75 protein-coding genes and 1 tRNA gene (1 of these 76 running past the window's edge) are annotated in these 55,469 nt (G+C 32.5%); 11 read left to right on the forward strand and 65 right to left on the reverse strand.

Annotated features, from left to right (window positions below):
- Positions 1–157: 157 nt before the first annotated feature.
- Positions 158–1,534 carry a hypothetical protein gene (locus PUD86_01495; protein ID MDD6775959.1) on the reverse strand — a complete coding sequence of 459 codons (1,377 nt, stop codon included), beginning with the start codon at positions 1,532–1,534 and terminating at the stop codon, positions 158–160.
- 323 nt (positions 1,535–1,857) lie between these two features.
- On the opposite strand from PUD86_01495, the gene PUD86_01500 reads away from it, so the two are divergent.
- The 4 genes from PUD86_01500 to PUD86_01515 are packed head-to-tail and all read left to right on the forward strand — an operon-like array spanning position 1,858 to position 4,972.
- Positions 1,858–3,087, forward strand: coding sequence for an LL-diaminopimelate aminotransferase (locus PUD86_01500; protein ID MDD6775960.1), 1,230 nt, complete (start codon positions 1,858–1,860; stop codon positions 3,085–3,087).
- Entirely contained in the window at positions 3,088–3,789 is a 702-nt protein-coding gene (locus PUD86_01505) for a hypothetical protein (GenBank protein MDD6775961.1), read from the forward strand.
- 5 nt (positions 3,790–3,794) lie between these two features.
- A complete protein-coding gene (locus tag PUD86_01510) occupies positions 3,795–4,379 on the forward strand; it encodes a hypothetical protein (GenBank protein ID MDD6775962.1) in 585 nt (194 codons plus the stop codon).
- An 8-nt stretch (positions 4,380–4,387) separates the two neighbouring features.
- Positions 4,388–4,972 carry a hypothetical protein gene (locus tag PUD86_01515; protein MDD6775963.1) on the forward strand — a complete coding sequence of 195 codons (585 nt, stop codon included), beginning with the start codon at positions 4,388–4,390 and terminating at the stop codon, positions 4,970–4,972.
- Positions 4,973–5,045: 73 nt separating this feature from the next.
- On the opposite strand, the gene PUD86_01520 is transcribed toward PUD86_01515, so the two are convergent.
- Genes PUD86_01520 through PUD86_01530 form a run of 3 tightly spaced genes read right to left on the reverse strand, consistent with a single transcriptional unit; the run spans position 5,046 to position 7,914 of the window.
- Complete coding sequence (locus PUD86_01520; protein ID MDD6775964.1) at positions 5,046–5,675, reverse strand: hypothetical protein; 630 nt, start codon at positions 5,673–5,675, stop codon at positions 5,046–5,048.
- 9 nt (positions 5,676–5,684) lie between these two features.
- Positions 5,685–7,472 carry a glycosyltransferase gene (locus PUD86_01525; GenBank protein ID MDD6775965.1) on the reverse strand — a complete coding sequence of 596 codons (1,788 nt, stop codon included), beginning with the start codon at positions 7,470–7,472 and terminating at the stop codon, positions 5,685–5,687.
- Between the two features lie 34 nt (positions 7,473–7,506).
- Positions 7,507–7,914 carry a response regulator gene (locus PUD86_01530; GenBank protein ID MDD6775966.1) on the reverse strand — a complete coding sequence of 136 codons (408 nt, stop codon included), beginning with the start codon at positions 7,912–7,914 and terminating at the stop codon, positions 7,507–7,509.
- A 414-nt stretch (positions 7,915–8,328) separates the two neighbouring features.
- Between PUD86_01530 and PUD86_01535 the strand changes: the two genes are divergently transcribed.
- On the forward strand, positions 8,329–9,351 hold the full coding sequence (locus PUD86_01535) for an adenylosuccinate synthetase (GenBank protein ID MDD6775967.1): 1,023 nt from the start codon (positions 8,329–8,331) through the stop codon (positions 9,349–9,351).
- A 378-nt stretch (positions 9,352–9,729) separates the two neighbouring features.
- Here the strand turns inward: PUD86_01535 and PUD86_01540 are convergent, their stop codons facing one another.
- The 25 genes from PUD86_01540 to PUD86_01660 form a co-directional block, all read right to left on the reverse strand.
- Positions 9,730–10,131 (reverse strand): hydrogenase iron-sulfur subunit, encoded by a 402-nt coding sequence (locus tag PUD86_01540; protein ID MDD6775968.1) that lies wholly within the window; start codon positions 10,129–10,131, stop codon positions 9,730–9,732.
- 11 nt (positions 10,132–10,142) lie between these two features.
- A complete protein-coding gene (locus PUD86_01545; protein ID MDD6775969.1) occupies positions 10,143–11,279 on the reverse strand; it encodes a Coenzyme F420 hydrogenase/dehydrogenase, beta subunit C-terminal domain in 1,137 nt (378 codons plus the stop codon).
- Positions 11,280–11,292: 13 nt separating this feature from the next.
- The gene (locus PUD86_01550; GenBank protein ID MDD6775970.1) at positions 11,293–12,297 is read right to left on the reverse strand and encodes a molybdopterin-dependent oxidoreductase; all 1,005 of its coding nucleotides are present in this window, start codon (positions 12,295–12,297) and stop codon (positions 11,293–11,295) included.
- Positions 12,298–12,908: 611 nt separating this feature from the next.
- Positions 12,909–13,358: a hypothetical protein gene (locus PUD86_01555; GenBank protein ID MDD6775971.1), complete on the reverse strand. Its 450-nt coding sequence runs from the start codon at positions 13,356–13,358 to the stop codon at positions 12,909–12,911.
- A 116-nt stretch (positions 13,359–13,474) separates the two neighbouring features.
- A complete protein-coding gene (locus tag PUD86_01560) occupies positions 13,475–14,194 on the reverse strand; it encodes an ImmA/IrrE family metallo-endopeptidase (protein MDD6775972.1) in 720 nt (239 codons plus the stop codon).
- 2 nt (positions 14,195–14,196) lie between these two features.
- Complete coding sequence (locus PUD86_01565; GenBank protein ID MDD6775973.1) at positions 14,197–14,523, reverse strand: helix-turn-helix transcriptional regulator; 327 nt, start codon at positions 14,521–14,523, stop codon at positions 14,197–14,199.
- A 261-nt stretch (positions 14,524–14,784) separates the two neighbouring features.
- Complete coding sequence (gene idsA, locus PUD86_01570; protein MDD6775974.1) at positions 14,785–15,765, reverse strand: short chain isoprenyl diphosphate synthase IdsA; 981 nt, start codon at positions 15,763–15,765, stop codon at positions 14,785–14,787.
- 14 nt (positions 15,766–15,779) lie between these two features.
- The gene (locus tag PUD86_01575) at positions 15,780–17,123 is read right to left on the reverse strand and encodes an RNase J family beta-CASP ribonuclease (GenBank protein ID MDD6775975.1); all 1,344 of its coding nucleotides are present in this window, start codon (positions 17,121–17,123) and stop codon (positions 15,780–15,782) included.
- A 3-nt stretch (positions 17,124–17,126) separates the two neighbouring features.
- Positions 17,127–18,173, reverse strand: a complete 1,047-nt coding sequence (fni, locus tag PUD86_01580) for a type 2 isopentenyl-diphosphate Delta-isomerase (GenBank protein MDD6775976.1) — start codon at positions 18,171–18,173, stop codon at positions 17,127–17,129.
- Entirely contained in the window at positions 18,174–18,974 is an 801-nt protein-coding gene (locus tag PUD86_01585) for an isopentenyl phosphate kinase (GenBank protein MDD6775977.1), read from the reverse strand.
- A 5-nt stretch (positions 18,975–18,979) separates the two neighbouring features.
- The gene (gene mvk / locus PUD86_01590) at positions 18,980–19,942 is read right to left on the reverse strand and encodes a mevalonate kinase (protein MDD6775978.1); all 963 of its coding nucleotides are present in this window, start codon (positions 19,940–19,942) and stop codon (positions 18,980–18,982) included.
- 12 nt (positions 19,943–19,954) lie between these two features.
- Positions 19,955–20,797, reverse strand: coding sequence for an MEMO1 family protein (locus PUD86_01595; protein MDD6775979.1), 843 nt, complete (start codon positions 20,795–20,797; stop codon positions 19,955–19,957).
- Positions 20,798–20,806: 9 nt separating this feature from the next.
- Positions 20,807–21,409 carry a 30S ribosomal protein S2 gene (gene rpsB / locus PUD86_01600; protein MDD6775980.1) on the reverse strand — a complete coding sequence of 201 codons (603 nt, stop codon included), beginning with the start codon at positions 21,407–21,409 and terminating at the stop codon, positions 20,807–20,809.
- Positions 21,410–21,423: 14 nt separating this feature from the next.
- A complete protein-coding gene (locus PUD86_01605; protein ID MDD6775981.1) occupies positions 21,424–21,618 on the reverse strand; it encodes a 4Fe-4S binding protein in 195 nt (64 codons plus the stop codon).
- 19 nt (positions 21,619–21,637) lie between these two features.
- Entirely contained in the window at positions 21,638–22,882 is a 1,245-nt protein-coding gene (eno, locus tag PUD86_01610; GenBank protein ID MDD6775982.1) for a phosphopyruvate hydratase, read from the reverse strand.
- A gap of 136 nt (positions 22,883–23,018) precedes the next feature.
- Positions 23,019–23,216: a DNA-directed RNA polymerase subunit K gene (locus PUD86_01615; protein ID MDD6775983.1), complete on the reverse strand. Its 198-nt coding sequence runs from the start codon at positions 23,214–23,216 to the stop codon at positions 23,019–23,021.
- Positions 23,217–23,278: 62 nt separating this feature from the next.
- Positions 23,279–23,449 (reverse strand): DNA-directed RNA polymerase subunit N, encoded by a 171-nt coding sequence (locus PUD86_01620; protein ID MDD6775984.1) that lies wholly within the window; start codon positions 23,447–23,449, stop codon positions 23,279–23,281.
- Positions 23,450–23,497: 48 nt separating this feature from the next.
- Positions 23,498–23,899, reverse strand: a complete 402-nt coding sequence (locus tag PUD86_01625) for a 30S ribosomal protein S9 (GenBank protein MDD6775985.1) — start codon at positions 23,897–23,899, stop codon at positions 23,498–23,500.
- Positions 23,900–23,917: 18 nt separating this feature from the next.
- The gene (locus PUD86_01630; protein MDD6775986.1) at positions 23,918–24,340 is read right to left on the reverse strand and encodes a 50S ribosomal protein L13; all 423 of its coding nucleotides are present in this window, start codon (positions 24,338–24,340) and stop codon (positions 23,918–23,920) included.
- 8 nt (positions 24,341–24,348) lie between these two features.
- A complete protein-coding gene (locus tag PUD86_01635) occupies positions 24,349–24,714 on the reverse strand; it encodes a 50S ribosomal protein L18e (GenBank protein ID MDD6775987.1) in 366 nt (121 codons plus the stop codon).
- Positions 24,714–25,517, reverse strand: a complete 804-nt coding sequence (locus PUD86_01640) for a DNA-directed RNA polymerase subunit D (protein MDD6775988.1) — start codon at positions 25,515–25,517, stop codon at positions 24,714–24,716. The genes PUD86_01635 and PUD86_01640 overlap by 1 nt, the downstream gene beginning before the upstream one ends.
- A 14-nt stretch (positions 25,518–25,531) precedes the next feature.
- The gene (locus PUD86_01645; GenBank protein MDD6775989.1) at positions 25,532–25,924 is read right to left on the reverse strand and encodes a 30S ribosomal protein S11; all 393 of its coding nucleotides are present in this window, start codon (positions 25,922–25,924) and stop codon (positions 25,532–25,534) included.
- Between the two features lie 11 nt (positions 25,925–25,935).
- A complete protein-coding gene (locus PUD86_01650; GenBank protein ID MDD6775990.1) occupies positions 25,936–26,475 on the reverse strand; it encodes a 30S ribosomal protein S4 in 540 nt (179 codons plus the stop codon).
- Between the two features lie 61 nt (positions 26,476–26,536).
- Positions 26,537–26,986: a 30S ribosomal protein S13 gene (locus PUD86_01655; GenBank protein MDD6775991.1), complete on the reverse strand. Its 450-nt coding sequence runs from the start codon at positions 26,984–26,986 to the stop codon at positions 26,537–26,539.
- A 184-nt stretch (positions 26,987–27,170) separates the two neighbouring features.
- Positions 27,171–27,255: transfer RNA gene (locus PUD86_01660), tRNA-Ser, on the reverse strand.
- Positions 27,256–27,471: 216 nt separating this feature from the next.
- Here PUD86_01660 and PUD86_01665 point away from each other — a divergent pair.
- On the forward strand, positions 27,472–28,035 hold the full coding sequence (locus PUD86_01665; GenBank protein ID MDD6775992.1) for a LemA family protein: 564 nt from the start codon (positions 27,472–27,474) through the stop codon (positions 28,033–28,035).
- Positions 28,036–28,050: 15 nt separating this feature from the next.
- Positions 28,051–29,811 carry a DUF2207 domain-containing protein gene (locus tag PUD86_01670; protein MDD6775993.1) on the forward strand — a complete coding sequence of 587 codons (1,761 nt, stop codon included), beginning with the start codon at positions 28,051–28,053 and terminating at the stop codon, positions 29,809–29,811.
- A gap of 219 nt (positions 29,812–30,030) precedes the next feature.
- Here PUD86_01670 and PUD86_01675 read toward each other — a convergent pair whose 3' ends face one another.
- From PUD86_01675 to PUD86_01830, 32 genes are all read right to left on the reverse strand, one after another.
- On the reverse strand, positions 30,031–30,996 hold the full coding sequence (locus PUD86_01675) for an RNA-guided pseudouridylation complex pseudouridine synthase subunit Cbf5 (protein ID MDD6775994.1): 966 nt from the start codon (positions 30,994–30,996) through the stop codon (positions 30,031–30,033).
- A gap of 66 nt (positions 30,997–31,062) precedes the next feature.
- Positions 31,063–31,284: a 50S ribosomal protein L14e gene (locus PUD86_01680; protein MDD6775995.1), complete on the reverse strand. Its 222-nt coding sequence runs from the start codon at positions 31,282–31,284 to the stop codon at positions 31,063–31,065.
- Positions 31,285–31,806, reverse strand: a complete 522-nt coding sequence (locus PUD86_01685; GenBank protein ID MDD6775996.1) for an AAA family ATPase — start codon at positions 31,804–31,806, stop codon at positions 31,285–31,287.
- Entirely contained in the window at positions 31,806–32,072 is a 267-nt protein-coding gene (locus PUD86_01690) for a 50S ribosomal protein L34e (protein ID MDD6775997.1), read from the reverse strand. The genes PUD86_01685 and PUD86_01690 overlap by 1 nt, the downstream gene beginning before the upstream one ends.
- A gap of 116 nt (positions 32,073–32,188) precedes the next feature.
- A complete protein-coding gene (locus tag PUD86_01695; GenBank protein ID MDD6775998.1) occupies positions 32,189–32,767 on the reverse strand; it encodes an EMC3/TMCO1 family protein in 579 nt (192 codons plus the stop codon).
- Positions 32,768–32,788: 21 nt separating this feature from the next.
- On the reverse strand, positions 32,789–33,349 hold the full coding sequence (locus PUD86_01700) for an adenylate kinase (GenBank protein ID MDD6775999.1): 561 nt from the start codon (positions 33,347–33,349) through the stop codon (positions 32,789–32,791).
- Positions 33,350–33,392: 43 nt separating this feature from the next.
- Positions 33,393–34,754: a preprotein translocase subunit SecY gene (secY, locus tag PUD86_01705; protein ID MDD6776000.1), complete on the reverse strand. Its 1,362-nt coding sequence runs from the start codon at positions 34,752–34,754 to the stop codon at positions 33,393–33,395.
- A 35-nt stretch (positions 34,755–34,789) separates the two neighbouring features.
- Positions 34,790–35,227 (reverse strand): uL15 family ribosomal protein, encoded by a 438-nt coding sequence (locus tag PUD86_01710; GenBank protein ID MDD6776001.1) that lies wholly within the window; start codon positions 35,225–35,227, stop codon positions 34,790–34,792.
- 15 nt (positions 35,228–35,242) lie between these two features.
- Entirely contained in the window at positions 35,243–35,701 is a 459-nt protein-coding gene (locus tag PUD86_01715; GenBank protein ID MDD6776002.1) for a 50S ribosomal protein L30, read from the reverse strand.
- An 11-nt stretch (positions 35,702–35,712) separates the two neighbouring features.
- Complete coding sequence (gene rpsE, locus PUD86_01720) at positions 35,713–36,354, reverse strand: 30S ribosomal protein S5 (GenBank protein ID MDD6776003.1); 642 nt, start codon at positions 36,352–36,354, stop codon at positions 35,713–35,715.
- 2 nt (positions 36,355–36,356) lie between these two features.
- Complete coding sequence (locus PUD86_01725) at positions 36,357–36,938, reverse strand: 50S ribosomal protein L18 (GenBank protein MDD6776004.1); 582 nt, start codon at positions 36,936–36,938, stop codon at positions 36,357–36,359.
- A 2-nt stretch (positions 36,939–36,940) separates the two neighbouring features.
- On the reverse strand, positions 36,941–37,396 hold the full coding sequence (locus PUD86_01730; protein ID MDD6776005.1) for a 50S ribosomal protein L19e: 456 nt from the start codon (positions 37,394–37,396) through the stop codon (positions 36,941–36,943).
- Between the two features lie 130 nt (positions 37,397–37,526).
- A complete protein-coding gene (locus PUD86_01735) occupies positions 37,527–37,856 on the reverse strand; it encodes a 50S ribosomal protein L32e (GenBank protein MDD6776006.1) in 330 nt (109 codons plus the stop codon).
- Between the two features lie 14 nt (positions 37,857–37,870).
- Positions 37,871–38,407 (reverse strand): 50S ribosomal protein L6, encoded by a 537-nt coding sequence (locus PUD86_01740; GenBank protein MDD6776007.1) that lies wholly within the window; start codon positions 38,405–38,407, stop codon positions 37,871–37,873.
- Between the two features lie 8 nt (positions 38,408–38,415).
- Positions 38,416–38,808, reverse strand: a complete 393-nt coding sequence (locus tag PUD86_01745; GenBank protein ID MDD6776008.1) for a 30S ribosomal protein S8 — start codon at positions 38,806–38,808, stop codon at positions 38,416–38,418.
- An 11-nt stretch (positions 38,809–38,819) separates the two neighbouring features.
- Entirely contained in the window at positions 38,820–38,963 is a 144-nt protein-coding gene (locus PUD86_01750) for a 30S ribosomal protein S14 (protein MDD6776009.1), read from the reverse strand.
- Between the two features lie 9 nt (positions 38,964–38,972).
- Positions 38,973–39,485, reverse strand: coding sequence for a 50S ribosomal protein L5 (locus PUD86_01755; protein ID MDD6776010.1), 513 nt, complete (start codon positions 39,483–39,485; stop codon positions 38,973–38,975).
- Entirely contained in the window at positions 39,482–40,210 is a 729-nt protein-coding gene (locus PUD86_01760) for a 30S ribosomal protein S4e (protein MDD6776011.1), read from the reverse strand. Before PUD86_01760 ends, PUD86_01755 begins: the two co-directional genes overlap by 4 nt.
- Position 40,211: 1 nt before the next feature.
- Positions 40,212–40,562, reverse strand: coding sequence for a 50S ribosomal protein L24 (gene rplX, locus PUD86_01765; GenBank protein MDD6776012.1), 351 nt, complete (start codon positions 40,560–40,562; stop codon positions 40,212–40,214).
- A 9-nt stretch (positions 40,563–40,571) separates the two neighbouring features.
- Positions 40,572–40,970 carry a 50S ribosomal protein L14 gene (locus tag PUD86_01770; GenBank protein ID MDD6776013.1) on the reverse strand — a complete coding sequence of 133 codons (399 nt, stop codon included), beginning with the start codon at positions 40,968–40,970 and terminating at the stop codon, positions 40,572–40,574.
- Positions 40,971–40,975: 5 nt separating this feature from the next.
- Positions 40,976–41,293: a 30S ribosomal protein S17 gene (locus PUD86_01775; GenBank protein ID MDD6776014.1), complete on the reverse strand. Its 318-nt coding sequence runs from the start codon at positions 41,291–41,293 to the stop codon at positions 40,976–40,978.
- A gap of 11 nt (positions 41,294–41,304) precedes the next feature.
- Positions 41,305–41,583 (reverse strand): ribonuclease P protein subunit, encoded by a 279-nt coding sequence (locus PUD86_01780; GenBank protein MDD6776015.1) that lies wholly within the window; start codon positions 41,581–41,583, stop codon positions 41,305–41,307.
- Between the two features lie 83 nt (positions 41,584–41,666).
- Positions 41,667–42,005, reverse strand: a complete 339-nt coding sequence (gene yciH / locus PUD86_01785; protein MDD6776016.1) for a stress response translation initiation inhibitor YciH — start codon at positions 42,003–42,005, stop codon at positions 41,667–41,669.
- The gene (rpmC, locus tag PUD86_01790) at positions 42,006–42,212 is read right to left on the reverse strand and encodes a 50S ribosomal protein L29 (protein ID MDD6776017.1); all 207 of its coding nucleotides are present in this window, start codon (positions 42,210–42,212) and stop codon (positions 42,006–42,008) included.
- A 34-nt stretch (positions 42,213–42,246) separates the two neighbouring features.
- On the reverse strand, positions 42,247–43,002 hold the full coding sequence (locus PUD86_01795) for a 30S ribosomal protein S3 (protein ID MDD6776018.1): 756 nt from the start codon (positions 43,000–43,002) through the stop codon (positions 42,247–42,249).
- Complete coding sequence (locus tag PUD86_01800) at positions 43,002–43,466, reverse strand: 50S ribosomal protein L22 (GenBank protein MDD6776019.1); 465 nt, start codon at positions 43,464–43,466, stop codon at positions 43,002–43,004. Before PUD86_01800 ends, PUD86_01795 begins: the two co-directional genes overlap by 1 nt.
- 12 nt (positions 43,467–43,478) lie before the next feature.
- Positions 43,479–43,889 carry a 30S ribosomal protein S19 gene (gene rpsS / locus PUD86_01805; GenBank protein ID MDD6776020.1) on the reverse strand — a complete coding sequence of 137 codons (411 nt, stop codon included), beginning with the start codon at positions 43,887–43,889 and terminating at the stop codon, positions 43,479–43,481.
- Positions 43,890–43,904: 15 nt separating this feature from the next.
- Complete coding sequence (locus PUD86_01810; GenBank protein MDD6776021.1) at positions 43,905–44,630, reverse strand: 50S ribosomal protein L2; 726 nt, start codon at positions 44,628–44,630, stop codon at positions 43,905–43,907.
- Positions 44,631–44,642: 12 nt separating this feature from the next.
- Positions 44,643–44,903 carry a 50S ribosomal protein L23 gene (locus PUD86_01815; protein MDD6776022.1) on the reverse strand — a complete coding sequence of 87 codons (261 nt, stop codon included), beginning with the start codon at positions 44,901–44,903 and terminating at the stop codon, positions 44,643–44,645.
- Positions 44,904–44,925: 22 nt separating this feature from the next.
- Positions 44,926–45,690, reverse strand: a complete 765-nt coding sequence (gene rpl4p, locus PUD86_01820) for a 50S ribosomal protein L4 (protein ID MDD6776023.1) — start codon at positions 45,688–45,690, stop codon at positions 44,926–44,928.
- A gap of 2 nt (positions 45,691–45,692) precedes the next feature.
- Positions 45,693–46,703, reverse strand: coding sequence for a 50S ribosomal protein L3 (gene rpl3p, locus PUD86_01825; protein ID MDD6776024.1), 1,011 nt, complete (start codon positions 46,701–46,703; stop codon positions 45,693–45,695).
- Positions 46,704–47,043: 340 nt separating this feature from the next.
- Complete coding sequence (locus PUD86_01830) at positions 47,044–47,871, reverse strand: putative RNA uridine N3 methyltransferase (protein MDD6776025.1); 828 nt, start codon at positions 47,869–47,871, stop codon at positions 47,044–47,046.
- A 329-nt stretch (positions 47,872–48,200) separates the two neighbouring features.
- On the opposite strand from PUD86_01830, the gene PUD86_01835 reads away from it, so the two are divergent.
- Both PUD86_01835 and PUD86_01840 read left to right on the forward strand, forming a co-directional pair.
- The gene (locus PUD86_01835; GenBank protein ID MDD6776026.1) at positions 48,201–49,694 is read left to right on the forward strand and encodes an acetyl-CoA carboxylase biotin carboxylase subunit; all 1,494 of its coding nucleotides are present in this window, start codon (positions 48,201–48,203) and stop codon (positions 49,692–49,694) included.
- 15 nt (positions 49,695–49,709) lie between these two features.
- The gene (locus PUD86_01840) at positions 49,710–50,627 is read left to right on the forward strand and encodes a biotin--[acetyl-CoA-carboxylase] ligase (GenBank protein MDD6776027.1); all 918 of its coding nucleotides are present in this window, start codon (positions 49,710–49,712) and stop codon (positions 50,625–50,627) included.
- Here PUD86_01840 and PUD86_01845 read toward each other — a convergent pair.
- The 3 genes from PUD86_01845 to PUD86_01855 all read right to left on the reverse strand — a co-directional run bounded on the left by PUD86_01845 (position 50,617) and on the right by PUD86_01855 (position 52,696).
- Positions 50,617–51,771 carry a TIGR03576 family pyridoxal phosphate-dependent enzyme gene (locus PUD86_01845; protein MDD6776028.1) on the reverse strand — a complete coding sequence of 385 codons (1,155 nt, stop codon included), beginning with the start codon at positions 51,769–51,771 and terminating at the stop codon, positions 50,617–50,619. The two genes, PUD86_01840 and PUD86_01845, sit on opposite strands and share 11 nt — an antisense overlap.
- Positions 51,772–52,101: a hypothetical protein gene (locus PUD86_01850; GenBank protein ID MDD6776029.1), complete on the reverse strand. Its 330-nt coding sequence runs from the start codon at positions 52,099–52,101 to the stop codon at positions 51,772–51,774.
- A gap of 70 nt (positions 52,102–52,171) precedes the next feature.
- Positions 52,172–52,696: a FumA C-terminus/TtdB family hydratase beta subunit gene (locus PUD86_01855; GenBank protein MDD6776030.1), complete on the reverse strand. Its 525-nt coding sequence runs from the start codon at positions 52,694–52,696 to the stop codon at positions 52,172–52,174.
- Positions 52,697–52,810: 114 nt separating this feature from the next.
- On the opposite strand from PUD86_01855, the gene PUD86_01860 reads away from it, so the two are divergent.
- Positions 52,811–54,631, forward strand: coding sequence for a DUF2070 family protein (locus PUD86_01860; GenBank protein ID MDD6776031.1), 1,821 nt, complete (start codon positions 52,811–52,813; stop codon positions 54,629–54,631).
- On the opposite strand, the gene PUD86_01865 is transcribed toward PUD86_01860, so the two are convergent.
- Positions 54,626–54,898: a DUF5379 family protein gene (locus PUD86_01865; protein ID MDD6776032.1), complete on the reverse strand. Its 273-nt coding sequence runs from the start codon at positions 54,896–54,898 to the stop codon at positions 54,626–54,628. The genes PUD86_01860 and PUD86_01865 overlap by 6 nt on opposite strands.
- 83 nt (positions 54,899–54,981) lie before the next feature.
- Between PUD86_01865 and rqcH the strand changes: the two genes are divergently transcribed.
- A protein-coding gene (rqcH, locus tag PUD86_01870) for a ribosome rescue protein RqcH (protein MDD6776033.1) crosses the window boundary here: on the forward strand, positions 54,982–55,469 show its beginning. It continues 1,519 nt past the right edge of the window; 488 of the gene's 2,007 nt are visible here — the first part of the coding sequence; the start codon lies at positions 54,982–54,984; its stop codon lies beyond the right edge, outside the window.

A 55,469-nucleotide genomic window follows, 5' to 3' on the forward strand; every position in this document is an offset into this window, starting at 1 on the left:
CATCTTTTAAAACCATGAATAAAACAACCATAAATATTAATATCTATAATAAACGATTGTACTTCATAGTATATAAAATTAAAGAAAAATAAAACAATTAAAATTAGAAAAAATTGTGACTTCGTGTCACATCCTCAAAAAGTAAAAAAAAAGATATTTAGTATATCTTTTTAACATCAGATGGTTTGATGGTAATATTTTGACGTCTGTACCTAACAGAAATCTCATCGCCTCTAATAGCATAAACTTGGCTTGAATAAGATTCTCCTTGGTAATTGAAGATAATTTCATCTCCTTTTTTAAGTACAACCTCATTATTGTTAATAGTAATTTTAAGATTATCTCTTGCAGGTTTGCTTTTAATAGCATTATTATTTGCTTTTGGAGCTTCAGGTTTTGGAACATCTCTGATTACTTCAAAAGATTTAGGTTCCTGTCTTACTTCCAATTGGTCATCACTAGTAAAAGCAGGTTCAATATCTCCAACAGGATCTACATAATCAACATGAGTTTCGTTGATAATAGGTTCAAACTCATCATATTCTTTTACAGTTCTAATGTAGGTTTCTTCTTGTGGAATTTCATCATCAGTATAAATATCTCCAGCAAGTGAATCTTCCGGTTCAGCAGACAATTTTTCTTTAACATCCTGGAAGATTTTAGAACCTTTGATTTTCTTTGTAAATTTATCCAAGTCTTTTCTGTAATCTAAATCCATTAAGTTTTCAGCGTCACGAGTAGTTTCACTCTCAGTAGGTTCTTCTTGGATTTTACTTGGAGTTTTAAGAGTAGGTTCTTTAATTTCTTCATTAGGAATATCTAAATCATCATTATCACTGCTTAATAAAACATCAGTAATGTTTTCTTCTTTTTGAGCTAATTCAGGAGCATCAGGAGTTTCTTGAGGTTTTTCATCTTCTGCTTCTTTATTTATTAAGCTTCCAATAGTATCGAACTCTTCAGATTGTTTTTTAACAATACTTTCTTTGAGTTCATCTAATTCAGGATCGTCAGCTTTAGGCTGTTCTTTTTGCCTTTCATCATCCTTTCTTTTAGACTCTTTGATTAATTCATCAATAGTGAATAAATCCTTCAATTCAGTTTTATCCTCTTTATTTTGATTCATAATATCCATCTGACTTTGTTTGATTGGTTCTTGAAACTTTTTAACATGATTTCCATAATCGATGATAAGTTGGTTTTCAGATTCGTATTCAAAAGTTTTATTATTAATTTCCGGAGCAATATAACCAGTATATTCTTTTGGAAGTTCATTTTGATTTCCATATAATGATCTAGTGCTTTGTGAATTATTGGATCGGGATGATTTTGAAGATAAACTATCAGCAAGACTTTTCGTATTGAATTTTTCTTTTCGTTGTGAGATAACTTCATTTAAGCTATCAGCACTTGGAATTATAGATTTCTCATCGTGCTCGAGTTCATCACCTTTATAGTGTAATTTAACCAATATACAGGAAATTACACCAACTATTGCAATAGTTATCCAAATTAATATGGTTATTCCATTCATGTTTCCCAATCCTAATTTTTTATTATGTAATAATATATGTTATTTCATTAATTTAAATACTTTTATATTATTAATAAAAATGAAGTTTTTTAAATAAAATATGAAATTATGATTTGCAACATCTTTACAATTTTTCCACCAAACACTTTACAATTTTTCCAATAGCTAATTTATAAATACAAAAAATAAGATTAGATAAAAACTGAAATCATACTAAAAAATTAAAAACTTATTCAATTTTTACCCCTATTAAAACTACTATTTTATATATATTTAAAATAAATAATATAATTAGATTAATAAATTAATTACGAGGAGAAATCATGGTTGTTAAAATTAATGAAAACTATCTTAAATTAAAAAGCAGCTATCTTTTTGTTGAAGTAGCAAGAAGAGAAAGAGAATTCATAGATAATAATCCCGATGCAGACATTATCAAAATGGGTATTGGGGACGTTACCAAACCATTAGTACCTTCCGTTATTAAAGCATTTAAAGATGCTGTTGATGAAATGGGTAATGCAGATACCTTTATGGGATATGGACCAGAACAAGGATACGACTTTTTAGCACAAGCTATTGCAAAAGACTATGAAAAATACGGAGTAAACTTAGATACTTCTGAAATTTTCATAAGTGACGGATCCAAATGTGATACTGGAAATATCCAAGAGATTTTCGGAATCGACAATAAAATCGCAATTACTGATCCTGTTTACACAGTTTATGTTGATACCAACGTAATGGCTGGAAGAACTGGAGATATGAAAGATGGCATGTATGAAGGTTTAACTTACCTTAAATGTAATTCTGAAAACGGATTCATCCCGCAATTACCAGATGAAGTAGTTGATATTATTTACTTATGCTATCCAAACAACCCAACAGGTACTACTTTAACCAAAGATCAGTTAAAAGTATTTGTTGATTATGCAAAAGAAAATAAAGCAATTATCTTATTTGACGCTGCATATGAAGCATTCATTACTGAAGACAATGTACCTCACAGTATCTATGAAATTGAAGGTGCTGACGAAGTAGCTATTGAATTTAAGAGTTTTTCAAAAACTGCTGGATTTACCGGAACCCGTTGTGCATACACAGTTGTTCCTAAAAAATTAATCGCATATGATAATGATGGTAATGAAGTAGAAGTTAACCCATTATGGAACAGAAGACAAACCACAAAATTCAATGGTGTATCATATCCTGTTCAAAAAGCAGCTGAAGCAACCTTAACTCCAGAAGGTCAAAAAGAAATCCAAGAAGTAATCGACTATTATATGAAAAACGCTAAAGTTATCCGTGACAGCTTAACTGACATCGGATTAGAAGTTTACGGTGGAATCAGCTCACCTTACATCTGGGTTAAAACTCCAAATGACATGGATTCCTGGGCTTTCTTTGATTTATTATTAAACGAAGCAAATGTTATCGGAACTCCAGGTTCAGGATTTGGTCCTAGTGGTGAAGGATACTTAAGACTTACCGCATTTAATACTTTAGAAAATACAAAAGAAGCAATGGATAGAATTTCAAAATTAGAATTTTAGGTGTTTAGCTTGAAAAAAATAGAAAAACCAGTGGAAATTGAAGAAGGAGACTCATTTAAAGTCATTTTATCAAAATATGGTGCTTTAGCACTTGATAAACAAGAAAACTTATCTGAATTAATCGGAGAAACCATTGGAGATTTAGATATTGAAAAAGGAAACATCACCTTTGGAGATATTGAAATGCCAGTTCAAATTTTAGGTTTCTACTCTGCAGATTTAAACCAATGGTCATGGGCATGGGATAACGAAGAAATCTTTGGCGCAGACTTAATTAAAGCAGCTTGTGATATTAAAGAAATCGGAGACAAATTCGAAGTTCCTGAATTTAACGCTCCATTAATCCAAACTGATTATGACCACTGCCACCCTATTGCAATGAGTGCAACTGCAATTTTAGGCTATGATGCATATTATGCAGTATCTGAAGAAGGATTAGACATCTTTGTTGCAATCAAATCCGATTTAATCAAAGAAAACAATGAAGTTAAAAAGTTCAGAGACACATACTACACTTTCCAGAAAAACTTCAATGTATATCCTACTATTGCTTTTGAATCATACACCAAACTCAAAGGCTATGGTTTCAAACCACACGATGATTTCTACTTGGCTAAAATTGGAGAATCCCGTGTAATGGCAGGATTTACCGAAAGAGGAAATGTAACTCGTATCTTAATGTTTGGTGAAGATGAACAGTGATTACTATGAATCAGGATTTAGCAGAAGAATTGGAATATATGAAAGATTTACTTGCTAAATCTGGATTTTTTGATAGTGAAGAGATAATTGAAATATTGGAAGATCAGTTTATTGAAGAAGACATTGACTTTAGTGAATGTGAAATCTCATTAAATGATTTTTCCAATGAAAATTTCTCAAAATTAGAAAGCGTATTTACCCAATTAGCTAATGAAAAGATTGTAGCTATTCATAATTGCGGATACGACATTAGTGAAGGTGTAAATGATGCTTTTGAATTGTATCTTCACTTATACAACAATAAATTCCACACCGAAGGTTTTTGTTTTTACACTTTTGAAGATATTGAAGAGTGTATTTATGATGAAAAATTAAAAATTACATTTGGCGATTTTGAAAACGATGAAAATAAAGCATTAGAAATCGGCAAAACTGTTTTTTGTTACTTAAAAGAAGCTGGTTTTAATATTAACTGGGATGAAAGCATTAACAATCAAATTGAACTTACATCATTTAAATGGGATAAATCCTATGATGAAAGTAAGGAATATGAAATTGAAGGTGCTTATGAAGTATTTACTAAAAGTTAGGTGTTAAAATGAATGGAAGGTCATTAAAATTAATACGTGACGTTATTATCAATTCCGGAAAGATGACATCAGTTGAAATTTCCCATGATTCAATTTACTTGCAGTTTAGTGATGTTGAACTTGGAACTCCAAAATTAGACAGCGAATTTAACTTAACCGCAAGATTTGGCGAAGATTCATTTTTAACTGCTTTTTATAACAATATCTGGGATATTGACTTTTTATCAAAATATAATTTTAAATATGAATTTCTAAGAGAAGATATTCGCCTTAATGTTAAAAACATCAGGTTTAATGACTTTGAATATTTAAATAGACTTTTTGAAAAATACCAAAAGGATAAATCAATCTCTACTGTTGAAGATTTTAATATCCGCAATATTAGAAATGACTTTTTTATGATTGTTGAAGCTGAAGATATTGCTATCGTTTTAGGTGGAAACCAGATGGATTTCTTTACACCATCTGAAAGACTAGACGATGCAACTTTACGTGAGCTTTCTAATGAATGGATGCTTTACTTTTTAAAATACCAGAAAAAAAGAAATCTCATAAGAGACCCAATGTGTGAAAACCATCCACTTAGATATTAGTAAATTAATTTAATAGCTATTTAAAAATAAAGAAAAGTAGTAGGACTATTAAATTCATTTACCTACTTTTATTTTAATTGTTCTTTTGATTGAAAACTCCCATTATGAATTCGTATACATGCATCAATTGGGAGTAAGGACCATAATTATGGTTGTGAATGTTACTCATATCATCTTCAATACGATCATCTACTTCTTTTACAAATGATGAATTGTTATAGTCATGAGATGTAAAGTAGTGCACCTGAATTGCATAATTTGTATCCTCTTTAGGGAATACATAATTAACTCCAATATGACTCCAGGTTACATTATTGTCCCTTGAAGGATTTGAGAAGTATTCTTTTGATACATTAACTCCACCAATAGTGGAATTTTCCATTTTTAAAACTTTAAAATTACCGTTTTCCATAGCTCTGAATTTTGCATGGGAAATTGAAGTAATATGGTCTTCCGGCCAGTCATCCCAATGGTCAATGTACACATACTGATTTGTAATTGCATGAGGAGTTTTTGAATGGTTGGTTAAATTCAATTCCTCTGTAGTATTCCATGCTTCAGGAACAACAGTTACACTATGTCCAAAATCAACTGTTTTATCTGTTTGAACACTTAGAAAACTGTTTATCCCATTAATATTTAGTGCGATGAAAATAATAATAATTACAATCACCAATGAACGTAACATATCCTCTTTTCTCATTTTACCACCCTAACTTGCGTTTTCCTCAACAGGTTCCTCAATACCCTCACCAGTATGTTCAGTTTTACTCCATTTTCTTTCTTTTCTGGAAATCATATTCGCCATTGTCATAAAGAAAAGTGGAATCAAGTGATAACAGTATATGTAATATCTTATTATATCCAAGATATATTCAATGATTCCAGGATCATCTCTTGATAATGCAATCATAGTACCTGGGAAGAATGCAACAATTGATAAAAGCCCAACAAGAAGTGGAGCATCCATTCTGATAATTGTTACATTATTAAATACAAACCATGACACTGCATTTACAATAGTTATAATAAAACCAAAAAAGATTAGCAAATTAAAACTGTAAAAGGAAATATGTTCAATTATTCCCATCTTTTTGACAATAGGGATTTTTGCTTTTAAAATAACCGGCAAGTAAACAAATAATGTTTCAAAGTTACCAATAGCCCATCTGACTCTTTGTCTAAATAAAGGCTTCCATTTAGCAACTGCTTCTTGGTAAACTGCACATTCACCACAGTAACGGATTTTTCCACCTGCAAGCAATATTTTAACTGCAAGGTTTAAATCCTCAGTTACAGCAAATCCATCCCATTTTCCACAATCAATAATTGACTGTTTTTTAACAAACTGACCGTTTCCACCTAAAAAACCAGTCATCCCAAGATTGTCCTTAGCTATTAAAGTGTTTCCAAAACTTGCAAATTCCAAATGCTGCATACGAGTCAAGTAGTTTTCATCCTTGTTAAACATTTTAACTCTTGACTGAACACCGTCTGTATCATCACAAAGATATGACATGATAATTTTTAAATAATCAGTTTTAACTTGAGTATCTGCATCAAATACACCAATAACTTCCCCTTTGGATAATGTTAATGCATCATTTAAAACAAAACCTTTACCTTTTCCAGATCTTGGAGGGTGTCTTGTAACAATCTTAAGATTAGAAATGTCTTTTTTAAGATCATGCAAGATTTCTCCTGTTGAATCAGAAGACCCGTCATTAACAACAATGATTTCGTATTGAGGTTTTCCTTCATAGTGGTATTCCATTGCAGCAATACTCTCAACAGTTGATTTGATAGTGTATTGCTCGTTGTGTGCAGGAATAAAAATACTTACAAAAGGAAGTTTATCTCCATCTTCAATCATTTCAACTTCTTTTTGCTTTTTAATACTTGCAATAGCATTTATAATCATTGCTAAAGTAGGAATTAGCAATACCCATTGAAGCCAAGTTGCATTTCTTGTTAAAAGTGCCATTAAAATTAAACTAACACATAAAAATAAAAGTAATACTGAGTTTGATTTTTCAACTACAAGCTCAACATTTTTTTCTCTAATCTTATCTTTTGCTTCAATAACGTTGATAGTGTTAAGCTTATGCTTTTTTAAAACAACAGCAATAGCTCTTAAAAGTTCATCTTCTTCAATTTCCTTTATTAAAAACTGGTATGGTGAACATTCAAGAATATCTTCAAGAATATCATCATCAAACATCACTCCCACAATAAAAATAAAAGGAATGTTGTAGTTTTCAAAGTATTGTGAAAATCTGTGTATGTCAATATCACTGTTATCAATATCTAAAAGAATTAAACTAGGTGATTGGTTTTTAATTATCTTTTTAATATTTTTGGTGTCAAAATCAGATTTGATAAACTTATAATCTGCGTTTCCGACATACTCATCTACGAGGCCTAAGGTTTCTTCATCAGTACTTATGGTTAGAATTTTAGGCCTTTCCATAATCTGAGTATTTTGCTTTGCATCTTCCATTGTATCTTATTAAATCGACATTGGGATTTAATATTTAATTAAATCCACTAGCATCATTTAATTTTTGTTCTTCTAACTCCGCTCTTTTAATAGCTAATTTAAGAGTTTTATCTAATTTAGTTATTTCATAAGGTTTTGGAACAAATCCATATGAACCTTCAATATTGGATCTTTCGAATGTATAATCATCAGTGTTTGCAGTTAAATAAACAACTGGTATTCTCAATTCTAAAATTACCTTAGCAGCATCAATTCCTTCCATGTCTCCTTTTAATTTGATATCCATTAAAACGACGTCAGGAACTGTTTCAGCAGCCATATCAATTGCATCTTGACCAGTGCCAACTGTATCGATGACCTCATAACCTAACTCTTCTAAACTGAATCTCAAATCAAGAGCAGTAATCGCTTCATCTTCAACAATCAATATCCTATTTTTCATTTTAAATCAACATAATTATAGTAAATTAATTATAACATTTATTTGATAACATATAAAAACTTTATGAATAACAATTATAATTATGGAAATTCAATGAAAATATAATATAAATAAAATTTATTTGAAAACACCTGTTTTTTCATTAAAACTTATAAAATAATATCAAATCATATAAAAATCTTTTCACTTGATTTTCTCATACACAATGATATAACATTCAAATCACAACACCCCATTAAATAAATAAAACCGCTCCAACTTCTAAAATAAGTCATAAATACCATTATTGGAAAAATGATTTTACCAACAAATGCAATTTAGCCAAAAGTTTTTAAAACATGAAAAATAAAATACAATTGTTATGAAGATTTTTTAAAAAAAAATTTTCGAATCAATTTTTTAAGGAGTTATTAGATGACTTGTAATATTTTAGTTGGTGGAGCATGGGGTGACGAAGGTAAAGGAAAATGTATTACCTACCTTTGTAACAATGATAAACCTGACATTATTGCTCGTGCAGGAGTAGGTCCAAATGCAGGACACTCTGTTGAATTTAACGGAGAAAAATATGGTTTAAGATTAACTCCATCTGGTTTCGTACACACTGGAGCTAAACTCATGATTGGAGCAGGAGTTTTAGTAAACCCAGATGTTTTATTCAAAGAATTTGAAGATTTAAAAAAATATAACGTAAAAGAAAGAATGTGCGTCGACCCAAGATGTGCAATTATCAGCAACGACCACATGGAAAGAGACAAAAGTTCAGAACACTTAGCTAAAAAAATCGGAAGTACCGGATCTGGTTGTGGACCAGCAAACTCCGATAGAGTATTAAGAACTATTGACTTAGCACAAGACATTCCTGAACTTGAAGAATACATCACTGATGTTTCCCTTGCATGTAACGAAACCCTTGATGAAGGCGGAGACGTATTCATTGAAGGATCACAAGGATTTGCACTTTCCCTTTACTATGGAAGCTATCCTTATGTAACAAGTAAAGACACTACTGCATCAACCTTTGCAGCAGATGTCGGTGTAGGACCAACTAAAGTAGATGAAGTCATTAACGTATTTAAATCCTACATTTCCCGTGTTGGAGAAGGACCATTCCCAACTGAAATGTCACAAAAAGAAGCTGAAGAACATGGATGGGAAGAATACGGTGTTGTAACCGGACGTCGTAGAAGAATCGGATACTTCGATATGGATCTTGCAAAAGAATCCTGTAGAATTAACGGCGCAACACAAATTGCACTTACTTGCGTAGATAAATTATACCCTGATTGTGCAAGAACACAAGACTACAGTGATTTATCTGTTGAAAGTAAAGCTTTCATTGAAGATATTCAAAGTGCAACCGGTGTACCAGTTACTATTATTTCAACTGGACCTGACTTAAACGATACTATCGATTTAAGAAAAGAATTATTATAACGGATTAAATTTCCGTTTTTTACTATTTTTTTTAATTATTTTAAAACGAGAAAAATAATAGCTATCAAAGACTAACTTCAATAGCTATTGTAGACAGTAAAAAGAAACCTGTGAGAATTTCTTTTTTATTTTTTTAACTATACCTATACTAATGGAAAAAAATTAATAACTACTGATTTGAGCTAAAAATCAACAGTTAGCTGATGATGAAATATTAATATAGACATAATTACTTTGAAAAATAACCAAATAATTCCTATTTAACTATTTTTCTAACATTAGTACCATTAATACTAATCTTAGAAAGACAATTAGTAGGGAAAGTAAATAGCTAATGTGGAGAATAGCTATTTACATTTTTTGGCAGTTTTTTATTAATTACAAATCAAGAGGTCCTAATTTAGTTAAGGTTTTATGAAACTCTTCCATAGTAGTTTGGAATTTTTCACCTTCAGATGCGGAAATCCATTCGTGACGGAATCTTTGCTTTTCGATTCCGAATTCTTCAAGAATATCTTCTATGATTTTTGCTCTTCTAGACCATTTGTAGTTACCAGCATCATAGTGACAGTCCCCAATATGACAACCCCCTACAAATACCCCATCAGCTCCTTCCTGGAAAGCCTTAAACACCATAGACGGATTGATTCTACCTGAACACATTACACGAATGATCCTAATATTTGATGGGTATTGCATACGTGCAGTTCCAGCGGTATCAGCACCACAATAACAACACCAGTTACATAATAAACCTACGATTTTTAAATCTTCAGACATTAAAATCACCTCTATAATTCAGTTTTTTGTGGACTATACAAAGGAGGTCTAGCATCATCTGAAACTCCAGATATATAGCCGGTTCTATTATAATATTTTTTCTGCAATTTATCGAAAATTAATGAAACAGGAATGTCCATTGGGCATACATCATCACATTGACCGCAATCGCAACAGCTAAAACTCATATGGGATAATCTTACACCCTGGAATGCAATAGGACTTGGTGATAAGTTTTCTTCATCCTTAAAGTAGGATTTGTCTAATTCACATTCATTACACCAGCAGATTGGACAGATATCACGACAAGCATAACATTTAATACATCGTTTCCAGTCATCCATAGTACTTACAGTTTCATAAGTTACTTCCTGGTTCTTTTTAGCCATGTTAATCATGACATTTTCAACTTTGCTTCTTGTTTGAATAGCTGCTTCAGACGGAGATTTTGTTTCAAGCAAACCCTCCTTTTTAGCGCCATCAATTAATTGCTGGCCTTTTTCATCGTTGATTTCAATGAAAGTCCAGCCTTGTTCAGCTCCCCAGTTTCCACATGCAATGTTAGCTTTTCTTGGTATTTTTACATCACATCTCTGACAGTTATTACGTCTTCCATATCCTTTTTCTTCTAAATCATGGATTTTTACTGCTTCTTCACTTCCATCAGCTAGTTCAATGATAAATTTACCTTTATCAATTTCTTCACTTACAACATCATCAGGAGCAGCTTCGTAAAACAAATCAATCATTTTTCTACCACTTATTGGTGAAACAGTTCCACCACAGTTAAGACCAATGAAATAGAGATTATCTTTATTGATTTTGTGTCTTTTAATAAGTTCATCCATTGCTCTCATATCACAAGGTTTAACTGCCATTGCAATTTTTTGATTCCTGCAGTATTTTTCTACTAAATCTCCAATCATTGTTGGTGCACAGTGATATGAACCTGCAGTTTTTAATAAATCAACACTATCAGTTATAAATACAGGCATTGCATCATAAATGTCATCACATGGCATGATTGTTAAAACTCCGTCAACAAGTTCACTATCAAGTAAATATTTAAAAATACTTGTTACTGCTCCTCCACATTCTCCAGCACTTAGAATATCATCATCTTGAGATTTTGCTAAAACATAACTCATATAACTCACCAATTTAGTTTAATTTATCAATTATTTCGATTATTCCTAATTCGTCTGAGTCTACAATGGTGCTGAAAGTTTGAACATCACCCATTGAATTTACAAATGATCCATCCTTTTCAAGCCAGGTTTTAATTGGAACAGTGATATCAGACATTTTTGTTGTATTATTTTCACATGATGCAAAAGTGATGATTTTTGATAATTTTGTAAAATCAAAATCAAATTCGCAGGTAACATCGTCATCAAATACCACTAAGACTTGAGTATTCTCAAACATATCAATCATTTCATCTAAGGATTTGGCATCGATAATATCCAATGCACCTTTTGAATTTGATTTGGAAAATACTGGTAAAACTTTACAGTCAAGTTCTTCAATTTTTATTAAATCATCCTGTGAATCTACATAGTTAAATACAACTACGGAGGAATTATCGATTTCACAGGAGCTTAAAAACTCATCAATTGAAGTGTTATATGTTTTATCAGCAATTGAAAATGTAACTGACTTTTCAGTTTTACCAAGTGCATAAATTTCAGCACCATTCTGTTTAGCATGAACAATTCTTCTTCCAATCAATGGATTTTCATATAAAATATCCCCAATTACAAATACTTTGTTGGCACCAGCAATATCATCATAAGAAGCAACATCACTAAAATTTTTTAAATTATCTGCATAAAATGCAACGTTATAATTTTTGGACTCACCAAATTTAGCAATAGCTTCAATTTCTTCAAGAGAATTATTACCAGAACAAAGTAAAGTAACATCAGATGCCTCAACACCATCAAGCTCTTTTGAAACTTCACTTATGAGTTTAGAAACATCCACATCTCCAAATTTATTTAAGTAACAGTCAATTGAATTTCTTCCATTTAAACAGTTTTTTCCAGCGTTAACCGGATGTCTTTTATATGGAAAAGTTCCAACTATTTCACCATCATTTAAAACTACATTAAGTCCGCAGCCTACACTACAAGACGGACATAATGTATGCTTAATTTCTAACATAATACATCTCCAAAATTTAGTTATAAAAGCATTTCACTCTTACAAACAATTAATTAATAAAAATTATCCAATTAACAAAATAATCAAATAATCTATACAATACTAACAAGTAATAACCATATAAAGATTATTAAAAAAATTTGAAATAAATTAGGCTTTAAATTAAATATTAAGGTTTTACAATAGCCATTTTTTAAAAATAATTTCTTAGTATTTGAATTATTAAAAATAAAAAGATAATAGCTTAGAAATTGGAAAAAATAATAATTAATAAAAAAATAGAAAATTAATTAAAAATGATTAAATTGGAAAAAATTTATTTTTATTGGTTATTATTGAAAAAAATAAGAATAATTTATGGAAATTTTTAAAAATAAGTATTTTAAATAGGAATTTTTGAAAATAAATTGATTTGAATTTAATTTGAAAATAGTAATACTTTTTAATAAAATAATACTACTTATAATAATAAAATTTTATTAAATATTAATACTTATGAACAGTCAAGTTTTACAAGATAATAATTTTGAACTAGTACATGAAGATTAGAATTAATCAATGCTTTTATTAAATAGTTTAATAAATACTTTGCAAAATCCAATTAAACTAGATTATAAAGAAATATTATTTAAGAATTTTTTACAGTCCCCATCATAAAGTTCATCATAATACTCAAAAAATGAATTACAAGGCAAATCCATCCCATTACAAATCATACCAACATATAATGAATTAGCAGTGTCAATTGAAATAATCTCTTTTTTAAGAGCCTCAGTTAAAATCATAGAACTTGTTATTAACCCAATATCCAAATCTTCAATATATTCCAACACATCACTTAGATTATTACTAGCAACAATCCCATTGTTTAGATGAGCTAATGCCATTGCAGCAGATTCACCAGAACCACAAACCTTACCTGTTTTGCTCCAAAAACCTTTTTCAATTGATTTATATGTAACATATTCTTGAGATGGAAAATATATTTCTCTAATTTCCACAAAACTTTCTTTTAAATTTTCAAAATTTCGTTTTACAATTAATGGAGTACTTTCATTCATTATCTCCTGATAAACTTGTTCAGGAATAACAATTTTTGGAAAATAACTCTTCTAAAACATAACCTGCATCCACAAATAAAAATGACTCCAAACAGTCAGCATCATAGAAAATAGGCTTATTCAAAGACATTCACCTCATTATAAAGAATATCATTTCTGAAACTCTTTAATAAAATTTCTCTGCGTTTTCCACCAGTTATTTTTTTATCATCAAATGCTTTTTCAGTTAAACGTATCAATTCACCTATAGATGAATATTTTTGATTTTCCAAAGAAGGTTTATAAAGACTAGTATCATAACCTAAACGATTAGCTTGCCTAATTATATCTGAGCCATACTCTTCAAATTGATCATCATTAATCCAGTTCAAGTTTTTAAGACGCATAAGCATGGCTGAATTACTAACTTGAAAATACTGTTCACATTTAATTACATCTTCAAGTGACCAATCATCAATATTATTCTTATTTTTAAACCAGTATAGAGCACTATCCGGCATAAGTAATGCTGAGGCGAAATCATTTGCATTTTTTTCACTTTCACTATTGGTATTAACACCACAAACAACAAATTCACCTATATCATCATAAAGTAAATGATACAACTCATGAGCAAGTGTGAAATTTTGCCTTCCAATAGTATGATTTGTATTAACAAAAATTATATTATCCTCATCTGTTTTAGAACAGCAACCACTAATATTTGTTTTCATAGGAAACCAAAGAACAGTTAGATTTTTCATATTAGTTTGGATTAAAGAACGAAGATTAACACAGGCAAATCCTTCAATACCCCAATCATGCCTTAATGATTGTGCAAATACAGCAGCATCCATAATTAATCATCCCTATCCAAGCTTCTTAATAATTTTAAAAATCCAGTAATTTCATTCATTTTTGCAACAACATTCAAATCTACTTTTTCATCACTACGAAAAGCTATACTAAAACTTTCATAAAAATCAGTTTCACCTAGCAAATATTCATGTGAACAATTATATAATAAGCATAATTTGTCAAGTAAAGCCATGTTAAAGTTTCTCTCACCATTTTCTATTTTAGAAAGATAACTTTGCTTAATTTCCAAATAATCAGAAACCTGTTCTTGAGTATATCCATTTTGGATTCGTAATTTCTTTAAATTTTTCGCTACAGTGGTTTTCATGACAACACCCCATGAGTATTCAATAGTTTGTAATAAAAAATATATAAATATTATAGAAAATATTATGACAATATTGTAAAAAATATAAAAAATTGATTTAAAAAGGAATAATATAACTTAAAAAATAAATTAAATAATTAATAAGTAATATTCATACACAATAAGAGAATAAAATTAGATTATTTAAAAATAACGGATGAAAAATATAATATTGAATTTCAATAATAAAAAAGAATTAAAAATAAAAAAATAAAAGAAAAGTTAAGCACTTCTCTCAAGTACAAAATCAGCAATACCAACAAGTATCTGTTTAGATGCAGAGTCATCTAATATTTCAAGTACTTCTTTTGCTTGGTCGACTGATTCTAATGCCAAATTGCGAGCATATTCAATAGCACCACAATCTGTTAAAATTTGAATTGCTTCATCTATGTCGCTTTGTGAGTTTTCAGTGTCTTTTAAGATTTCAAATAATCTTCCAGAGTCATCACTTTCTAAACCTTTAATTGCGATAATAGTCATTTTTCCTTTACCGATGTCTGATCCGATTGGTTTACCTAAGGTTTCTTCATCAGCTACTAAATCAAGGTAGTCATCCTGAATTTGGAATGCTAAACCAATTAAACGACCGTATTCGTACATTGCATCGATTACTTCATCAGATGCTCCACCCATAATAGCTCCTGCTTTTGTAGCTGCTGCTATTAATGCACCGGTTTTTTTGAAAATCATTTCCATGTATTCATCTTGTTTAACATCGAATCTTTCTTCAAAACTCATATCAAGTGCTTGACCTTCACAGATTTTTACACATGCATCTGCAACGGTTGCAAGTGCTTTGTTGTTTTGATCAGAACTAGTTCCTTTACTTCCAATAATGAGTTCAAATGCTTTTGAGAATAATGTGTCTCCTGCAAGAATAGCTACATCGTCACCCCATACTTTGTGTACAGAAGGCATTCCTCTTCTTGTATCATCCTGGTCCATGATATCGTCATGGATAAGTGAAAATGTGTGGATGAGTTCAATAGCTGCTGCTGCGTTAAGTGAAGATTCACGAGCTCCTCCAACTGCTTCTGCAGTAATTAATGTTAAAGCAGGTCTAAGCATTTTACCTCCAGCTCTTGTAAGATAAACTGATGCATCTGCAAGGTTTTGTGGAGTAATAGTTGCTAATTCCTCTTCAATGGTTTTTGTAATATCAATTGAATAATTTCCAAGTACCTCTTTTATGTCACTCATGTAATCACCTCAAATTAACTTTTAAATACTTGTGCTTGTGCGTTTCTTAAGATGTGGATATCATATCCAATTCTGTAACCTTCTTCTTCAGCAAGTTCTGAATATGCAGCAAGCATGGATAAGTCTCCGTGTGCAGGAATAATATGTTGTGGTTTTAACATACGTAAGAATTCTCTGTGGTCTTCTCTTCCAGCGTGTCCGGAAACGTGAGCATTAGGATAAATTCTAGCACCTTTTAATTTTAATCTTCTCTCCATAATGTGTCTGTTTGCAGCATTTGTTGGATTTGGAATAATTGGTGCTGAAATAATTACATTGTCACCTTTTTTAATATTGAAAGGTGTTCTTCCATTAGCAATTCTTGGAAGTAATGCATCTGGTTCTCCTTGATGACCAGTAGTTACTAAAAGATAGTTAGCTCTGTCTTCATCAGCTCTCATTAATGCTTTGTTGATTGCTTTAGGTGATCCGTAGATACTTGCGTTTTTAGGTAATTTTAAGATTCCTAATTTTTGTGCAATTCCACAGAATCTCTCCATAGATCTTCCAAGGAATAAAATTTCCCTGTGACTTTTCTTAGCAATATCAGCAATAGCTTGTACACGTTCAACGTGAGATGAAAATGTAGTAACTATCATACCAGTTTTTTCTTGGAGAGGTCTTTTCATAACATCTTCTAAGATATTGCGAGCAATACGCTCTGAGTGAGTTTTAACCTCATTATAATTGTTAGCGTTAGTTGTCTCAACGATTAAAGCAAGTACTCCTTCTCTACCTAATTCTTTTAATCTTCTATAATCAGGTGGTGGAGATACTTTTTGATGATTATCAAATTTGAAATCCAAAGCGTAAACAATGATTCCTTCAGGAGTGTGTAAAACCGGAAATACTGCCTGTGGAATACTGTGAGTAGATTGTACAAATTCCAAAGTAATGTCTTTTGATAATTTTAATTTACTACCTGCATTTAAAGGTCTGATTGGATTGTTTACTTTGAATTTACGTTCTCCTTTAATCTGCTTTTCAATTAAAGCAGTAGTATATGGAGTTCCAATTAATGGTGCGTCATATCTGTGTGCTAATTTAGCAACTGCACCAATGTGGTCTAAGTGACCGTGTGAAAAAATTATTCCTTTAACTTTTCCATCAACATCCTTCATTAATGTGTCGTCAGGAATAACTCCCCTTTCAATTAAGTCTAAACTATGCATTCTGTCGATATCTGTATCTTCATGCATACTAATTCTGTCCAAATGGATACCCATATCAAAAATGATGACGTCTTCACCAATTTTGACAGCAGTCATGTTCTTCCCAACTTCCTGATATCCACCGATAGCGATTACTTCAACGCTCATGTCTTATCTCCTTGAATAATTTTTTGTGTTAATTCCTCTTTCATTAAGCCATTCCCTTGTTTTTCCTCGAATAACCAATTTAGATTCTTTTAATTCTTCAATGCTGTTAGCACCAACTAAAAACATTGCAATTCTTAAAGAATCATTGAATCTTGAAATGAATCTGTTTAATTGTTCTTGAGAAGTAGCATTTTTCAAGAATGGTAAAGCCATACCAACAGCATCTGCTCCAAGAGCAATTGCTTTTGCTGCTTCAAGACCACTGCGAATTCCACCTGATGAAATAATAGGAACATCTACAGTATTTGCAACTTCAGCAGTACTTACTGCAGTTGGAATTCCCCAGTCCCAGAAGGTTTCACCTAAATATCTGTCTTCAGCACGATATGTTTCTACAGCTGCCCAGCTGGTTCCTCCTGCACCCTCAATATCAATATAATCAACACCTGCTTCAACTAATGCTTCAGCAGATTCTGCTGAAATACCACAACCTGTTTCTTTTGCAAGAATCGGAATGTCAACAGAAGAAGTAATCTCACCAATCATGTCAAGATATCCTCTTGCATCCAAATCTCCTTCAGGCTGTATTGATTCTTGAAGAGGGTTTAAGTGAATTGCTAAAATATCTGCATCCAAAATTTCAACTGCCTTATTAGCAAGAGTTAATTGTGGTGCACCGATATTACCTATAAGCAAACAGTCAGGAGCATTTTCACGAACAACAGTGTAAGTATCTTCAAGTTCGCTGTGTTCACATGCTGCTCTTTGAGATCCAACACCTAATGCAATATTATTGTTTTGAGCTGCAATAGCTAATTGTTTGTTGATTTCTTTTGCAGTAGGATGTCCTCCAGTAATTGCAGTTATGAATAATGGAGAATCAAGTTTTTTACCAAATGCAGTAGTTGACAAATCAATTTGCTGTTTGTCAATTTCTGGTAAAACATTATGGATTAACTCAATGTCTTCAAAACCAGTGGTTTTGTTTTTAAATGAAACATCATAATTTTCACAAATTAATAAATGCTCTAATTTTCTATCTGAAATCATTTAATTTCCCCTTGAAATTACAGTTCCTTTCACGTCTTCATCTTCTAATACTTTGAAAATATTATTTTCAACTTCAGCATTTATTATCATAGATTCTATTCCGAGGTCTGCTAAATATAATAATTCTTTTATTTTGCCAACCATTCCACCGGTAACGTCTATATTTGTAGTTCCTTCGAGTGTATCTAAATCTTCAAGTGAAGAGAATTTATCAAAGAATATAGCGTCATCGTGGGTTTTTGGATTTTTATTATACACTCCGTCAACATCAGTTCCAAGAATTACTTTGTCAGGAGTAAGGTTTCTTGCAAGATACTGGATTAACTGATCTCCGGAAATAACACAGATTCCCAAATCATCATCAAGTACTACATCCCCGTATATTACAGGAATAAAACCTTCATTTAAATATCTTGTAAATGCATCAAGGCTACAAGGATTTATTCTCTTATCTTTTGCAGTCATGAAACTTGAAGCAGGAATTGCTACAACAGGCAAGCCCTGTTTAATGAATGCTTCACAAACGTGCATGTTTAATTTTTTAACAGCATTTTGGGTTTCGCAAAATCCAATTCTTTTTTGTGGATATTCGCTCTCATCAAATGCTTCGCCAATTTTATATTTTTTAGCTGGCGGATGGCCAAAAGAGCCTGCACCATGAACAATAATTAATTGTTTAGGTCCATTATCAAGAGAAGATTTAATTTCTAAAGCTATTCTTTCAAGACTTTCGAAATTAACTTCACTTTCTGATGAGTCCTTATTTGTTAGGCTGCTTCCACCTATTTTTAAAATAATCATTATAATCACTTGTAAACTCTTGAGGAAACTCCTCTTCTAGTAAATCTCACTTTTAAAATATTATCATCACGAGCAATAGCATCTGCAACTTCATCAACTTTTCCAGGACAAAGTGCAATGATACTTCCTCCACCACCAGCACCAGTAGTTTTAGAACCAATAGCTCCTGCTTCTCTTGCATTATACACCATACGTGATAATTCTAAAGTGTTAACACCAATAACATCTAAAAAACCATGATTAATGTTCATTAATTCTCCAATCTTATTGTAATCCTTTTTTAAAATAGCCTGTTTTGCATAATTGGTTAAATTACCCATTGCAGTAATTACAGGATCAATAATCTTTGGATTTCTGTTTTTCAAGTTTTTAACATCTCTAACCATTTTTCCAGTATTACCATGTTTAGTAGTGTAACCTACAACCAAAGGAGCATTGAAGTTTACCTTAAAGTGCTCGATTTTTTTGTTTCTGGATAAATAAACAAGACCTCCGTAGGTAGATACTAATGTATCCAAAGGACTTGCAACTCCCTGAACTGCCTGTTCAACCATATGAGCATCATGAGCTAGAGATTTTTTATTAAAACGAATATTATGGTATCTGTATAATGCAGCAAGTGTAGCTACAGTAACTGCTGCTGATGAACCAAGCCCTGAACCAATAGGGACATTAGATGATAATGTAATGTCAATTGGAGAGTGGTCATGTGCTTTATAAAGAGATTCTAAAATATATCTAATAATACCAGGTTTTCCCTTTGTTAAAACGTATTTTTTCTGTTTTGAAAGTAATTCCGCTTCAAATCCTATATCTGGAGCTCTGAAAATAGATTTATCACTATCAGATTCCTTAATTGTAACATAAGCCCTTTTATTAACTGCACCTGCAATTGCAGGTTCACCATAAACAACTGAGTGTTCACCAAATAATATAGTTTTTGCCGGAGCAGAAGCTTTTGCGATCATAAAAAAACACCTTTATTTAAAAATTCCTGAAGCATATCCTACAACTGAAGTAAAATCACCAGTTACATCCCCACTAGTTTGATATGCCAATATTTCACAAGAATTCTTCCCGCATCTTTTGGAAAGTGAAATATTTGTCATTACCGGACCATAACCACACATAGTAATATTAAATTGAACGATTTCTTCAAACAATTTAAATTCATTCATTTCTGCAATATCTTCCAAAACAAAGCCATCAACCTTGTTTGCTTTTTCCTGATTGTTAAAATGAGACAAATCAGTACTTGCAATAACACAATAAGACTTGCCTAACTTATTTCCAGCTTCAAAAATAGCATTTGCCAAATCATTTGAAGTTACAAATGTTTGAGATTCCATTGTAATCGGGACAATTTTAAAATCAGAAGAAAAATATTGAAGGAAAGGTAGTTGAACTTCAATACTATGTTCTTGAACATGAGCTTGAAAATCAGCACTTGCATAATCAGAAACAGAAATTATTTCATCAGCAAATTCACTGTCAACTTCAACATTTCCTAAAGGTGTAATCCATTCACCTTCATTAAAAACAGAAATTTCACTACCAAAACCTGTGTGGTTTGGACTTAAAATAATAAAAACTTCAGGAAAACCATTTTCAACGATGTTACAATAGCCATGAGAAGCTATTGCACCAGAATATTGATAACCTGCATGTGGAACCATAACATTGATAGGGTAAGTGTCCCCTTCAAAGTCTTTTAGTTCAGGTATAAACCCTACACCATCTAAAAAACAACTTTCAATAAGTCTATTTAGATTTTCGGCATCACTGGGATAAAATGACCCAGCCACAGCAGGTTTTCTTAACATTTAACTCACTTAAAATTTAAGTTCAAAGTCAGTGGAATCAATATCTAAGTCACCGTCTTCAGGAATGTCTCCTCTTTCTCTTAAGATTTGTCTTGCAAGTAACCAGTAAACTAAAGCGATAGCTTTTCTACCTTTGTTGTTAACTGGGATTGCAATATCAACAAAACTGAGTAAGTTTTCAGTATCACATAATCCAACAACGAGAATACCGTTTTGTTTGGATTCTAAAACAGCTTGTGCGTCAGATCTTGGGTCAGTTACAACAATAACTTTAGGTTCAATGAATTTAGCATAATTTGGATTGGTTAAAGTACCAGGGATGAATCTACCAGGGATAGTTTTTGCACCGGTAATTTCACCGAATTTTTTAACAGGAGCTTGACCGTATTGTCTGGTAGCTACTACTAAAATGTCTTCTGGGTCATATTTTGCTAAAAGTTTTGCGATTTGTCTGATTCTTTCATCAGTTTTTTGAATATCTAATACGTATAAACCGTCAGATCTTACTCTGAATATGTATTTTTCCATGTCACTGGTTTTTTGTTGAGTTCCAATATGTAAACCAGCTGCTAAGTAATTGTCTAAGTCTATTAAAAGTTCATCATTTGCCATTTTTTACACCTCATTTAAAAATCATCTTCAATTTTAACACAATCGTTTGGACAAACGTCCATACATACTTCACAATAACTACATTCTGAAGGGTCGACAATTTCAATTTTGTCTCCTTTAAGAACCAATACTTCCATAGGACAGACATCAGAACATTCTGCACAGTCTGCACCATCACATTTATCATATTCAATAGTTACTTTAGCCATAGTAATTCCTCTAAACTATTTAAAACTTATTCATAATTGGATTTGGAAGTTCCTCTTCTATGCGAATTAGTTCATTTAATTTAGCTATTCTTTCCCCACCAATAGCTCCTGTTTTAATCATCGGAGATGAAAAACCAACTGCTAAATGAGCAATAGTCTCATCAGTAGTTTCACCGGACCTATGAGATACAACAGGGACGATATTATTTTCTTTAGCTAATTTAACAGTAGCATAAGTTTCAGATAAAGAACCAATTTGATTTGGTTTAATAATGATAGCATTTGCAGCTTTCATTTCAATACCTTTAGCAAGCAAGTCTTTATTTGTTACAAATAAATCATCACCACATACAAGGCATTTATCTCCCACTTTTGCAGTTAACTGAGAAAATCCTCCAAAGTCGGATTCATCAAATGGATCTTCTACATAAAATATATTGTAAGTATCAATAATATCTTTTACGAAATCTATTTGATCTCCGGTATCTCTTTTAATACCATCTTGAGCATAAATGTATTTTTGCTCTTCTGCATTCCATAATTCGGATGCAGCCATATCAAGTGAAGGTCTAATTTCAATACCTAATTCATCAGTTACTTCTTCACAAGCCTGAGCCTGAATTTCTAAAGCAACATCATTAGAAATGTTAGGTACCCATCCACCTTCGTCACCTTTACCACCAGTAAAGTTTGAATCTTTAGTTTGAATTAACTCTTTAAGTCTTTTGTGAACGTAAGCATTAGCAAAAACTGCATCACCAATGTTAGAAGCTCCTACAGGAACAACTAAGAATTCCTGAATATCTGGTGCATTAATACCAGCATGTGCTCCACCGTTCATCATATTACCTAAAGGGAAAGGTAATTCATTTACTAAATTTCCACCAATGTATTTATATAATGGCATGTTATAAGATGCAGCTGCAGCTTTAGCCACTGCCATTGAAATAGCAACAGTAGTGTTACCACCAATAGCGGACAAATTATCGGTTCCATCGACTTCTTTTAATACTTCATCAATGGTTGCTAAATCATCAGCATCCATACCGATAAGTTCAGAAGCGATTAAATCTTCCATTTCACTTACAACTTCATCAATACCACCTTTTGGATACGGTACTACTTCGCGTGAACCAGTACTTGCTCCGCTAGGTGCAGCAGCTCTACCCGAACTATTCCAAGTAACAACATCTACTTCGATAGTAGGGTTACCTCTGCTATCCAAGATCTTACGAACCTGGACGTCTTCTATTATACTAACCAAAAAAAACACCTCAGTGCCAATTAATTTATTACCAACTAACCTATACTGCTAAAAAAATCAGTAAGTTTATTTATAGAGTTATATTGGTATTTTTTATTTTTTTTAAATAAATATTAGGAATAAATAGAAAAGCTATTTATTCGTATCTAATAACATCTAATGGTAAAACTCCAGCTTTGAGTTCTTCGTAAGCTATATCAATAGGATCTAAAGAGTCCTTAATTTCAACTAAAGGTTTAGCACCCATAGATATTTGAATTGCTCTAGCTCCGAGAAGTCTAGCTCTTTCAAACCTTGTTAATTTTTTTTCAACATCCATGAATATTACTTCCATTTTTAGGCATATATTTTACCAAGATTATATTTTTATTAAAAAATATCCCTACAAATGTATAATTATTCCCATGTCTCAACATGAGAAATTAACATTCTTCTACAACAATATCTAGTTAAACCTAAATCATCTAAAACATCTTTAGATTTTTCACCAGCTTCAACCCTTTTGTTATATTCATCAAAGACTGCGGATACAGGTTTTCCACAACTTAAACATCTAATAGGAATCATTTATATCATCTTTTTTAATTTAAATAAAAAATAAAAGTACAGAAAGAATTATCTGTAACTTTTTTGTTTACGAGCTCTTGCACCAGGACCACCGTATTTTTTAGGTTCGGAACGTCTTGGGTCACCAACTAACATAGTTCTGTCGTGTTGGATGAATTTGTCTTTTAAATCCATATCATTAGACCATTGGACGAGTCCTTTTGCAATAACCATACGTGCAGCTTCAGCTTGACCCATTACTCCTCCACCAATAACGCGGATGTTAATATCCACTTCATTAGCTAAGTCACCAGCTAAGATTAATGGTTCTTGTAATTTTAAGTTAGCAAGCTCTGGAGAATAAAGTTCTAAAGGAACTCTGTTAATTCTGATTTTACCGGTTCCTTCACGAACAGTACCTCTTGCGATAGCTGTTTTACGTTTTCCACTAGTATGAATAACTTTAACCATAATTACACATCCATTTATCTAAAAGGTAGCTCCTAAAAGTTTGGAGATTTCACCTAATTCAATACCTTTTTTAATGTTTTTGTATTCTGCTTCAGGAACTGCGGTGAGTTCTGCATCAGCGTATTCAGCAGGTACGCCAACAAATGCTTTTAAGCCTTTGAATGCAGTTTTACCTTTGGATTTTTTGAAAGGTAACATTCCTCTTACAGTTCTTCTAAATATATCATCTGGTCTTCTAGGATATTTAGGACCTAAGTCACGAGGGTTGGAGATACTTGCTCTGTCAACTCTTTGTTTGTATTTAGCATAAGCCCAATCCTTATTACCAGTTAACATAATTTTTTCAGCATTAATAATAATTACTTCTTCGCCTTCTAAAAGATTTTTACTAGTTACACTAGCTAATCTTCCTAAAACGCATCCTTCTCCGTCAATAATCATAATAACACCTATTCCATTATCCTAATGTTTGATCCTTTAGGATTAGATTCGATTATTTCATCAATAGCGATGCATTCTCCACCAGCACTTTCGATTTTTTCTTGTGCTTTAGCTGAGAATTTTAATGCTACAACATCTACTTTTTCTGTTAAATTACCGTTTGATAAAACTTTACCTGGTACTAAGATAGTTTCACCAGCTTCAGCATGTCTTGCAATATCAGACAAATTTACTTCAGCGGTTCTTCTATTAGACCTTTCAAGTCTTTGTGCAACATCTTTCCAAATAGCTGCATCTTCACTTCTTGATTGTTCATAAAGTTTATTAATAAGTTCAATAAGGTTAGGATTAGTTTTTATAATCTTTTTAGCCATTATTTACTTCCTCCTTCTTCACTAAATCTGATAAACTTATCTGCTTTTTCACCTAATACTTCACAAGCTTTTAATAAAACTTCTTTAGGAGGCATTGATCCATCAGTTTCTATTCTAAATATGAAATCATTTTCACGATACCCTACGTTAATATAACCATTGGTTGAAGCTCTGACGCAACTTTTACACATAGCACAGTTTTCGATGTCTAAAATCTTAATCTTTTTAGATCTTTTATCAGATTTTAAAACACCTCTTGGGCATGCAGATGCACAGTCATAATCAATTTCCATATCATCATTAAAAGTGATTTCAGGATATTGTTTATATGCACAAACAGTAGTAGGCATCCATTTAGCATGTTCTTTTCCGTATCCTACTTTAGCAACAGCTTCAATTTTGAGTTGTTCATTTTCTTTAAGTTTTACTAAAGGAATGGTATCGTATACAGGTTTAATTTTTGAGTCTGAAGATATTAAATCCTTTGAATAAACTACTTTAGGTCCTTCTTCGACTAAAGAGAACATGATTCCATTATCATACTCATCCCAATCATCATCTTCGGGTAAAGATAATCCTTCAAGAGCATCAAGATCAGAAACTAAAGGAGTTAAACCAAGTCTATGAGCGAGTACCTCATTAAACATAGCGGAATCATTTCTAATAATATTTACATCTTCGATAGCTATTTTTGGTACGTTAACCATAGCACATCTTCTAATTGCATTGATAAAAGGTACTTCTGCATCACGAACAATGAATACAATTTCATCATCCTTTTGACTTTTAACTTCTATCTCCATATTAAACCATCCATCTAAATTCTTCTTCCTCTTTTACCACCAGGTCTTCCAGTACCATCGTGAGGAATTGGAGTAATATCTTCTATTTTTCCAATTTTAATTCCAGCTCTTGCTAAAGCACGAATAGTAGCTTGTGCACCAGGTCCTGGACTTCTAGGTCCATTTCCACCAGGAGCTCTTACTTTGATATGTAAACCAACGAATCCTTTTTCTTTTGCATCATCAGCAATTCTAGTTGCTGCAGCCATAGCTGCGAAAGGTGAAGATTGTTGTCTGTCTGCACGTACAACTTTTCCACCAGACCATTGGGAAATAGTTTCAGCACCAGTAATGTCTGTTACAGTAATAATAGTGTTGTTGAATGATGAGTAAATATTAGCGATACCCCATTTTTCATCTTTTGCCATAATTACACCCTCTATTCCTCAGTATTAACTTTATCAGCTTTACCATTGTTGTACTCTTCAATTTGTTTAGCTACAGGTGAAGAACGGTAGAAACCGATGTCGTCTTCTTGACCTTTTAAAACTACATAACTTGGTGAGTTGATTTTTTTACCGTTTAATGCTATGTGTCCGTGTACAACAAACATTCTTGCTTCTTTAGGAGTACGAGCTAAACCTTTATTGTATACAATAGTTTGTAATCTTCTTCTTAAGATATCTTCAACGTTTAAGTCTAAGATTTCTTCAAGAGCAGCACCTTCAGGTAAAACACCGGTTCTAGCTAAGTGTCCTAATAATTCTAATTTTTCTTCTTGCATTTGATCAGCAGAAAAACCGAGTAAGTATCTTGCTTCCCTACTGTATCTTCTGACTAAAGTATCAGCTTTCCAAATTTCTTTTTTATTTTTTAAACCGTATTTAGCCATTAATTTGTTTTCATTTTTAATTCTTTCCGCATTCCAAGGATGTGGTGGTGTATTATATTTTTTCCTTGATTTTCTAGGTTGTCCCATTAAAACATCTCCTTTATAAAATTGAATTTAAAATTTAATTTCTTAAAAAAAAGTTCCATGTCTATCCGCGTGAACGTTTTACACCAACTGAAGAACTTTTTCTGAAAGTAGACTTGGTTCTTTGACCTCTAACAGGTAAACCGACTTCGTGTCTTCTACCTTTGTAACTTCTGGTCTTTTTCATTCTGTTTAAATCATCTCTTAAAGTCATGTCAAGATCAGATTCGATTAAGTGAATGTCTTCACCAGTTTCATAGTCTTCCCTACGGTTTAACATCCATCTAGGAATGCCAAAGTCTTGAGGGTTTTCTAAAATTTCTTCAATTCTTAAAACATCTTCGTCAGCGATGTATCCAATTTTAGCTTCTAAATCTAAGTCCAAAATACGGCACATAGTTTTAGATAAAGAGATTCCTACACCTTTAATTTCAGTTAAAGCTTGTTCAATGGTTTTGTTACCATTTACGTCCTTTCTTGAAATACGCACTAAATGCTTAAAATCGTCTTCCATCAAATAACCTCCATTTATAGAGCGAATCTACGAGACGTTAGTTATAGATTCGAATGTTTTGATTAACAAAACACAGTTCTTTCAACAGTTATAAACTTAGTTACTAAAATAACTAAGAGTGCAAAAATATCAGTTTAACAAGTATTTTAATAAAGTTAAAAAAATATAGTTAAAAACTAATAAACGCCGAGACTGGGATTTGAACCCAGGAGGGCTGAACGCCCACGAGATTTCCAGTCTCGCGCCTTACCAGGCTAGACTATCTCGGCATTAAAATAGTTAGCAAATACTTGCAATCATGTTGTCTAGAATAACATGATAAATTAATATATCTACCTTCAAGTATATAAAGGTATTGATTTCTAGCAATAGTTTTTAAAAAAAAGCTATACTTACAATAATATATTAGATTGTTCTAGTTAATAAACTTAAAAAAACAGAATTTAAAAAACAACTTTTATATTAAATGTTAGTGAAAATTAAAGATTAGTGATATTATGTTAATGCCAATAGTTATTATATTAGTAATTATATTTATTGTATTTACACTCGTACACATGTACAACAACTTAGTTGGACTTAGAAACCGTGTGAAAAACAGTTATTCACAAATCGATGTTCAGCTTAAAAGAAGAAATGATTTAATACCAAATCTTGTTGAAACCGTAAAAGGTTATGCAGAACACGAAAAATCTGTTCTTGAAGAAGTAACCAAAGCAAGAACCGGCGTAATGAATGCTACCACTGTTGAAGAAACCAGTGCAGCAAACAATGTATTAACCGGTGCATTAAAAACTCTCTTTGCAGTTGCTGAAAATTACCCTGACTTAAAAGCAAACAGCAATTTCCAACAATTACAAAGTGAATTAAGTGAAACTGAAGATAAAATTGCATATTCAAGACAGTTTTACAATGATGTTGTTTTAAAATACAACAATGCATGTCAACAATTCCCAAGCAGTATGCTTGCAAAAATGTTTGGTTTTAAAACCGAAGAATACTTTGAAACCACTGAATCAGAAAAAGCAGTTCCACACGTTGAATTTTAGATTATGAGGGATTTTATGAATGTTAAAAAAACATTTGTAATAATCTTACTTTTTTTATTATTGTTTACAACAGTTGCATCAGTTTCTGCAGATGACGATAGAAGCTATTCAATCGAACATGCAGTATTGGATTTAACTGTTTTTAATAACGGATTATTACACGTAGAAGAAAGTTATGACTATTCTTTTGACGGATCATTTAACGGAGTATACAGAGATATTCCCCTTAAAACCGGAGAAAAAATAGAAAACGTAAAAGTATATGCAGAAGGTGCTTATGCAGTCTGCGAGCAAAGTGAAAAAGATGGAAAGACCCATTTAAAAATTTATTTATACTCTGATGCAGCACATACCAAAGGAATAAAAGACTGTGATGTAACAGTACACATAAGCTATGATATGAAAAACGTAGTAACAGTCTTTAATGATGTTGCAGGACTCCAATACAAACTTGTTGGAGAAGAATGGGACGAACCGATCAAAAGTGTAGATGCAACAATACATTTACCGGCAGATAGTGGAAATGAATTTTATTTAAACCCACAAGAGCATAATGTTTCATCATCTGTTGAAGGAAACACTCTTAAAACAACCGGTGGTTATGTACCTACAGGAGACTACTACGAAGCACTTGTATTAATGCCTGTAAAAGACTTTGCAACATCTCCAAATGCAAAACATGTTGACAAAGATGGTCGTGAAATGATTATGAAAAACCTAAAAGAAAGTACTGAAGGACGTGCTTTTTGGAATATGGTTTATACCATTTTTGGATTATTATCTTTCTTATCTCCAGTAGCAGCAGTAGTAATTTATCTTAAATATGGAAGAGAACCTAAAGTTGACTATGACGGAATATATGAAAGAGATTTGCCAACAAATGACTCACCTGAAGTTGTTAATGCATTGGTTGAAAACAGATCAAGTATTGGAACTCCTAACTTAAAAGGATTTGAAGCTTCAATCATGAATCTTATCGATAAAAAGGCAATAACCCTTGATGTAAGTGAAGATCATGAAAGTTCAACAAAAGATTTATTCCTAACATTTAAAAGCAATAAAGGATTAAGCGAAGCTGAGAAAAAGGTATACAAAATTTTAAATAATTTTGCAAATGACAATACTCTAAATCTCTCAAGACTTAATGGAGTTTTATCTATAGAAGCAAATGGAAAATGGTTTGTAGATCAAGTTCATGAATGGGAATCAATGGTTAACGAACAAATTGATGTACCATACTACTTTGATGATAAAGGTTATACTTACACCCTGTTCTTATCAGCAGCAGGAATAATAATTGGTATTATTCAGGTAATTCTTGGAGCTATTACAAATGCTAGTTCTGGATTTTTCACAATGGGATGTGGAATATTCCTATTTGCATTTTCCATAATCATAATATTTTTCAAAGAGGATATTTTTGGAAGATGGACAAAAGAAGGTAGGGAATACTATCTCAAATGGAGAAACTTGAAGAAGTTCTTAAAAGACAACAGTTTAATTAAAGAACACCCTCCAGAATCAATAGTTGTTTGGAACAAGTACTTGATTTATGGAACTGCTCTTGGAGTAGCAGACCAAGTTTACAAATCCATGAAACTCCATATGCCAAATACTGAAGATATGGGTGATTTATACATGTACCACTACTATGGTGGATACTCTATGATGAACTCAGCATTCCATGCTGGTGAAGTATCAGCTAACCCAAGTGACTCTTACGGCTTTGGTGGTGCCGGAGGAGGATCTGGTGGTGGAGGTGGAGGAGCTTTCTAGCTTTTCCATTTCTTTTTTTACTTTTTTATACCAAAAAACACTATTTTTATAAAGAATATACTATTAAACAACCTTATTTTATTGTTTTTAGATGAAGTGATTGTAAATAAAATCAAAAGCAAATAAAAAACAAGTAAGTATGCATAAGAAGACAAATACTTAATCATCTAATGTAAATAAAATAAGTAAAAAAAATTTGAATAAAAAGAATAAAAAAAATTATTTCCAAAATCTTGGATATGTATCTGGTTTCATGAATACTTTAGAAACATTAACAGCAAAACCGGAATCTGCATCCATGATTTCATTGGAAGTTAATAATGAACGACCAGCACCAACTAATTCGCCCTTAAGAGTTTCAATTGCAACAATATCATTCTTTTGAATGTTATCTGCAAGTTGTGAAATACCTCCGCAAGCAAGATTTGCACCATGACAAATTGCATCTACAGCGGAATCTTTAATAACGATTTTAGGCAAATAATCTGCTGCTCTTTCCATTGGCATGATTGCTTTTCTTAAGAATGAATCATCCCCATCTTCAATATAGAAATGGTATGCATCAGTTACATCCTGTAATGTAACAAGATTGTTTTTTTCATTAAATGAACCTACCTGTGTTCTTCTAAGTTCAGCCATATGTGCGCCAACACCTAAAGCTTCACCAATATTGTGACAATAGGTTCTTACATAAGTTCCTGCTTCACAACCGATTCTAAATAAAACATCTCTTCCTTCTATCTCATAAATAGTAGCATAATATACATTACGTGTTCTTAATTCACGTTTTACTGCTGATTTAACAGGAGGAAGCTGGAATATTTTACCGGTAAATTCTGCAAAAACTTCACGAATGCGCTCTTCGCTAACATCCTGATGGAAAGTCAATAAACAAACATATTCCTTTGGAGCAGTTAAAAGAAGTTGAATTGCTCTTGTTGCATCATCTAAACCAACAGGTAAGATACCAGTTACTTTAGGATCTAATGTTCCACCATGTCCGGACTTTTCAATAGGTAAAATTCTTTTAACCCAAGAATCAATTTCATGAGAAGTTGGACCTGACGGTTTATCTAAATTAATTACACCTTTAGAAATATATTCAGAAATTTCCCTTTCTTCAGGTTTACATCCAAATTCAGGGGAAGTAAAACTTTTAGATTTAGTAATCATGTCAAATTTCATGAAAAAACCTTAAAAAAAATAGTTAAATAAAAAAAAGATATGAATAAATAAGATTATTCATTAAATTTATAAGTCAGCTAATGCTGCTTTAATAGAGTCTGCATCACCAGAAACATCGATAGAATCTGCAGTTGGTTCTAAGTGAGCAATATTACATCTTCTGTTTTTTACAGCTTCACCAATTACTTCTACAAAGTTTTCATCGATAATTTCAACGATTGCGCATTTTTCGCCTGCTTCTCTACCAGCAGTTTTAACACATACTCTACCTACTTCGATTGATGCCATTTATATCACCTTTAATGTTGTTGTAATGATTTCTGATATGCTTTCTGGATCAAAGCTATCAGTGTTTATAATTAAATCATAGATATCCATTTGATTAATATCAATATCATGGATTTCTTTATATCTTAAAGCTTCGCTTTCTTCACGAATAATAATTTCGTTTTTAGCTACATCAACAGATTTATCCTCTCTTTGAGCAATCCTTTGTGATCTAACATCAAAAGGAGTCATTAACCAAACTCTTAAATCAGCATTTTCTACAAAAAATGCAGATAATCTGCCTTCAAGAATTAAGTTATCTGAAGATTTAGCTTTTTCAGCTTGACGCCTATCTATTTCTTTATCAATTTCATCATTACCTTCAGCAAATTCACTGAATTCGAGAACACTCATTCCCCTTTCAGCAGCCATTTCCCTAAATACAAAGCCTGCAGAAATGTAAGGAACATCTAATTTTTCACTTAACACTTCAGAAAGTGTTGTGGTTCCAGTTCCAGCTAATCCACCGATTGTAATTATCATTATTTTCTAGCCTCGTTTTTGAAATGTTTACGAGCACAAGCTGAGCATAAGTATCCACCGAAAGGACGGCTAGGTCTTTTAGCGGTTTTGGATAATTTACCTATTTCATATGGACGTCCACGAGGAACACCATGTAATACTGCACCACATTCAGCACAAACATGCTTAGATGGTTTTTTCTTTTTGTATCTTAAAACATTTTCTCCACCAGGAGTGTTTTTGTGAACTCTTTTATATGATCTTGATCTAAACCTATTAGCAGGCATTTAATCACCTTATAATAATTTTTAATAATTTAATAATTGTGTAATAGCGCATTCAATATAGAATACTATAATATATATTCTTCATTATTAATAAAGATATAGTTTTTAGGGTTTAATTAAAACCCTTGTTTGAATCCGAGGAATTTTCTTAATATCTGACTCATACCGAAAGTACAAATCATATACCATAATAACCAACCAATTCCATATGGAATAGTAGCTTGACCACCATAGAAAAAACTACCAAGTACATGCCAAAGCGGAGTCAAAGTAACCCAATAAACAGTTTTAGGTAAAATGATTACTAAATCATTAATTGCAGATGCTCTCATCCAGAAGAATATCAAAATAATTGGAACGAAAGTAACAATCATTGGTTTGAATTGTTCTGACATCATTTCAGTGTTTTCTTTCATCATTTCAGTTTGCTGAGCTTGAAGCTGAGCCATTTTTTTACCGTCGCCTCTTTTTTGAGCTTCTCTGAGTTCTTTATTAAACTCTTTCATTTTAGCTTGCTTTTCATTTAATGCATCTTGGTCAACTAAATACTTGTTAGCAACAGTTGTAATTAATGATACAATAAATGCAATGATTAACACTGTTAAAGCAGGATTACTTGGATTCGGATCCATAGCGAGAATCGGATTGAAAACAGCGTTTAAAGCGCCATAAACCATCCCCATTATATCAAACATAATATACCCCTAATAACAAATTTATAAGTTTAAAACATCAACTAATTTAGAAACAGAGGAATCTAAATGATTATCATGGTTTTCAACTATTTTAACGGTTGCACCAGTTAAAGTAGCGTAAGCCATAGAAGTTGCTCTGTTCATTTCTTGATGTAATTGAATTTCTTTAACTTTTTGAAGATCTCTTTGACGAGTATCATCATTTAATCTTCTGAAAATGATTTCATCAGGATTTGCTTCAATTAAAATGAAAAGATCTGGTTGTAATTGTTCTAAAACCCAATTAGGAAGTCCTGGTAAAAATCCAGACGGAGTATTGATAGTACAATGAGTATCAACAATAACATTGTCGTTTTCGGATCTTTGTTTAATTTCTTTAGCTGCTTTAGCTTGAATTTCTTTTTGTGTTTCAGTAGGCAATTTTCTTAAAGAATCTCTATCATGTACGATGTTTTCTTTAATTGCGATTTCAGTCATTATGTCACCATAGTTTAAGTGAACATAATCTACTTCTTCTAAAGCTTTGTTAAGTAAAGTTGTACTTCCAGAACCAGGAATACCAGTTAATACTACTAATTTCATATTAATCCCCCACTCATATTGTTAAAAGAAAAAAGGAGATAAATTAATCTCCTCCTAAAACTTTCCTAAGAACAGGATTTGCAGACATGAGTTGTTCTTCTGCCATTTCTTCATAAAGTTTATGGAGAATACCTACGGTAAGCAATACACCTGTACCTCCACCTAAAGCACCAGTTAAATCCGCAAGGAAAGCAATAAGACCTACATATACACCACTAATAATGGTAAGTGCAGGAATGTATTTTTTCAAAATTTTATATAATTGACGTTTACTACTTCTGAATCCAGGAATCTGAATACCGGATTTGTAAAGTTGTTCGGAAATCTTTTTAGCATTTAATCCACTGATTTCTACCCAGAGATATGAGAACAATATACAACATGCAATAAAGAAGATTGCATATACAAGTACATGTATAGGGTCTGTTACAAACATGGATAAATTAGGTGTGGATAATAACCATGCAATACCATCAACAGCTTTACCGTTTTCGAAGTGACCTAAAATTGGAATACCTATTTTTTGGAAAACGTTTCCAAATAAAGTGAAGTTTACAAGCAATGCACTTGTTAAAATAACTGGCATGTTACTTGAGTAAACAAATTTTAATGGGTATTTACCAACTGATCCTCTAATTCTACCGTGACCTTTAACTTGACCATGTGAAATAGGAATTTCCACTTTCATAGCCTCACCATATAATACAACTAAGAATACAATAATAGTTGCAATTAATGGAACTAATATGGAGAAGTCAAAAGTACCGCCAGCTGCAAGTTGGATGAATTTAGGAATAATACCTGCTAATAATCCATCTGCACCATTTAAGATACTGAAAGTACCTACAATGATTGCTTGACATACACCAGCTGCAATGAATAATCCAATACCACTACCGAATCCCCATTTTGAAACAACTTCATCAAGGTAAATAATAATAAATGCACCAATAACAAGTTGTGCAATTAATATTAAAGTATAAGATCCATCAATAGGAACTAAGTTACCAGTTAATACTAAAACAGCTGCTTCAAAGACTGTAAATACAATAGAAAGAATCTTTTGAGTAGCTTGGAAATGAGACTTGTCCTTATGAGAAGACAAATCCAAATCTAAAAGATTTGAACCAACTAACAGTTGTAAAACAATAGATGCAGTAACAATCGGACCAATACCTAAAGTAAGAATGGAACCGAAGCTTCCTGCCATAACTGCTCTTAACTGAGCAAATGAGTCAATTGCTCCAGGAGCTAACCCGTATAATGGAATTTGGGTTAATATAAAATATAAAACTAAAACAAGAGCTGTCCATTTAAGTTTTTCATTAAAATCTTCTCTGTGAACAGGAGATTTAACTTCAGGAATAATTTTGAAGACAGGCTCTAAAAATTCTAGTGCGGACATTTTTTTCCTCTAATAATATAAAAAAGAGAAAAAAGCTATAATTCTATAGCTTCTCCTCCTAATTCTTCAATTTTTTCTACAGCAGATGCTGAAAATTGAGGAGCTGAAATTTTGAAAGTTTTGGTAATTTTACCTTTACCTAAAACTTTGTCGTAACCTAATTCAGTTACATCAATTACGATAGCGTCACCATCTTGAGATGCTTTACCATCTGCAATTAATTTATCAGCTTGTTCTTCTAAGTAGTTTAAATTAACAGCATTGACTTTTTTAATCATTTTTTGAGGTCTTTTGAAACCATGTTTACCAAAGTGGTCAGGGTCGTGGATTACAGTCCAGGTCCAATGTTGTTTACCCATACCTGCTTTTCCTTTTCCTCCTTTGTTACCTGCACCTCTACGTTTTTTAGTACAGCCTCCACCGTTGGATCTAGAACCTCTTTGTTTGTTAATTTTACGTTTTGTTCTAATCATAATTATCCACCCGATTTAAAGCATTTTCTTTGCGAGATCTTTAATATTTTCTCCCCTGTAACCTAAGGATCCACCTTCTTTTACAGATAAACGAATATCTTCATATCCTTTTCTAGGAGGGTGTAAACGGAATACAGGTTTAATTCCTACATCAGCTAATTTAACTTTAGATTCAATTAAAGCTTGTGCTAAATCAGCGATGTCTTTGTAATCAGTATTTTCAGCAACGTATTCGTCAGTAACTTTTACATTACCTGGAAGTCTACCTCTTTTAGCAATGATAGCAGATAAGGTTTCTGCATCAATTTCACCCCAGGTGATGTAATCCTTAGCTTTTTGAAGCATACCTTCGTAGCTAGGGTTTTCTTCAACGAGTACTGCATGGCTGATTCTGTTAAGTCTTAACATATCTAAGGTGTCAGCAATATTTTGGATAACACCAGTAGTTCCTCTAACTCTAATAACTAAAAACATATAATCACCATTTAGTAGTTAACGCCCATTTTTTTGAGGTCTTCTTGACTTGCTTTTACATTACTTAACTCTTTTAAAGCAGCGAATACTGCGTTAGCAAAGTTTACTGTAGTTTGAGTTTGTCCGAAAGATTGGGACCATACATCGTGAATACCAGCAAGTTTTAAGATAGTTTTACCAACATCACCAATTACTAAACCTACTCCTGCAGGTGCAGGGATTAAGTTTACGCTTACACTACTGGTTTTACCTTGTACTTTGAATGGTACGGTGTGTTCTCTTCCACAAACACAACCCCAATCTCCACAACCTCTTCTTACTTTAATAAGATTGTATTTAGCATTGTCTACAGCTTTTCTGATAGCAGGACCAACCTCTTTAGCTTTACCTTGGCCTAATCCTACGTAACCATTTTTGTTACCTACAGCAACAATTACTCTGAAATTAACTTTTCTACCGGATTTGTGCATCCTTTGAACTAAGTTAACATCCATTACTTCTTCTTCTAAATCCGGAATTAAGGCATCGACAATTTCTAATTCCATAATAGGAAGACCTTTTTCAAAGATTTCATCGATATCAGTAATGGTTCCATCTTTAACTAATTTACCCAATTTAGTTTTAGGTTCCCATTCATCAATATTAAAACTCATAGTTATTCCTCTGCCTCATCAATATTCTTAATAGTTTCTTCAAAGTTTTTAGGTAAATCTTTAGGGTCAAGACCTCTTTCGAAGTATTTTGAGAATTTTTTAGCAACTTCTTCAGCATCTAAAGATTCAGCATACTCAGCAATGTGAGCACCGTTGATACGTTCTTCAGCTGGGAAGATGAAATCACCGTGAGGGATTTCTAAACCAGCATCTACAGCACCTTGGAGAGCTGCGAAAACTTTGGACCCTCTAATTGGAGATTTTAAACCGATGTCTAAAATTGCATTTTCAACACCTGCTGCGATAGCTCTTTTAGCACAGAGGTATGCGGTTAAGTAACATGCAGTAAGGTTACCAGTGTGTCCTAAGTAACCGTATTTTGCTAATTGTTTACTTACAGCAGCTGCAACAGTTAAATCTCCTTCAGGAGCATAATTAATAACTTGAACAGTAGTGTGAGAGTTAGAAACTCTGACAACTAAACGAGGAGTGTCATAGTTAACTAATTTCATTCTTGCTGCATAATCAGTTTTTCCTTCTCTTCTTCTTCTGAAAGCTACTTTGTAATTAGTTCCATGTGCCATGTTTACTCATCTCCTTTAATTAAATCATGGTCACGGGCATAGTTTCTCATGTAAGATTTACTTCTGAATGCGCCACCCTTAGCCATTTTGTATAATTTACGGTAGGTAGTAACATCAATTACTTCATCTTCACGCATTTGTTTAAGATCTTTTCTTAAAGCTCTGATGGTAGTCATCCAAGCTTTTTTCTTAGGAGTACGTGCTTTTTTAGCTCCTTTTACACTACCTCTACCTTTTCTTTTTCCTTTTGCTTTTTGTTCTTTAATTTTTTTAGATCTGTAGCTACTAATACCTTTTTGAGGTTTTGCTTTAATAGCACCATCATTAATTAACTGCTTAACTCCTTCCCTAGTGATCGCCATGGATACTTCTTCTAATCTTTCTGGATCAATCCATACACGATTAAGTCCTACTTTGAGGATACTAGCAGCTAATCTTTTTTGAGTTGTAAGATTCATATATATAATCCTCCATACAGCATAGCTGATAAATTTAGATATACTCTAAATTCCCTTATTTTTTAATTTAAATTCAAATAGCCATATCAATTCATAAAAACCCCGGAATTGATTGGCTTATAATTATGATTTATTTATTTAAAACTTTAATACCAAGTTCTAATGCTTTAGCAAGCATTAAATCTTTTTTCCTTTTCCCGATAGAAGCACTTATTCTTGCAGCTTCGGTAGCTGGGTCTAAGTCTTCTAATTCTTGCATATTGTGAACAAGAACATCTTTGAATCCGGAAGGGTGTAAATCCCTAATTGCTCTAGGGGTTCTGTAACCGATTGCAGGCATATCAGGTTTACCTGCTTCGTATCTTCTCATTTTACTGGTTTTACCTCTAGGGCGTCTCCATTTGATTCCAAGTTTTTTATAACGAGCATATTCTTGTCTTTTAAATCTTTTATTAGCCATTTAAATCACCGAATTTATTCCCTGCTAATTAAATATATTCCGTCTTGGAATACTCTAGGATCTCTTCCTTTAATTTTAGTTGCTTGTTCTAAGTTAGCCATAGTTTGACCAACATGTTCCTTATTAATACCAGTAATTGTTACTGCGTCACCTTTAACAGACACTTTTGCAGAACCTACAACTTTTGCGGTTCTTGGGTGTCTTTCCCCGAGGAAGTTGTCAATTACAACAGTATCTTTTTGAACTTTTACAGTCATTGGAAAGTGAGCAAATACGATTTTCATGTGGTAAGTAAAACCATCAGTAACACCAGTAATCATATTGTTAATGTGTGCTCTAGTGGTTCCAATCATTGCTTTATCTTTCTTTTTTGGGAATGCTGTTTCTAAGATAACAACATCGTCTTCTTCTTTAATACTTACATTTGGGTAAGTAAATTTTCTGGAGTCTTCTCCATTAGGTCCTTTTACAGAGACCTCATTATCGTTAATTATAACTTCAACGCCTTCAGGGATTGCAATTTCTTCCCTTATAGCTGCAGCTACTACCATTTTATCACCTAATACATGTAAGCCAACAAACGTCCACCAATTCCTCTTTCTTTAGCCTCGTAGTGAGTCATAATACCTTGAGGAGTAGTAACGATTAAAATACCAAAGTTTTTAGCTGGCAAATATCTTTTTTCAAATTTTTCAAATTCATCTTTCTTAACAGCATGACGAGGTTTGATAACACCACATTTGTTAATGTTACCGATTAATTCAACAGTGAATTTACCTGCCCTATTGTCATCAACATATTCAAAATTACCAATATAATTCTCTTTTTGCATAGTGCTTAAAACTTGTCCAATTAATTTGGAAGCAGGAGAAATAACACAAGAACCGTTTACTTGTAATTCGTTATTTCTGATATTAGTTAAAGCATCAGCAAGAGGATCCATAAGACTCATAGTAATTACCTCTAATTATATTTTTTAAATCCAATTTTAGGAGCAATTTCCCTAAAACATTGTCTGCATAAGTTTAATCCATATCTACTAATCATAGCAGAGTGGTCTCCACAACGACTACATTTTTTAGCAGCTTTTCCGTATTTTCTTGGCAAAATATCACCTTATTCAGTTACGTAGTTAACTTTAAAGTTTTCTTCCATAAATTTCATAGTTTCTTCTTTAGAAATTCTATGTTTTTGAGGAACTTTCTTTTGTTGGATTTTTCTTTTAGATATTCTGTAACCTGGTTTTTCAAAAGTAACAGAAACATTCATACCAAAAATACCGATATCTGGATTATATCTCATACCTGGAATATCAATATGTTCTTTAATACCAAAAGAAAGGTTTCCTTGTGCATCAAATTGAGTAGGTTTAATATTTCTACTAATACCTTCTAATACCATATCAATAGCTTTGTCTGCTTTTTCTCCACGTAAAGTTAATTTACATGCGATTGGTTGTTTTTTCCTAATTCCCCATTCTGGGTTAGTAACTTTGGAAAAAGTTTTAACAGGAGTTTGTTCGAACATACTTTCTAAGAGATTAATAGCACGAGATAATTTTTCACCTGCTTCACCAACACCAATACTTACAGTAGCTTTTTCTATACGTACTTCATTCATTGGGTTCATTTATTAACCTCCAATAAATCGATTACTGGTGCATCAGTACCAACTACAAATGCATAGTCTTTTAAAGTTAAGAATTCATCTTTGGAACTATTTTCAATAATAATAGTGTTTGGATTAGTTGATTTGTTTTCAATGATTTCAGAAACGGTACCTAATTCACCGGTGTGTTTACCACCAGTAACAAGAACGGTAGCTCCTACTTCTAAAGGATATACTTCAACAATTTCTTGTTCAGGTACTTTTAAACAAATTACATCTCCAACAGAGTAAGCATCTTCTTCAATGATAACGTTTTTACCATCGTGAAGGTTTAATTGAGTTTTTCCACCTTTAATAGTGGTTTTGTTAACAATTTTAGATAATTTAGCACTACTATCTTCGATTAATTTTAATTGTAATCTTGCTTTCCTATCTAAAAGAACTCTATAAGATTCTCCAGTTTTAGGAATGTTTAAAACATCCATGAATCCTACTGGGAATTTATAATCTTTAACGACAATTCCGTTTACTAAAATGTTACCAGAGTTGATAATTCTTTTTGCTTCTCTAGCATTATCAGCTAATTTTAAAACATCTCTAATAACTAAAGTTAATGGAATAGAATCATTAATGGAGTGAGAACCTGCGGAAGGTTTTACAGTCCAAGTATCTTCTTTAGGATGAATAGGCCAAGATTTTGGTGCTTTGTATCTTTTAAGATGTTTTCTAGATCCCATTTTAGCCATATTAATTATCTCCTTTATTTTTAATTCTTCTATCGTCTTTTAAATCTGCATCAATAATTACTAAGTTAGATGGATCAACTGGAAGGAAAGTAGCAGTTCCATCAGGTTTAGATAAAGTAACTTCTTCAATAGTAACTTTGTAAGAAGTGTAATCTACAGTAAGAACTTCGCCTTCATGTCCTTTAAAGTCACCACGTACAACTCTAACTTTGTCTCCGGTTTTGAGAGGTAAAGATTTTTTACCAACTTTTTCCCTTAAATCTTTACTTACGGATGCGCTTAAGTATTTACCACGTGCGTGAGCAGGAGCAGTATAACGAGCTTTTCTTTGTTTTCTTGGTTGAATTGACATATTTTTCACCTATACTAAAATATTAGCCGCACTACCAACACTAGGCCATCTGTCAGCTGCTTCTTTAGCAACAGGTCCTCTGATTTCGGATCCTTTTAAAACTCCTTCTGGAGTAATAATAACAGCAGCGTTATCTTCAAATTTAACACGAAGACCATCAGCACGTCTATATTCCTTTTTTTGTCTAACTACAACTGCGTTGACAACTTCTCTTCTCATGTCAGCAGTTCCTTTTTTAACAGAAGCAACAACTAAATCTCCAACACCAGCAACGTCGAGTCTTCTTCTTACACCTTTGAATCCTTTTACGGAAATGATTTCGATTTCACGAGCACCAGTATTATCAACACATTGGAGAGTTGCTCCAATTGGTAATGCTTTAGTTACACTTGAGGTTAATGGTTTCATAATATTTACTCTCCTTTAACTTCAACTAAAACAAAATGTTTAGTTTTACTTAATGGTCTACATTCTGCAACTTTTACAGAATCACCAACGTTCACATTTAAGCAATCTGGTTTGTGAACATTGATTTTAGATTTCCTTTTTTCATATCTTTCATATTTTTTAATGAATTTATAGTAACTACGTTCAACACTAATAGTCCTTTCTGCTTTGTTACTGACAACAACACCTTCGAGAACTTGTCCTCTTACAGATAAAGTTCCGTGGAAAGGGCAATTAGGATCATTACATGTAGTTTCTGGTTCTTGAACGTTAAGCCCAACCATATTATCACCATTTATATTTTTTTAAATCTTTTTTTTATTCTATCTTCAGGACGAATAGACAAAATGTTACCATTAATTTCAACTTTTTCCCCGTTAGGAAGTTCAAATACGAAAAATGTTCCTTTCTTAGGAATCACTTTTTCGTTATTGTCTTCTTTTTCAATATTAATGGTATTTTTTGTCTCATCAACAACTGTTCCTTTTAAATTAAGAGAGGGATTCTTCTCGTTTACAGCATGAACCTTTAATCCGATGAATTCATGATGTACCAAGTTATTTGAAGTAATCATTCCAATCATCTCTTAATATAACATTTACAATAAATTATGCAGAATTACAATAATTTAATTGAAAAACATATCGAATAGATGAATTATCTCCTTTTCTTATTATTTTTCTTAGATTCACGAATTTCGATAGTATCTGATGAGAAACCTAAGTCAGATAAAACTTTTTTAACCTTAACTTTGTGGTCACCTTGAAGTTCTATTTGACCATTTTTAGCAGTACCTCCGCAAGCACATTTTGCTTTGAGAGTTTTTGTGAGTTCTCTTATATCGATATCATGTTCATCTATACCTTCGATAATAGTCATGAGTTTCCCAAATCTTCTTCTGACAGTAAACACTTTTAAAGATTGAACTTCACGTGCAATTTCTTCACAAACACAAAGTTCCTCAGGAAGCCCACATACATCACAAATTTTTGACATTTAATTCTCCTTTTGTTTTTCATTCATTATTGTAAGAACACGAGCAATAGTTCTTTTTAATTCTCTGATTTTTCCAGGGTTTTCATTTACCCCAGCAGCTGCACTTTTAGAAATGTTTTTGGATAATTCAGCTCTGAGTTCAACTAATTTGTCTTGAATCTCATCGACTTCCATGTCCCAAATTTCTTTACTTCTTAAAATCGCCATTGTTCCAACTCTTTTAAGATAATTAAATTAAAATTTAACTATCGTCTTCCTCTACATCTTCAGTAGATTCTTCTTCAACAACTTCTTCTAATTCGTCGAGATCTTCAACTTCTTCAATGATTTCTTCTTCGATGATTTCTTCGGTTTCAACATCGATTTCTTCTTCAATGACATCGCCATCTTCTTCGATGATCATTTTAGGAGGAAGAATTTCAACGGAATCAGGTAATACAGTTTCTGGAGGCATGATTCTTACATAAATACCTAATACACCTGGTTTTAATTGAGCAGTAGCGAAACCTTCTTCTACTAATCTGATGGAAGGTTCTCCACATTTTTTGATGTATCCTTCAACAAATTTAGCTACAGCAGATCTAGAACCTCTGATTTTACCAGAAATAGTTACTTCTACACCTTGAGCTCCTGCACCCATAATTCTACGAATGGTTGAGTAAGCAACTCTTCTGAAGTGCATTCCTCTTTGTAACATGTTGGATATTTTGTAAGCCATGATTTTAGGGTTAAGTTCTGGAACTTCTACTTCTTTAACTTCGATTTGAGGGTTGTCTAAACCAAACTCGTTTTTAAGAGTGTTGGTAATAGCTCTTACGTTTTTTCCACCTCTACCGATAACCATACCAGGTCTTTCTGCGTAGACAACAACCATGGTACCTAAAGGAGTAATTTGAACGTCCATACCACCGTATCCAGCTCTTTCAAGTTCTTTTTCTAAGTATTCGTCAATTCTGGTTCTTCTAAGACCTTCTGTGACAAAATCTTTTTCTATCATTAGTTAGCCTCCTGTAAGACTATTTGAATGTGGGTAGTTGGAGTGTTGAAAGGAGTCATTCTACCAAATGCTCTTGGTATGTATCCAGGAATTACAACACCTTTGTGACTAGAAATGTGTTCGATGACTAATTTTTCAGTATCCATACCTTTGTATTCAGCGTTTGCTTCAGCATTTTCTAAAACTTTTAAAATTTGCTCAGCAGCTTTTACAGGGTATCTACCAGAAGCCCATCCTTCGAGTCCTTTTCTGTGACCAACTTTTTTGTTGTGTCTTTTGAAAGGAACTGCTTTTTTCATTTCAATAACGTCTGCTAAGTAAGCTTTTGCTTTACCTACTTCCATTCCTCTGATTGCACTGCAAATCTCAACACTGTGTTTTGGAGAAATCTTAAGAGATTTTGCCATAGCACGTGCAGTTTTTGCTTCATCAACTTCTTTATTATAAGCATATTTGTTAGCCATGTTCTAATCTCCTTATTTAAGTGGTACAAACATGGATGATCTTGTAGCACCCATACCAGGGTCTCCGTGTTGAACTCTTTTTCTTGTTGGTGCGTATTCACCAAAGTAATGACCAATCATTTCTGGTGCAATAGTGACTTCAACAAAATTTTGACCATCATAAATACCGAAAGTGGTTCCAACCATTTCAGGTATTACAATCATGTCTCTACAATGGGTCCTAATTACAACAGGACGACCATCTTTAGTTCCTTCTTTATTTAACTTTCTCATTTTGTCCAAAACAATTTGTTGTCTTGGTAAGAATCCTCTTTTTAAAGATCTTCTTTGTCTTGCAGGGAATAATTCCATTACTTCTTCTAAAGACATTTGTTGAAGCTCTTCAAGAGTATAACCTTTGTATTTGAATATTTTTCTTGCCAATGAAACACCCTCTATCTATCTTTTTAAACCTGTTCTCTTAGCTGCAATTGAACCAACTTTTCTTCCTGGTGGTGCATGTCTTGAAACAGTAGTTGGACGACCAGGATGTTGTCTGTTACCTCCCCCGTGAGGGTGATCTACAGCGTTCATTGCTACACCTCTAACAGTCATGAACTTCTTACCTTTAGCTTTATAAGCATGCCATCTTTTACCAGCTTTAAGGAATGGTTTATCTTTTCTACCTCCACCAGCAACTACACCGATACTTGCACGGCAGTTAGGGTTTAAGTATTTTAATTCACCAGATGGTAATTCAACAACAGCTTGATTTGCGTCATGAGTAACTACAGAAGCGTAAGTACCAGAAGATCTTACGAAACGTCCACCGTCTCCTGGGGTGTTTTCAATATCGTAAATTGGGGTACCTTCAGGGATTTCTGCGAGAGGTAATGTGTTACCAAATTTAATAGGAGCAGAAATACCACATTCAATTTCATCGTCAATTTGAATGCTTTCAGGTGCTAAGATGTATTTCTTTTCACCATTTTCGAATTTTACTTCTGCGATAGGAGCGGTTCTTGCTGGGTCGTGTAAAATATCAACAACTTTACCTTTGATACTACCTTCTTTTTCTAATGCATCGTAAGATCTGTATCTGATTTTATCTTTGAAACGATGAGAAGCAACACGGTGAGCAGGAGTTCCTCTTCCTCTTCTTTGATGTATTAATCGTTTTCCCATTCAAATTCCTCCTTAGAATACACCTATTCTGACAGCGAGTTCTTCTGCCATTTCTTCTTCAACAAGTTTGATGTATGCTACTTTTACACCTTTAGTAGTAATGTGAGTGTTTACTCTTTCTACTTTTTCTTCGTATAATTGTTCAAAAGCTCTTTTAATTTGACCTTTGTTAGCAGTACGGCGTACAACAAAAGTAATTTCGTTATTTTGATCAATTAAGTTCATGGTTTTTTCAGTAACATGAGGTTTAATAATAATTGAGTATGCATCCATAATAATCACCTATTTTCCAATACTATTGGAATAAACCTCCTAATTTCTCAACTGCTGATTTAGTGTAAATAGTGAGTCTTCCAGCATGGGTACCAGGTGCTAATAATTCAACGTTTAAGTTTTCAGCAACCACTACATCTACACCAGCGTGGTTTCTTGCACCTAAGTGAATACCTTTATCTTCACCGACAACAACGAGAGGTCCTTTTACTTTTTTGTATTTTCTTCCTCTTGTTTTACCTCTACCAGCTCTGATTCTTTTTCCTTCTTTAGCACGAATTACGTCATCGTAAACGCCTAAGTTTTGGAAAATTTCACGAGTTTGTTTAGCAGTTTTTACAGCTTCGATTTCATCTTCAACAATAATAGGAACTTGTTCTAAATCTGCTACTTTGTGTCCTCTGTTTTCAACAATTTCTTTGTTAGTAGTTGCTGCAACAGCAGATCTGATAGCAAATCTTCTTTCTTTTATGTTGATTTTTTCATGATGGTTTTTCTCTGCTCTAGTAGGGTGAGCTTGTCTACCACCAATTGCCATTGGTACGAATGCTGCTTTAGAACCGTTTTTAATCCTAGGTACTCTAGCAGTTCCTCTACCGGAACCCCATCCTTTAGCAGAAGTTCTTTTACCTGCCATTGGATCGTTACCCCATGGTTGTACTCTAGCAGATTGTGCAGAAAGTACAGCTCTTTTGATTAAATCTGGTCTGTATACTTCATCAAAAATAGCTGGAAGTTCAATTTCTTCTTTAACTTCCCCATTAATAGAATAAACATTAACTTTCATGATTATACCCCTTGTTTAGATTTTGTACTAATATAATTAATTTGAGGTATATCCTCAGCTTTATTATTAGGTCTGATAGGTTGTCTTAAAATGACTAATCTTTTAGATGGTCCTGGTAAGGATCCTTTTACTAAAACATAATCGTTTTTGACAAGACCGTATTTTACAAATCCGCCATCAGGGTTGATTTGATCAACTTCATCTGCTGATGCGATTTTTAAAATCCTTTTATTGAATTCAGTTCTTTTGTGGTATCCCATTTGACCTGCTTGAGCTACAGTCCACATGGTTCTACTAGGAGTCCAAGGTCCGATAGAACCTACGTGTCTACCTTTACCTGCTCTTACAGCTTTACCATATTGAATTCTAATTCCCCATCTTTTAACTACACCTTGGAATCCTTTTCCTTTTGTAGTTGCAATAGCATCAACAAATTCACCTTCGTTGAAGATTTCACTAGCTTTTACTTCGTTACCTAATAATTCTAATGCAGTGTTTAATTTTTCTTCAGGATTGGATCCTCCAATACCACATTCGAATATATCTGGTTTTTTCTTAGGTACGCTAGTTACTTTTGGATTTGTGTGTACTAATACCTTAATGTCTTCTGTGTTTTCTAATGCACCTTGTATTTTTGCAATAGCTTCAGATTTATTGTATTCTTTAGGAAGAGAAATTTTCCTTGAAAGTTCTTCATCTAAATTGTCTGCAAGAACTTCGGTGATTACTTTCAATCCACGAGAAGTTTTTTCATAAGCTCTAATTCCCATTACAACGACCGGAGGTACTTCCAATACAGTTACTGGAGTGAAAACGTCCATACCATTGGTTGGAGAGTTTTTATCGGAATCAGTCATTAAAACATGAGTCATACCGACTTTGTAACCTGCGAGGCCGAGTAATTTTGGTTCATCAATTTGTGGCCAAGATTTTACTCTAGGGGTTTCTTTAGCTGCTCTTTTCCTTGGACTAAAAGCAACAGACCCTTTTCTTGGCTGGTGATGTCTTACCATTTAATTAACCTCCTTATTAATATTTTTTTACCTTATTTTTAAATTATTTTAATTTTTTGTAGAGTAATAGCCAAATGAATAACTATTACGAAGTTTTTGACAAGTCTGTATAAATACAACCTTATCAAGTTAATAAATAGCCGTAAGCAAGCTTACAACTAGATAAATATTAAATTTCAATATATCCTATTGAGTTAATCCAATTGGAGCACAATAAAGAATATATTTAATGTATAAATAATTCTGTGCTAAGATAATTTTTAGAAAGTCCTAAAAACATCCATGTATAAAAAGTTGAGCAAGTTATCTATTAGCGTGTAAAACTAATAAATCGAGAGAATTAAAATCTCATAGAATTGAATAAAGAAAGTGTAGCGACAACAGCCTCTTCGCTTCTTACAGTTTCAGTTCCTTGTCCAGGAAGAGTATTTATTTTAAATAAATCCCAATTTGGATTAGAAACATCCTCTTGAATTGAAGAATATGGGCCACCAAATAAAATAGCAATACTTTTAGATTCATCTAATTTTGGTTTTAATTCATCAAAAATAGAATTAATATAATCTCCATATCTTGTAGTTTCAACAACAAGATTAGGTTTAATTAATTTTAAGCTATTTTTAAGACTCTTAGTAGAAGATATAACATTATATCCCCAGTAAACGTCATCTGGTTTATCAGGTGTGACTATTACTTCTTTCTTAGCAATTTTAGTAATCTTAAAGTCAAAAATTCTTTTAACAGAAAGTTGTTCTTTACAGAATGCAAGTTTATCCATACCTATATCAACATAAGTTCCTTTCTTATTTCTCTTAACAGTGAAACCTTGTCTATAATCGCCCACGTCTGGTTGACTATTTACAGGATGATGTGGAGTCCTAAGAGGCGGGAGAATTCCAACATGCTTTAATTCAGGTCTTATAGGAAATGCTTGTTTCCTCAAGTATTGAGGAGTATTCATATAATTTAAAATTTCCGCAATAAATTCTCCATCCATTTCTCCGTCTTCATTTTTAACATGATCATCATTGTAGATAACCACATTATCTGCTTGAAAAATCGCCAAAGCTCTGCCTAAAATACCTACTTTATAAGTACGAATTTTAAGATCCTTAGACTCAGAAAGAAATGAGTTTGGAATAAATATAGATAGCTCATCTTTATACATTATATATAACTATATTAAATAAACTATATAAAGATTTCCCTACATTTATATACTACTAATTAATTTTACACATTTACAAGATATTATATCAGTTATAATATCCGTAGCTTCTTTTTATGCTACCAACTTTTTTATACTCAGAGAATATATTAATATAAAATATGTATGAAACAGTATATAAAGGTATTGTTTTTTGTAAATAAAATCCAATAAAAAAAGTTTTTGAAAAAAAATCGAATACAATTCAATTCATTACATAAATCAAATATTTAATATATTATATAATATAATAATTATATTATTAATGAAAAATTACTTTGAGGTTTCAAATGTTCGAAAAAGTATTAGTTGCAAATAGAGGAGAAATCGCAATTAGAGTTATGCGTGCTTGTCGCGAACTTGATATCAAAAGTGTATCAATTTACTCTGATGCAGACAAAACTTCTCTTTATACAAATTATGCGGATGAAAGCTATCCATTAGGAAACCCTTCACCTGCAAAATCTTACTTAAATATTGAAAAAATTATAGATATCGCAATTGAATCTGGTGCTGATGCAATTCACCCAGGATACGGATTTTTAGCAGAAAATCCTAAATTCGGTGAAGAATGTGAGAAAAATGGAATCAAACTCATCGGACCAAGTGGAGATATCATTAACAAAATGGGAGACAAAATTACTTCCAAAGCACTTATGAAAAAAGCAGGAGTTCCAGTTATTGAAGGAACACCTGAAGGTATTACTGATATTGAAGAAGCAAAAGACATTGCTCGCCAAATAGGATACCCTGTAATTGTTAAAGCATCCGCTGGTGGTGGAGGTATTGGAATGCGTGCAGTTTACGAAGAAGGTGAACTTGTACGTGCAATTGAATCTACCCAGTCTGTTGCATCAACCAACTTCGGTGATCCAACTGTATTTATTGAAAAATACCTTGAAAAACCACGTCACATTGAATTCCAGCTCTTAGCTGATGAGCACGGAAATGTAATTCACGTAGGTGATCGTGAATGTTCTATCCAAAGAAGACATCAAAAGCTTTTAGAAGAAGCACCTTCCCCAATTATGACTGAAGAGTTAAGAGAAGAAATGGGTGGAAGTGCAGTAAAAGCAGCAGAATATATTGGATACACAAGTGCAGGTACTGTAGAGTTCTTATATGACAACGGACAATACTACTTCCTTGAAATGAACACACGTATTCAAGTAGAACACCCTATTACCGAACTTGTTACTAACACTGATTTAATCAAACAACAAATCTTAATTGCAAATGGTGATGAATTAAGCTATGAGCAAAAAGACATTAAAGTAACAGGACACGCAATTGAATGTCGTATTAATGCTGAAGACCCACTTAACGACTTTGCACCAAACCCTGGTAAAATTACTGGATACAGATCTCCTGGAGGTCCTGGTGTACGTTTAGACAGTGGAGTATACATGAATTATACTATTCCAACATTTTATGATTCAATGATTTCAAAATTAATCACTTATGGAAGAGACAGAAATGATGCAATGAACAGAATGAAAAGAGCATTAAGTGAATACATCATTTTAGGTGTTAAAACTACAATCCCATTCCATAAAGCTATTTTAAGAAATCCTAACTTTATTTCAGGAGACTTAAACACACACTTCATTGATACCTACAAGAAAGGTATTGAAGCTGAAATGGAAAATGTTATTGCTGAAGACTTAGAATACGTAAACAAATTAAAATCAACATTTATGCCTGGTAAAAAAATAGCTGCAATTTCTGCTGCTGTTGGATCTTATCAAAACATGAGTAAAAACCAATTCTTACAAAAGAAATAAACTGGGGATTTAATAATGAAAGAAGAAATCGTAAACTTGTTAACAAAGGAAAACAAAATTTCTGAAAAAACCATTGACGAACTAAAACAAGTTGATATTAACGACTTTAAATCCATTGTTGAAGAAATTGGAAAACAAGAAACCGAATATATTAAAGCAGATAAAATTGCTGAAAACTTAAACACAAAATATATTGGTAAAAACTTATATGTATTCCACGAAGTTCAATCAACAAACAATATAGCTAAATTCTTATCTGCAAACGGAATTGCAGATGGAAGTGTTATAATTTCTGAAAAACAGACTGCTGCAAGAGGAAGATCTGGAAAAGTATGGAACTCCCCATTAGGTGGTGCATGGTTATCTATAGTTTTAAATCCCCATGTGGACCACTCCAAACTTCCTTTAATAACATTGGCTACAGGTGTTGCTGTTGCAAAAACACTTGAAAAAATAGGAATCAAAAATCCTGAAATCAAATGGCCAAATGATATTATTATCAATGATAAAAAAGTCTGTGGAATCTTAACCGAAGCAGTTGCAAAATTCAATACTATCGAAAATGTCATTATCGGTGTAGGTATTGATGCTAATGTAGATATTGAAACTTTCCCTGAAGAAATTAAAGACTACAGTACTGCTTTAGAAAAAGAACTTGGAAGAAAAGTTGACGAACATGAACTAATTAGAATCTTCTTAGAAGAATTTGAAAAAATTGGTGAGCTTTTCGACCAAGAAGGATACGAAGAAATCTTAAAAGAATGGAGAAAACGTTCCTACTCAATTGGAAAAATTGTGGAAGTTAAAGAACCATTCAACAAATGTTATGATGGATACGTATTAGGTATTAGTAAAGAAGGCGCACTTGTCATTGAAAAAATTGACGGAACCTTAGAAAAAGTAATTTCTGGAGAATGTAATATTAAAAAGTAAATACAATCTCCTTACATTTTTCTTCATTTGAAACTACATCTTGTAATTTTTCAAATGAAGCTTCTATTTTTTTAATTAAATCTTTTAAATCTAAATTAATTGCATCACTTGATGATAATTCAAATCTTATTGTAGCAGATGCACCAGGCATTGAAACTGGTGGAATTGTAATTATTCCATAATCTCTTAATAAAATAAATGAGAACACATATGCCAAATCATCATCAGATAAATTATGTGAAACACTAACTTCCTTGCTTAAACCTTCAGGATAAATCATAACACCTGTAGGTGATTTTACAAAATTAGAGAAGTTTTCACACAATAATTCATACAATTCATCTTTTTTAGTGAAACTTTTAATCAGATTTTCCTCTTTGAAGTTTTTAATACCATTTACCATTGCAAGAACTGCTGGTGGTTGAGCTTCAAGACCAAACTGATTTACTTTGATTTTAATCTCATCAATTAAATCTTCACGCCCTGCCATTAATCCTCCTCTAGGACCTGCCATTAGCTTATCAGTACTTGTAATAGAAATATCTGCACCTAAATCACAAGCTTTAGGTTGATTGTAAACAACGGTTCTGAGTCTTGCACCGGATGCATCATCAACCATAACAGGAATGTTTTTAGCATGAGCCATTTCAATAACTTGTCTGAATTCATCTTCATCAATTACCTTATGATCCATTGTAGAACCAGTAACAACAACTAATGAAGTGTTATCAGGTATAGTAAACTCTTCAAAAACATCAGTTTCAAAGTATTCAGCACCAACTAACTTACAGCTTCTTGGAATTGATGGGTGAGCTGGCAACTCAGCAAGATAATGGACAACATTTGAACCTTCGCTAACTAAAGATAATATTGTAGCAAGGATTCCTGAAGAAGTTCTGTTAACAGCAAGAACTTTGTCTCCACCCATATGTTCTTTTCCAACTTCCTGAATAGCATCTTCAAAAATAGCTGGACCAACATAAGTTTCTAAAAGACTGATTTCAGCCTCAGAAGCAATGAATCCTCCTGCTAATCCAGTAAGGTCAAATAAAGAAGATCTGCCATTTGTTTCTACATGATTTTTGATGATAGAAAGAGCATTTTCTCTTTTTTTAACTTCATCTAAAGAGTTATTAATTATCATTTAATCAGAGTCATCCAATTCTAATTTGTAATCTTCAAAGAATTCCAAAATTGATTTTAATTTTTTCTCATCAATAGGAATTTGAGTGTATTCTTGTTTTTCTGGAATTCCATAGTAGTATTCTGCAAATAAAACTTTACCTTCAGGAGTGGTAAAGAAGTTAATACCATCTGCAAGTTCATCCGGTTTTTTGTTATGGAATTCTACATCAAAAGAGACACCTAATTTTTCTGAAAATTTTGCTTTTTCTTCAGGTTCTCTGTTAGATTTTCTAATTTTTGCCATCCTTGATTTTAATTTCTTTTCTGCGAGTTCATTAATATCTGCCATAATATTACAACCCTAATTTTTAATTTTAATATAGTTAGTATGAAACTAAATAATATATAAGTATTCCTTTTTAGTCATATAGACTGTTACCGTTACTATCCATAGCAACTATAAGTGGTCCAAAGTCTTTAACCTTTAAGTTCCACATTGCTTCAGGCATTCCTAAGTCCAACCAGTCCACACTTTCAATTTCCTCAACTGCATCAACATATAATGCTGCACATCCACCTGTTGCAACAACATAAAGAGCTTCATTTCTAACTAATGCTTCTCTTACGCTGTCATCCATACCTCCTTTACCAATGACGATTTTAGCACCTAAGTCTAAGACATCACTTTGGTATGGATTCATTCTCATTGAAGTGGTAGGTCCAACAGCAACCATTTTGTAATTTCCATCGTCATCTTTTGTAACAATAGGACCTGCGTGGAACAATACTGCACCTTCAATATCTACAGGAGCGCCTTCTTCAAGAATTCTTTTGTGAGCTTGATCTCTTGCAGTATAAATATTACCTGTTAAGTATACTACATCACCTGCTTTCAATTCACTTAAATCTTCATCTTTAATTGGAACATTCAATTTTCTTTCCATCAATTCACCTTTAATTAGTAATAAATATTATATTATAAAAAACTATAATTATATTTATATAAAATTTTTAGATTAAATAAATTTAATGGGTAAAAATAAAAAAGAGGAAAATTTATGTCAAGTATGAGTAGTGTAGCAGGTTTATCCAAATATATAACAACCTTACCAAAAACTAAATTTTCAATTTGTGGAATGTTAATTATAAGTTTCCTTATTGGAGGTTTATACAATCTAATCGATTCTTCAACAGCAGTTGGATTTATCGAAGATATTATTTTGGGAGGAATTTTCGGTTTAATTGTATACGGAATTCCTTCAATTATGAGTGGAGCTCTTAATCAGCAAACAATCAGTGTTGTTCATGGAATAAACTTAAAAATAAAACACTCAATGTTTTTATCTGTACTCTCAATGACTATCCTTGGAGTAATTATTGTTGCAGGCGGAGTAATCTCCCACATATTCAATATTGACATTTACTTAAACTCCATGCTATTTGCATGTGTTTTAATCTACGGTTTTAATACATTGGTATTTTGGACTACTTCCAAAGTAAGATTCATAACTGCTGCAATTACTGGATTTATTCAGCCTGTACTCATATTAACAATGTATACTATCCTCACATTTTTATTTATTGACACCAGTTTTTTAGGCCCTGCAATTATACAAATTACAGTAAAAGCACTTATTGCTGCAATTATCTTTGTTATGGCAATATATGCATTCATTAGTGTTATTGCATCCCCATTTAATAAAAATCTTGGAATTGGTGTTTTAGATTTATTAAGTTTATTTATCGCACACATGAACGAAGGATCAAATTCCCTAGAAGGATTATTTGAAAACATGAGTGAAGCTATTGATACAATAGTTACTTTTGTCAGTTTTAAAACAGAACAGGGAATTAAAGCATTGTTCATCTCTCCATCCGTGCACCCAGGACCTTTAGGTGATCTTGGTGGATCAAATATGCCAACAATCTTAGCAAACAAATTTGATCATTTCACAATGGTGGCTCACGGTCCATCTACACACGATTTCAATCCAATTGCAGTTTCAGAAATTGATAAAGTGGAAGATTCTGTAAGAAGAGGATTGCAAAAAGTTGAATACGCACCAAATGCTAGTAAATTTGTAAGATACACTGCTGAAAAAGCAAATATTGGTGTACAAATGTTTAATGACGGAATGGTTATTTTATCCACTTTTGCACCCGAAGCAGTTGATGATATTGAATTTGGTGTTGGATTGACAATGATGGCACAAAGTAGAAGCCACTGTAATGTTAAAGATTCTGTGATTGTAGACTGTCACAACTCATTTACAGCAGAAAGTGGGGAAATTTTACCTGGAAACTCTGAAGTATTCCAGTTAATTGATGTTATTGATACTATAAATCCAAATCAGGAAAGATATGAAATAAAAGTAGGTTGTTATGAAGATTCTATGCAGCCACTTGGAAAACAGGAAGGAATTGGAGACAGTGGTATTAAAACAATGATTATTGAAGTTGACAATCAAAGAACTGCATATGTGCTTTTCGATTCCAACAACATGGAAATTGGATTTAGACAAGAAATCATTGATGCAGTAAGTGATTTGGAAATAGATGAAATCGAAGTAATGACTACTGATACCCATACTGTTAACACACTTTCCAGAGGATACAATCCTATTGGAATTGCAAAAAGAGCAGAAATCATAGAACACGTTAAAATAAGTATCAAAGAAGCAATAAATGATTTAGAAAAAGTAGAAGTTGGAACTGGAACTGAAAAGATTGTAAATCTTAATACATTCGGACCTAAAAACTCAACTGAATTGATTTCAACAATCAGTTCAGTAGTCGCAGTAAGTAAGATAATAGCTCCAGTTTTATTCATTACAGCATTATTAATTGTATTTATATGGATATTCTTTGGTGGTTTATAAGTAAACTGTAAAAAGAGTGTAAGCTATAACCCATATAAAGTAAAATGGTACAATACCATCACCTAACCATTGGGAGAATCCAGAAATTTCATCCCCAAACATTTTTTGACAAGCTTGGCCTGTGAAATATAAAATGATTACAGCAATGAAAAATGCAAAAATATCATTTTTAAATCCGAACCAACCTAAAGTCAAAGCAGCGGAAATAAGAGAGGCAAAAATACCAACAACAACATGAATTCCAGTAACTTTAATAGTTATGTCCATTTATATCCTCCATTAAATTAAATATATTAATTTAATTATGGTAATTTATAATATATTAATGTATTGATAAAAAAGGTGTAATAATGAAATCCATGTCCAATGTAGACATTTATACAGTAAGTGATGAATTAAATAATTTATTAAGCGGTGCTAGAGTAGATAAATCCTTTCAACCTACCAATGACATAGTAGTAATGAGATTTCACGTTCCAGGAACTGGTAGAGTTGATTTAGTAATGCAATGTGGTTCAAGAATACATACTACACAGTATCCTTTAGAAAATCCAACTACTCCACCATCATTTCCTATGCTTTTAAGAAAAAGGATTAAAGGAGCTCACGTTGAAAGCATAACACAGCATAATTTTGATCGTGTAATTAAAATCAGAGTTAAAAAAGATAAATATTACACAATAATTGTTGAATTGTTTGATAAAGGAAACATTATTCTTTTAGATGATGAAAACAACATTATCCAACCACTAAAAAGAAAACAGTTAAGTGAAAGAGATATCAGTTCCAAAAGAGAATATGTATTTCCTAAAGAAAGAGGAATAAATCCTATTGAAGT

The sequence above is a fragment of the Methanobacteriaceae archaeon genome (assembly GCA_029219465.1).
Classification (GTDB): domain Archaea; phylum Methanobacteriota; class Methanobacteria; order Methanobacteriales; family Methanobacteriaceae; genus Methanocatella.

What these genes read in the sequence shown, in the direction of transcription:
- PUD86_01495 (MDD6775959.1), bottom strand. Translation starts at nt 1,534, where the DNA reads ATGAATGGAATAACCATATTAATTTGGATAACTATTGCAATAGTTGGT.
- PUD86_01500 (MDD6775960.1), top strand. Translation starts at nt 1,858, where the DNA reads ATGGTTGTTAAAATTAATGAAAACTATCTTAAATTAAAAAGCAGCTAT.
- PUD86_01510 (MDD6775962.1), top strand. Translation starts at nt 3,795, where the DNA reads ATGAATCAGGATTTAGCAGAAGAATTGGAATATATGAAAGATTTACTT.
- PUD86_01515 (MDD6775963.1), top strand. Translation starts at nt 4,388, where the DNA reads ATGAATGGAAGGTCATTAAAATTAATACGTGACGTTATTATCAATTCC.
- PUD86_01520 (MDD6775964.1), bottom strand. Translation starts at nt 5,675, where the DNA reads ATGAGAAAAGAGGATATGTTACGTTCATTGGTGATTGTAATTATTATT.
- PUD86_01525 (MDD6775965.1), bottom strand. Translation starts at nt 7,472, where the DNA reads ATGGAAGATGCAAAGCAAAATACTCAGATTATGGAAAGGCCTAAAATT.
- PUD86_01530 (MDD6775966.1), bottom strand. Translation starts at nt 7,914, where the DNA reads ATGAAAAATAGGATATTGATTGTTGAAGATGAAGCGATTACTGCTCTT.
- PUD86_01535 (MDD6775967.1), top strand. Translation starts at nt 8,329, where the DNA reads ATGACTTGTAATATTTTAGTTGGTGGAGCATGGGGTGACGAAGGTAAA.
- PUD86_01540 (MDD6775968.1), bottom strand. Translation starts at nt 10,131, where the DNA reads ATGTCTGAAGATTTAAAAATCGTAGGTTTATTATGTAACTGGTGTTGT.
- PUD86_01545 (MDD6775969.1), bottom strand. Translation starts at nt 11,279, where the DNA reads ATGAGTTATGTTTTAGCAAAATCTCAAGATGATGATATTCTAAGTGCT.
- PUD86_01550 (MDD6775970.1), bottom strand. Translation starts at nt 12,297, where the DNA reads ATGTTAGAAATTAAGCATACATTATGTCCGTCTTGTAGTGTAGGCTGC.
- PUD86_01555 (MDD6775971.1), bottom strand. Translation starts at nt 13,358, where the DNA reads ATGAATGAAAGTACTCCATTAATTGTAAAACGAAATTTTGAAAATTTA.
- PUD86_01560 (MDD6775972.1), bottom strand. Translation starts at nt 14,194, where the DNA reads ATGGATGCTGCTGTATTTGCACAATCATTAAGGCATGATTGGGGTATT.
- PUD86_01565 (MDD6775973.1), bottom strand. Translation starts at nt 14,523, where the DNA reads ATGAAAACCACTGTAGCGAAAAATTTAAAGAAATTACGAATCCAAAAT.
- idsA (MDD6775974.1), bottom strand. Translation starts at nt 15,765, where the DNA reads ATGAGTGACATAAAAGAGGTACTTGGAAATTATTCAATTGATATTACA.
- PUD86_01575 (MDD6775975.1), bottom strand. Translation starts at nt 17,123, where the DNA reads ATGAGCGTTGAAGTAATCGCTATCGGTGGATATCAGGAAGTTGGGAAG.
- fni (MDD6775976.1), bottom strand. Translation starts at nt 18,173, where the DNA reads ATGATTTCAGATAGAAAATTAGAGCATTTATTAATTTGTGAAAATTAT.
- PUD86_01585 (MDD6775977.1), bottom strand. Translation starts at nt 18,974, where the DNA reads ATGATTATTTTAAAAATAGGTGGAAGCAGCCTAACAAATAAGGACTCA.
- mvk (MDD6775978.1), bottom strand. Translation starts at nt 19,942, where the DNA reads ATGATCGCAAAAGCTTCTGCTCCGGCAAAAACTATATTATTTGGTGAA.
- PUD86_01595 (MDD6775979.1), bottom strand. Translation starts at nt 20,797, where the DNA reads ATGTTAAGAAAACCTGCTGTGGCTGGGTCATTTTATCCCAGTGATGCC.
- rpsB (MDD6775980.1), bottom strand. Translation starts at nt 21,409, where the DNA reads ATGGCAAATGATGAACTTTTAATAGACTTAGACAATTACTTAGCAGCT.
- PUD86_01605 (MDD6775981.1), bottom strand. Translation starts at nt 21,618, where the DNA reads ATGGCTAAAGTAACTATTGAATATGATAAATGTGATGGTGCAGACTGT.
- PUD86_01615 (MDD6775983.1), bottom strand. Translation starts at nt 23,216, where the DNA reads ATGGAAGTAATATTCATGGATGTTGAAAAAAAATTAACAAGGTTTGAA.
- PUD86_01620 (MDD6775984.1), bottom strand. Translation starts at nt 23,449, where the DNA reads ATGATTCCTATTAGATGTTTAAGTTGTGGAAAACCTGTATCCGCAGTC.
- PUD86_01625 (MDD6775985.1), bottom strand. Translation starts at nt 23,899, where the DNA reads ATGGTTAAAGTTATTCATACTAGTGGAAAACGTAAAACAGCTATCGCA.
- PUD86_01630 (MDD6775986.1), bottom strand. Translation starts at nt 24,340, where the DNA reads ATGATTATTGACGGAGAAGGATGCGTTTTAGGAAGATTAGCTAGTGTA.
- PUD86_01635 (MDD6775987.1), bottom strand. Translation starts at nt 24,714, where the DNA reads ATGGCTAAAAAGATTATAAAAACTAATCCTAACCTTATTGAACTTATT.
- PUD86_01640 (MDD6775988.1), bottom strand. Translation starts at nt 25,517, where the DNA reads ATGGAGATAGAAGTTAAAAGTCAAAAGGATGATGAAATTGTATTCATT.
- PUD86_01645 (MDD6775989.1), bottom strand. Translation starts at nt 25,924, where the DNA reads ATGGCAAAAGATGAAAAATGGGGTATCGCTAATATTTACTCATCATTC.
- PUD86_01650 (MDD6775990.1), bottom strand. Translation starts at nt 26,475, where the DNA reads ATGGGACAACCTAGAAAATCAAGGAAAAAATATAATACACCACCACAT.
- PUD86_01655 (MDD6775991.1), bottom strand. Translation starts at nt 26,986, where the DNA reads ATGGAAGACGATTTTAAGCATTTAGTGCGTATTTCAAGAAAGGACGTA.
- PUD86_01670 (MDD6775993.1), top strand. Translation starts at nt 28,051, where the DNA reads ATGAATGTTAAAAAAACATTTGTAATAATCTTACTTTTTTTATTATTG.
- PUD86_01675 (MDD6775994.1), bottom strand. Translation starts at nt 30,996, where the DNA reads ATGAAATTTGACATGATTACTAAATCTAAAAGTTTTACTTCCCCTGAA.
- PUD86_01680 (MDD6775995.1), bottom strand. Translation starts at nt 31,284, where the DNA reads ATGGCATCAATCGAAGTAGGTAGAGTATGTGTTAAAACTGCTGGTAGA.
- PUD86_01685 (MDD6775996.1), bottom strand. Translation starts at nt 31,806, where the DNA reads ATGATAATTACAATCGGTGGATTAGCTGGAACTGGAACCACAACACTT.
- PUD86_01690 (MDD6775997.1), bottom strand. Translation starts at nt 32,072, where the DNA reads ATGCCTGCTAATAGGTTTAGATCAAGATCATATAAAAGAGTTCACAAA.
- PUD86_01695 (MDD6775998.1), bottom strand. Translation starts at nt 32,767, where the DNA reads ATGTTTGATATAATGGGGATGGTTTATGGCGCTTTAAACGCTGTTTTC.
- PUD86_01700 (MDD6775999.1), bottom strand. Translation starts at nt 33,349, where the DNA reads ATGAAATTAGTAGTATTAACTGGTATTCCTGGTTCTGGAAGTACAACT.
- secY (MDD6776000.1), bottom strand. Translation starts at nt 34,754, where the DNA reads ATGTCCGCACTAGAATTTTTAGAGCCTGTCTTCAAAATTATTCCTGAA.
- PUD86_01710 (MDD6776001.1), bottom strand. Translation starts at nt 35,227, where the DNA reads ATGATTAGAACAAAACGTAAAATTAACAAACAAAGAGGTTCTAGATCC.
- PUD86_01715 (MDD6776002.1), bottom strand. Translation starts at nt 35,701, where the DNA reads ATGTTTTTAGTTATTAGAGTTAGAGGAACTACTGGTGTTATCCAAAAT.
- rpsE (MDD6776003.1), bottom strand. Translation starts at nt 36,354, where the DNA reads ATGAGTTTTAATATTGATGAATGGGAACCTAAAACTAAATTGGGTAAA.
- PUD86_01725 (MDD6776004.1), bottom strand. Translation starts at nt 36,938, where the DNA reads ATGGCACATGGAACTAATTACAAAGTAGCTTTCAGAAGAAGAAGAGAA.
- PUD86_01730 (MDD6776005.1), bottom strand. Translation starts at nt 37,396, where the DNA reads ATGAATCTTACAACTCAAAAAAGATTAGCTGCTAGTATCCTCAAAGTA.
- PUD86_01735 (MDD6776006.1), bottom strand. Translation starts at nt 37,856, where the DNA reads ATGGCTAATAAAAGATTTAAAAGACAAGAATATGCTCGTTATAAAAAA.
- PUD86_01740 (MDD6776007.1), bottom strand. Translation starts at nt 38,407, where the DNA reads ATGGTAGTAGCTGCAGCTATAAGGGAAGAAATTGCAATCCCTGAAGGC.
- PUD86_01745 (MDD6776008.1), bottom strand. Translation starts at nt 38,808, where the DNA reads ATGAGTCTTATGGATCCTCTTGCTGATGCTTTAACTAATATCAGAAAT.
- PUD86_01755 (MDD6776010.1), bottom strand. Translation starts at nt 39,485, where the DNA reads ATGAACCCAATGAATGAAGTACGTATAGAAAAAGCTACTGTAAGTATT.
- PUD86_01760 (MDD6776011.1), bottom strand. Translation starts at nt 40,210, where the DNA reads ATGGCTAAAATGGGATCTAGAAAACATCTTAAAAGATACAAAGCACCA.
- rplX (MDD6776012.1), bottom strand. Translation starts at nt 40,562, where the DNA reads ATGTCAATTCAACCAAGAAAACAAAGAAAAGCTCGTTATACTGCTCCT.
- PUD86_01770 (MDD6776013.1), bottom strand. Translation starts at nt 40,970, where the DNA reads ATGAAACCATTAACCTCAAGTGTAACTAAAGCATTACCAATTGGAGCA.
- PUD86_01775 (MDD6776014.1), bottom strand. Translation starts at nt 41,293, where the DNA reads ATGGTTGGGCTTAACGTTCAAGAACCAGAAACTACATGTAATGATCCT.
- PUD86_01780 (MDD6776015.1), bottom strand. Translation starts at nt 41,583, where the DNA reads ATGATTACTTCAAATAACTTGGTACATCATGAATTCATCGGATTAAAG.
- yciH (MDD6776016.1), bottom strand. Translation starts at nt 42,005, where the DNA reads ATGTCAAAAATTTGTGATGTATGTGGGCTTCCTGAGGAACTTTGTGTT.
- rpmC (MDD6776017.1), bottom strand. Translation starts at nt 42,212, where the DNA reads ATGGCGATTTTAAGAAGTAAAGAAATTTGGGACATGGAAGTCGATGAG.
- PUD86_01795 (MDD6776018.1), bottom strand. Translation starts at nt 43,002, where the DNA reads ATGATAGAAAAAGATTTTGTCACAGAAGGTCTTAGAAGAACCAGAATT.
- PUD86_01800 (MDD6776019.1), bottom strand. Translation starts at nt 43,466, where the DNA reads ATGGCTAACAAATATGCTTATAATAAAGAAGTTGATGAAGCAAAAACT.
- PUD86_01810 (MDD6776021.1), bottom strand. Translation starts at nt 44,630, where the DNA reads ATGGGAAAACGATTAATACATCAAAGAAGAGGAAGAGGAACTCCTGCT.
- PUD86_01815 (MDD6776022.1), bottom strand. Translation starts at nt 44,903, where the DNA reads ATGGATGCATACTCAATTATTATTAAACCTCATGTTACTGAAAAAACC.
- rpl4p (MDD6776023.1), bottom strand. Translation starts at nt 45,690, where the DNA reads ATGAAAGTTAATGTTTATTCTATTAATGGGGAAGTTAAAGAAGAAATT.
- rpl3p (MDD6776024.1), bottom strand. Translation starts at nt 46,703, where the DNA reads ATGGTAAGACATCACCAGCCAAGAAAAGGGTCTGTTGCTTTTAGTCCA.
- PUD86_01830 (MDD6776025.1), bottom strand. Translation starts at nt 47,871, where the DNA reads ATGTATAAAGATGAGCTATCTATATTTATTCCAAACTCATTTCTTTCT.
- PUD86_01835 (MDD6776026.1), top strand. Translation starts at nt 48,201, where the DNA reads ATGTTCGAAAAAGTATTAGTTGCAAATAGAGGAGAAATCGCAATTAGA.
- PUD86_01840 (MDD6776027.1), top strand. Translation starts at nt 49,710, where the DNA reads ATGAAAGAAGAAATCGTAAACTTGTTAACAAAGGAAAACAAAATTTCT.
- PUD86_01845 (MDD6776028.1), bottom strand. Translation starts at nt 51,771, where the DNA reads ATGATAATTAATAACTCTTTAGATGAAGTTAAAAAAAGAGAAAATGCT.
- PUD86_01850 (MDD6776029.1), bottom strand. Translation starts at nt 52,101, where the DNA reads ATGGCAGATATTAATGAACTCGCAGAAAAGAAATTAAAATCAAGGATG.
- PUD86_01855 (MDD6776030.1), bottom strand. Translation starts at nt 52,696, where the DNA reads ATGGAAAGAAAATTGAATGTTCCAATTAAAGATGAAGATTTAAGTGAA.
- PUD86_01860 (MDD6776031.1), top strand. Translation starts at nt 52,811, where the DNA reads ATGTCAAGTATGAGTAGTGTAGCAGGTTTATCCAAATATATAACAACC.
- PUD86_01865 (MDD6776032.1), bottom strand. Translation starts at nt 54,898, where the DNA reads ATGGACATAACTATTAAAGTTACTGGAATTCATGTTGTTGTTGGTATT.